The 55316-nt window shown below is 56.9% G+C and carries 57 protein-coding genes (1 of these 57 cut by a window edge); 26 read left to right on the top strand and 31 right to left on the bottom strand.

The genetic code is table 11. The features are described 5' to 3' along the window. A protein-coding gene (gene ppnN / locus F8N44_RS27370) for a nucleotide 5'-monophosphate nucleosidase PpnN (protein WP_150652503.1) crosses the window boundary here: on the top strand, positions 1–1356 show its 3' portion. It extends 18 nt beyond the left edge of the window; the window shows 1356 of its 1374 coding nt (coding positions 19–1374); its start codon lies off the left edge, out of view; the stop codon is at positions 1354–1356. 58 nt (positions 1357–1414) lie between these two features. Here ppnN and F8N44_RS27365 read toward each other — a convergent pair whose 3' ends face one another. Continuing rightward, complete coding sequence (locus tag F8N44_RS27365) at positions 1415–2386, bottom strand: terpene synthase family protein (protein ID WP_224794822.1); 972 nt, start codon at positions 2384–2386, stop codon at positions 1415–1417. A 347-nt stretch (positions 2387–2733) separates the two neighbouring features. Between F8N44_RS27365 and F8N44_RS27360 the strand changes: the two genes are divergently transcribed. After that, the gene (locus F8N44_RS27360) at positions 2734–3675 is read left to right on the top strand and encodes a polyprenyl synthetase family protein (protein ID WP_150652502.1); all 942 of its coding nucleotides are present in this window, start codon (positions 2734–2736) and stop codon (positions 3673–3675) included. A gap of 52 nt (positions 3676–3727) precedes the next feature. Here the strand turns inward: F8N44_RS27360 and F8N44_RS27355 are convergent, their stop codons facing one another. Continuing rightward, complete coding sequence (locus tag F8N44_RS27355) at positions 3728–5128, bottom strand: FAD/NAD(P)-binding protein (protein ID WP_150652501.1); 1401 nt, start codon at positions 5126–5128, stop codon at positions 3728–3730. Then, positions 5129–5692: a helix-turn-helix domain-containing protein gene (locus tag F8N44_RS27350; protein WP_150652500.1), complete on the bottom strand. Its 564-nt coding sequence runs from the start codon at positions 5690–5692 to the stop codon at positions 5129–5131. It lies immediately after the preceding gene. A gap of 85 nt (positions 5693–5777) precedes the next feature. On the opposite strand from F8N44_RS27350, the gene F8N44_RS27345 reads away from it, so the two are divergent. From F8N44_RS27345 to F8N44_RS27315, 7 genes are all read left to right on the top strand, one after another. After that, complete coding sequence (locus tag F8N44_RS27345; protein ID WP_150652499.1) at positions 5778–6713, top strand: DMT family transporter; 936 nt, start codon at positions 5778–5780, stop codon at positions 6711–6713. Between the two features lie 247 nt (positions 6714–6960). After that, positions 6961–9879, top strand: a complete 2919-nt coding sequence (locus tag F8N44_RS27340; RefSeq protein WP_150652498.1) for a monovalent cation/H+ antiporter subunit A — start codon at positions 6961–6963, stop codon at positions 9877–9879. Next, on the top strand, positions 9879–10223 hold the full coding sequence (locus tag F8N44_RS27335) for a Na+/H+ antiporter subunit C (RefSeq protein ID WP_007910763.1): 345 nt from the start codon (positions 9879–9881) through the stop codon (positions 10221–10223). Before F8N44_RS27340 ends, F8N44_RS27335 begins: the two co-directional genes overlap by 1 nt. Next, positions 10220–11899 carry a monovalent cation/H+ antiporter subunit D gene (locus F8N44_RS27330; RefSeq protein WP_150652497.1) on the top strand — a complete coding sequence of 560 codons (1680 nt, stop codon included), beginning with the start codon at positions 10220–10222 and terminating at the stop codon, positions 11897–11899. Before F8N44_RS27335 ends, F8N44_RS27330 begins: the two co-directional genes overlap by 4 nt. Next, on the top strand, positions 11896–12384 hold the full coding sequence (locus tag F8N44_RS27325; protein ID WP_150652496.1) for a Na+/H+ antiporter subunit E: 489 nt from the start codon (positions 11896–11898) through the stop codon (positions 12382–12384). The genes F8N44_RS27330 and F8N44_RS27325 overlap by 4 nt, the downstream gene beginning before the upstream one ends. Beyond that, a complete protein-coding gene (locus tag F8N44_RS27320; RefSeq protein WP_007910754.1) occupies positions 12381–12659 on the top strand; it encodes a K+/H+ antiporter subunit F in 279 nt (92 codons plus the stop codon). The genes F8N44_RS27325 and F8N44_RS27320 overlap by 4 nt, the downstream gene beginning before the upstream one ends. Continuing rightward, positions 12656–13018: a Na+/H+ antiporter subunit G gene (locus F8N44_RS27315; protein ID WP_007910752.1), complete on the top strand. Its 363-nt coding sequence runs from the start codon at positions 12656–12658 to the stop codon at positions 13016–13018. The genes F8N44_RS27320 and F8N44_RS27315 overlap by 4 nt, the downstream gene beginning before the upstream one ends. Before the next feature lie 157 nt (positions 13019–13175). On the opposite strand, the gene F8N44_RS27310 is transcribed toward F8N44_RS27315, so the two are convergent. Beyond that, positions 13176–13616, bottom strand: a complete 441-nt coding sequence (locus F8N44_RS27310) for a DUF3995 domain-containing protein (RefSeq protein WP_007910751.1) — start codon at positions 13614–13616, stop codon at positions 13176–13178. A gap of 94 nt (positions 13617–13710) precedes the next feature. On the opposite strand from F8N44_RS27310, the gene F8N44_RS27305 reads away from it, so the two are divergent. Both F8N44_RS27305 and F8N44_RS27300 read left to right on the top strand, forming a co-directional pair. Continuing rightward, entirely contained in the window at positions 13711–14100 is a 390-nt protein-coding gene (locus F8N44_RS27305) for a DUF2946 domain-containing protein (RefSeq protein ID WP_016982997.1), read from the top strand. 92 nt (positions 14101–14192) lie between these two features. Beyond that, a complete protein-coding gene (locus tag F8N44_RS27300) occupies positions 14193–16325 on the top strand; it encodes a TonB-dependent receptor (protein WP_150652495.1) in 2133 nt (710 codons plus the stop codon). A 96-nt stretch (positions 16326–16421) separates the two neighbouring features. On the opposite strand, the gene F8N44_RS27295 is transcribed toward F8N44_RS27300, so the two are convergent. From F8N44_RS27295 to F8N44_RS27285, 3 genes are all read right to left on the bottom strand, one after another. Beyond that, entirely contained in the window at positions 16422–17438 is a 1017-nt protein-coding gene (locus tag F8N44_RS27295; protein WP_150652494.1) for an ABC transporter substrate-binding protein, read from the bottom strand. Between the two features lie 127 nt (positions 17439–17565). Further along, entirely contained in the window at positions 17566–17763 is a 198-nt protein-coding gene (locus F8N44_RS27290) for a hypothetical protein (protein WP_150652493.1), read from the bottom strand. Continuing rightward, on the bottom strand, positions 17760–18209 hold the full coding sequence (locus F8N44_RS27285; RefSeq protein WP_175554633.1) for a hypothetical protein: 450 nt from the start codon (positions 18207–18209) through the stop codon (positions 17760–17762). Before F8N44_RS27285 ends, F8N44_RS27290 begins: the two co-directional genes overlap by 4 nt. A 420-nt stretch (positions 18210–18629) precedes the next feature. Here F8N44_RS27285 and F8N44_RS27280 point away from each other — a divergent pair, with 420 nt between their 5' ends. Next, positions 18630–18881, top strand: a complete 252-nt coding sequence (locus tag F8N44_RS27280) for a hypothetical protein (protein ID WP_116029188.1) — start codon at positions 18630–18632, stop codon at positions 18879–18881. A gap of 48 nt (positions 18882–18929) precedes the next feature. Beyond that, on the top strand, positions 18930–19166 hold the full coding sequence (locus tag F8N44_RS27275; RefSeq protein WP_150652492.1) for a DUF2789 family protein: 237 nt from the start codon (positions 18930–18932) through the stop codon (positions 19164–19166). A gap of 28 nt (positions 19167–19194) precedes the next feature. Here the strand turns inward: F8N44_RS27275 and F8N44_RS27270 are convergent, their stop codons facing one another. The 3 genes from F8N44_RS27270 to F8N44_RS27260 form a co-directional block, all read right to left on the bottom strand. Next, positions 19195–19398 (bottom strand): hypothetical protein, encoded by a 204-nt coding sequence (locus F8N44_RS27270; RefSeq protein ID WP_122600076.1) that lies wholly within the window; start codon positions 19396–19398, stop codon positions 19195–19197. Between the two features lie 113 nt (positions 19399–19511). Continuing rightward, entirely contained in the window at positions 19512–20735 is a 1224-nt protein-coding gene (locus tag F8N44_RS27265; RefSeq protein ID WP_412071565.1) for a methyl-accepting chemotaxis protein, read from the bottom strand. A 598-nt stretch (positions 20736–21333) separates the two neighbouring features. After that, positions 21334–21738 carry a TraR/DksA family transcriptional regulator gene (locus tag F8N44_RS27260; RefSeq protein ID WP_003225981.1) on the bottom strand — a complete coding sequence of 135 codons (405 nt, stop codon included), beginning with the start codon at positions 21736–21738 and terminating at the stop codon, positions 21334–21336. Between the two features lie 401 nt (positions 21739–22139). Here F8N44_RS27260 and F8N44_RS27255 point away from each other — a divergent pair, with 401 nt between their 5' ends. From F8N44_RS27255 to F8N44_RS27235, 5 genes are all read left to right on the top strand, one after another. Continuing rightward, positions 22140–23048, top strand: coding sequence for a MurR/RpiR family transcriptional regulator (locus F8N44_RS27255; protein ID WP_150652490.1), 909 nt, complete (start codon positions 22140–22142; stop codon positions 23046–23048). A gap of 61 nt (positions 23049–23109) precedes the next feature. Then, entirely contained in the window at positions 23110–23715 is a 606-nt protein-coding gene (locus tag F8N44_RS27250; protein WP_110720452.1) for a glutathione S-transferase, read from the top strand. Positions 23716–23717: 2 nt separating this feature from the next. Beyond that, positions 23718–24824 (top strand): DNA alkylation repair protein, encoded by a 1107-nt coding sequence (locus tag F8N44_RS27245; protein WP_150652489.1) that lies wholly within the window; start codon positions 23718–23720, stop codon positions 24822–24824. 312 nt (positions 24825–25136) lie between these two features. Continuing rightward, positions 25137–26621, top strand: coding sequence for an SIR2 family protein (locus F8N44_RS27240; protein ID WP_150652488.1), 1485 nt, complete (start codon positions 25137–25139; stop codon positions 26619–26621). 388 nt (positions 26622–27009) lie between these two features. Beyond that, positions 27010–27948 (top strand): toll/interleukin-1 receptor domain-containing protein, encoded by a 939-nt coding sequence (locus tag F8N44_RS27235; RefSeq protein ID WP_150652487.1) that lies wholly within the window; start codon positions 27010–27012, stop codon positions 27946–27948. Between the two features lie 325 nt (positions 27949–28273). Here F8N44_RS27235 and F8N44_RS27230 read toward each other — a convergent pair whose 3' ends face one another. The 17 genes from F8N44_RS27230 to F8N44_RS27150 all read right to left on the bottom strand — a co-directional run bounded on the left by F8N44_RS27230 (position 28274) and on the right by F8N44_RS27150 (position 41599). Beyond that, complete coding sequence (locus F8N44_RS27230) at positions 28274–28618, bottom strand: hypothetical protein (protein WP_191630956.1); 345 nt, start codon at positions 28616–28618, stop codon at positions 28274–28276. Between the two features lie 332 nt (positions 28619–28950). After that, entirely contained in the window at positions 28951–29766 is an 816-nt protein-coding gene (locus F8N44_RS27225; RefSeq protein WP_150652486.1) for a hypothetical protein, read from the bottom strand. Further along, the gene (locus tag F8N44_RS27220; RefSeq protein WP_150652485.1) at positions 29763–30986 is read right to left on the bottom strand and encodes a toll/interleukin-1 receptor domain-containing protein; all 1224 of its coding nucleotides are present in this window, start codon (positions 30984–30986) and stop codon (positions 29763–29765) included. The genes F8N44_RS27225 and F8N44_RS27220 overlap by 4 nt, the downstream gene beginning before the upstream one ends. Continuing rightward, positions 30979–31509 carry a TIR domain-containing protein gene (locus tag F8N44_RS27215; protein ID WP_150652484.1) on the bottom strand — a complete coding sequence of 177 codons (531 nt, stop codon included), beginning with the start codon at positions 31507–31509 and terminating at the stop codon, positions 30979–30981. The genes F8N44_RS27220 and F8N44_RS27215 overlap by 8 nt, the downstream gene beginning before the upstream one ends. A 516-nt stretch (positions 31510–32025) precedes the next feature. Then, a complete protein-coding gene (locus tag F8N44_RS27210) occupies positions 32026–32682 on the bottom strand; it encodes a DUF2931 family protein (RefSeq protein WP_150652483.1) in 657 nt (218 codons plus the stop codon). Positions 32683–32713: 31 nt separating this feature from the next. After that, positions 32714–33373: a DUF2931 family protein gene (locus F8N44_RS27205; protein ID WP_150652482.1), complete on the bottom strand. Its 660-nt coding sequence runs from the start codon at positions 33371–33373 to the stop codon at positions 32714–32716. Continuing rightward, positions 33373–34914 (bottom strand): phospholipase effector Tle1 domain-containing protein, encoded by a 1542-nt coding sequence (locus F8N44_RS27200; RefSeq protein WP_150652481.1) that lies wholly within the window; start codon positions 34912–34914, stop codon positions 33373–33375. The genes F8N44_RS27205 and F8N44_RS27200 overlap by 1 nt, the downstream gene beginning before the upstream one ends. A gap of 136 nt (positions 34915–35050) precedes the next feature. Beyond that, entirely contained in the window at positions 35051–35413 is a 363-nt protein-coding gene (locus tag F8N44_RS27195) for a DUF6124 family protein (protein ID WP_108226440.1), read from the bottom strand. 633 nt (positions 35414–36046) lie between these two features. After that, on the bottom strand, positions 36047–36526 hold the full coding sequence (locus tag F8N44_RS27190) for a GNAT family N-acetyltransferase (RefSeq protein ID WP_150652480.1): 480 nt from the start codon (positions 36524–36526) through the stop codon (positions 36047–36049). Positions 36527–36539: 13 nt separating this feature from the next. Then, positions 36540–36752 carry a DUF4287 domain-containing protein gene (locus tag F8N44_RS27185; RefSeq protein ID WP_034152439.1) on the bottom strand — a complete coding sequence of 71 codons (213 nt, stop codon included), beginning with the start codon at positions 36750–36752 and terminating at the stop codon, positions 36540–36542. Positions 36753–36877: 125 nt separating this feature from the next. Next, positions 36878–37771 (bottom strand): tetratricopeptide repeat protein, encoded by an 894-nt coding sequence (locus F8N44_RS27180; RefSeq protein ID WP_150652479.1) that lies wholly within the window; start codon positions 37769–37771, stop codon positions 36878–36880. A 292-nt stretch (positions 37772–38063) separates the two neighbouring features. Further along, positions 38064–38762 carry an arsenical resistance protein ArsH gene (gene arsH / locus F8N44_RS27175; RefSeq protein WP_150652478.1) on the bottom strand — a complete coding sequence of 233 codons (699 nt, stop codon included), beginning with the start codon at positions 38760–38762 and terminating at the stop codon, positions 38064–38066. A gap of 12 nt (positions 38763–38774) precedes the next feature. Then, entirely contained in the window at positions 38775–39245 is a 471-nt protein-coding gene (locus tag F8N44_RS27170) for an arsenate reductase ArsC (protein ID WP_122600055.1), read from the bottom strand. A gap of 13 nt (positions 39246–39258) precedes the next feature. After that, on the bottom strand, positions 39259–39606 hold the full coding sequence (locus F8N44_RS27165; RefSeq protein WP_150652477.1) for a metalloregulator ArsR/SmtB family transcription factor: 348 nt from the start codon (positions 39604–39606) through the stop codon (positions 39259–39261). Positions 39607–39754: 148 nt separating this feature from the next. Next, a complete protein-coding gene (locus F8N44_RS27160; RefSeq protein WP_224794821.1) occupies positions 39755–40177 on the bottom strand; it encodes a VOC family protein in 423 nt (140 codons plus the stop codon). Continuing rightward, entirely contained in the window at positions 40167–40619 is a 453-nt protein-coding gene (locus F8N44_RS27155) for a GNAT family N-acetyltransferase (protein WP_150652476.1), read from the bottom strand. Before F8N44_RS27155 ends, F8N44_RS27160 begins: the two co-directional genes overlap by 11 nt. 74 nt (positions 40620–40693) lie before the next feature. Continuing rightward, complete coding sequence (locus F8N44_RS27150; RefSeq protein WP_007910650.1) at positions 40694–41599, bottom strand: LysR family transcriptional regulator; 906 nt, start codon at positions 41597–41599, stop codon at positions 40694–40696. A 133-nt stretch (positions 41600–41732) separates the two neighbouring features. Here F8N44_RS27150 and F8N44_RS27145 point away from each other — a divergent pair, with 133 nt between their 5' ends. Continuing rightward, positions 41733–43379, top strand: coding sequence for a GMC family oxidoreductase (locus F8N44_RS27145; protein ID WP_150652475.1), 1647 nt, complete (start codon positions 41733–41735; stop codon positions 43377–43379). A 170-nt stretch (positions 43380–43549) separates the two neighbouring features. After that, positions 43550–45172, top strand: a complete 1623-nt coding sequence (locus tag F8N44_RS27140) for an MFS transporter (protein ID WP_095047447.1) — start codon at positions 43550–43552, stop codon at positions 45170–45172. A gap of 55 nt (positions 45173–45227) precedes the next feature. Here the strand turns inward: F8N44_RS27140 and F8N44_RS27135 are convergent, their stop codons facing one another. Together F8N44_RS27135 and F8N44_RS27130 are read right to left on the bottom strand one after the other, a co-directional pair. Further along, positions 45228–45596 carry a DUF427 domain-containing protein gene (locus tag F8N44_RS27135; RefSeq protein ID WP_150652474.1) on the bottom strand — a complete coding sequence of 123 codons (369 nt, stop codon included), beginning with the start codon at positions 45594–45596 and terminating at the stop codon, positions 45228–45230. 422 nt (positions 45597–46018) lie between these two features. Next, the gene (locus F8N44_RS27130; RefSeq protein ID WP_150652473.1) at positions 46019–47425 is read right to left on the bottom strand and encodes a serralysin family metalloprotease; all 1407 of its coding nucleotides are present in this window, start codon (positions 47423–47425) and stop codon (positions 46019–46021) included. 277 nt (positions 47426–47702) lie between these two features. On the opposite strand from F8N44_RS27130, the gene F8N44_RS27125 reads away from it, so the two are divergent. The 3 genes from F8N44_RS27125 (at position 47703) to F8N44_RS27115 (ending at position 51038) form a co-directional block, all read left to right on the top strand. Further along, complete coding sequence (locus F8N44_RS27125; RefSeq protein ID WP_150652472.1) at positions 47703–49646, top strand: DNA topoisomerase III; 1944 nt, start codon at positions 47703–47705, stop codon at positions 49644–49646. A gap of 48 nt (positions 49647–49694) precedes the next feature. Next, entirely contained in the window at positions 49695–50198 is a 504-nt protein-coding gene (locus F8N44_RS27120; protein WP_150652471.1) for a GNAT family N-acetyltransferase, read from the top strand. A 510-nt stretch (positions 50199–50708) separates the two neighbouring features. Next, the gene (locus F8N44_RS27115; RefSeq protein WP_007910633.1) at positions 50709–51038 is read left to right on the top strand and encodes a hypothetical protein; all 330 of its coding nucleotides are present in this window, start codon (positions 50709–50711) and stop codon (positions 51036–51038) included. Between the two features lie 436 nt (positions 51039–51474). Here F8N44_RS27115 and cynR read toward each other — a convergent pair whose 3' ends face one another. After that, positions 51475–52362: a transcriptional regulator CynR gene (cynR, locus tag F8N44_RS27110; RefSeq protein WP_150652470.1), complete on the bottom strand. Its 888-nt coding sequence runs from the start codon at positions 52360–52362 to the stop codon at positions 51475–51477. A gap of 121 nt (positions 52363–52483) precedes the next feature. On the opposite strand from cynR, the gene cynS reads away from it, so the two are divergent. The 3 genes from cynS (at position 52484) to F8N44_RS27095 (ending at position 53941) form a co-directional block, all read left to right on the top strand. Further along, entirely contained in the window at positions 52484–52951 is a 468-nt protein-coding gene (gene cynS / locus F8N44_RS27105; RefSeq protein ID WP_150652469.1) for a cyanase, read from the top strand. Positions 52952–53032: 81 nt separating this feature from the next. After that, complete coding sequence (locus tag F8N44_RS27100) at positions 53033–53269, top strand: DUF2790 domain-containing protein (protein ID WP_150652468.1); 237 nt, start codon at positions 53033–53035, stop codon at positions 53267–53269. Positions 53270–53281: 12 nt separating this feature from the next. Next, positions 53282–53941, top strand: a complete 660-nt coding sequence (locus tag F8N44_RS27095) for a carbonic anhydrase (protein WP_150652467.1) — start codon at positions 53282–53284, stop codon at positions 53939–53941. A 51-nt stretch (positions 53942–53992) separates the two neighbouring features. On the opposite strand, the gene F8N44_RS27090 is transcribed toward F8N44_RS27095, so the two are convergent. Continuing rightward, the coding region (locus F8N44_RS27090) for an aldehyde dehydrogenase family protein (RefSeq protein WP_224794820.1) at positions 53993–55316 on the bottom strand (1324 nt) is incomplete at its 5' end.

The raw sequence follows: 55316 nt of genomic DNA, 5'->3' as shown, positions 1-55316 counted from the left end.
ATCAACGCCTCGGTCAGCCCGAAAGGCAGCCTGGAAACCCTTTCTCAACGTGAAGTTCAGCAACTGAGCGAAGCCGGATCCGGCAGCACCTATACCCTCTTCCGCCAGTGCGCCCTGGCCATCCTCAACACCGGCGCCCATGTCGATAACGCCAAGACCATCCTTGAAGCCTACAAGGACTTCGAAATCCGCATTCACCAACAGGATCGCGGTGTGCGCCTGGAGCTGCTGAACGCTCCGGCCGACGCGTTCGTCGACGGCGAAATGATCGCCAGCACCCGCGAAATGCTCTTCAGCGCCCTGCGCGATATCGTCTACACCGAAAACGAACTCGACAGCCAACGCATCGACCTCAGCACCTCGCAAGGCATCAGCGACTACGTATTCCACCTGCTGCGCAACGCGCGCACTTTGCGTCCCGGCGTCGAGCCGAAAATCGTCGTGTGCTGGGGCGGTCACTCGATCAACACCGAAGAATACAAATACACCAAGAAAGTCGGCCACGAACTGGGCCTGCGCAGCCTCGACATCTGCACCGGTTGCGGCCCGGGTGTGATGAAAGGCCCGATGAAAGGCGCGACCATCGCTCACGCCAAACAGCGTATTCATGGCGGGCGTTATCTGGGTTTGACCGAGCCGGGCATCATCGCTGCCGAAGCGCCGAACCCGATCGTCAACGAGCTGGTGATTCTGCCGGACATCGAAAAACGTCTGGAAGCCTTCGTGCGTGTCGGCCACGGCATCATCATCTTCCCGGGCGGTGCCGGTACGGCGGAAGAGTTCCTCTACCTGCTGGGCATACTGATGCACCCTGAAAATAAAGGGCTGCCGTTCCCGGTGGTCCTCACCGGACCGAAACATGCGGCGCCGTATCTGGAACAGCTCGACGCCTTCGTCACCGCCACCCTGGGTGAAGCAGCCAAGCAACACTACGAAATCATCATCGACGACCCGGCCGAAGTGGCACGGCAGATGACCCAAGGCCTGAAAGCAGTGAAGCAGTTCCGCCGCGAGCGCAACGATGCGTTCCATTTCAACTGGCTGCTGAAAATCGACGAAGGCTTCCAGCGCCCGTTCGATCCGACCCACGAAAACATGGCCAACCTGAAACTGCACCGCGACCAGCCACCGCACGAACTCGCAGCCAACCTGCGGCGGGCGTTTTCCGGGATAGTCGCTGGCAACGTCAAGGACAAGGGCATTCGCCTGATCGAAGAGCACGGGCCGTACCAGATCCGCGGCGACGCCGCGATCATGCAACCGCTCGATGCCCTGCTCAAAGCCTTCGTCGCCCAGCACCGGATGAAACTGCCGGGTGGCGCGGCGTATGTGCCGTGTTATCGGGTGGTGGCGTAACCTACAAGCATGAAGATCCGAAGATGATGCTTCGGGTCTTCGTGGCGGTTCGACCTGTTCAATTTGGCCTGAAACGTATTTCCCGATAGCGCGGTACCGACAGATGCCAGCCGACGTTGCCAAGCCATTGCACTCTGAATGCCTCGGCGCAGCGCAATGCTTGCTCGCGCACGTCGGTTTCACACCCAATTTGATCAAGCTCGTCGGGTAGTCGCGCCTGCAGTTCGAGAAACTGTCGCATCCACACCTCAATTCTCTGATTCACTTCAGTCGCTGCCTGATCCGGACTCAGTCCATGATGATGTCGAAGGTGAGTCAGGAGGTTGTAAACGTCCTCATCTGGATTAGCCAAGATGCAGAACGACAGCACATCGTTGACCGCTTTCATTAAATTCAGTGATAGCCTGCGCAATTCCTGCCATAGCGAACAGTAATAAACCGTTGCGGGAAGATTTATCTGATGGGCAAAGTACGTAAACTCAAAGCACACCTGAAAACCTCCGGCATTGCGCCACACACTTTCATAATCGGCCAGTCCAGGCTGGGTTCCGCCGAGGCGATGCGTCGAAGCACTGACGCAGCAAAACAGATAGCTGCTGTATTGATCCAGTGTTCTTCGTACCCACTGCTCAGGCATTGACGCCCCTGCGCGACGTATAATGTCTCTCAATCCCCCGGGCAGTCCTGCGCACTGACCTGCGCCACGCTCGCTCGCAACTTCGTGCACTTGTCGCAACGCCCTCTCCAAAGCATCAGGAGAGCAACTCAGATCCTCATCGGCCAAATCATCCTGACAACTGAACCACCCGGTCAGATCAGAGAGTACATTCAGCGTTTGCGCGTTCGCATGGGGCCACATGAAGGCAGCGTATTTGCCTGGTAGATAAATATCCAACTGGTGTATCGCCCGTTCGGAATCTGTCAGCCCCAGACTTTCAAGCCAGGCACGCGTCTGTTGTTCGGCCTCGTCGGCCATAGGACTTGGTGCGACATCAATCAATTGCAAGGCCGGTGGCAGTGAGTAACTCATGCGGCAACTCCATGATTATCGAGTGAAATATCACGCAGCGTGCTGAAGAAGACCGGAATAAACATAACGTCATATTAGAGAAACAACATTGTTCCAGGCGCAGCGAGCTCAGACAGTCCCACTAACCCTAGCTCAGCAAAACAAGGTTTCAACTCTCCGTTTTACCGTCCATCGACTATCACGGCCAACCTGATATAGAACGCAATCGCGAAAACTTTATAATTAATAAGTCCTAAAAAAACCAAACACCCAACACTCTTTACGCTACTTTCTAGAGACGCTGACTGTGACACCCTGGCAACCAGGTATTCAAACGCCGCTCTGATTGACACCGGGAGTAAACTGCCATGTTCCCTTCAAACCCTCAGCAATATGCGGCTGCCAAAAAAAGCTGGGTTGTTGCGTTCGAGTATCAGGAGCAGCATGCGGGCATGAAGGTCAGAACAGACCTGACACGGGCCTTGGCGAATGTATATCGACTCTCTTCCGATAAAACCCGAATAATTTGTGACTGTGTCGAACGTTTCAACACGGCCTCGCTGATACACGATGACATTATCGATCAAGACCGGATTCGTCGTGGAGCCGACTCCGTGTGGGTCAGATACGGAGTGGCCGCAGCACTGATTTCAGGAATGTATGGTTACATTCAAGGGTTGAAATCGCTCAGTGAATCAGGACGCATGACATTGGTTCAAGCAGGCCTCGATAGCCTGGAGGAATTGCACATCGGCCAGTACCTCGACACCTTGCTCAGCGAGGGAGCGGACTTACCCACCATGGAGCAATACCGCTATGTTGCTCAACTGAATACCGGGTGTTTTTTCATATTCATTCTTAGAGCCTGCCAACAACTCAAGCCCCTACCCCAGCAATGTTACCGATCGCTGAAATCAATGCTGCTTGAACTTGCCGTCTACTATCGCTTTGTTAACGATTACTGCGACATCAATCACATTCCGCATTATGCAAAAAAAGGGTTTGCGCCCGATCTTGAAGCAGGCCCCAAATCGTTCCTGATGATTATTGCAAACCAGCCATTACCCAAGAGCAATAGAAGCGAAATACAGAAACGGCAGATAATAATTAATTGGGGAAACGCTGATGTATTCTGCAAAGCCTTGAAGATTATGGAAGACAGCTATGCAATCCTGCCAGGCTTTCTCCAACGTGCACAGCAACAGTGCAATGAACTGGACTTCAGCCAACTTCATAAATTTCTCGATACCGTGCACTTCCAACAAAAACCGGCGGATGATTTCTATGCATCCCTTCAATTGAATACCTGAGAAATCGCCTCTTCGAAAATTCATGTCGCGGTGTACTACAAGCAGAACTGCCTCAACCAAGGCCTGACAAGCGCAATGCCAAAGCCTTGGCCTGCAATGCCACATCCGTCACCGCCGTACTCTCCCACCACATCCCGCGCAATGGCGGCCCCATAGCAAAAAACTGCTCAGCCGCACATCCCTCGGCATCCAGCACCGCGCCATCCACCGCCGCCGCAATCCCCAACGCCAACGGCCCCGGCTGCACCAGACCACGCGCCAGCACCTGCTGCGGCAACGGTCGCGCCACGCGGCTCCAGTCGTATTCGATGCCACTGGAGTTGATCAGCGCGGCGCCCTGCACCACGCAGGTTTCAGGCTCACCGCGACGTCGAATGCGAATACTCACACCACCTTCCACATTCGGCTCCAGTCCCTTGAACGACGCCGCCTGAATCCGCAATCGCCCTTCTTTGTGCAATCGCTCAACCAGCTTCGCGCTCAATGGCGGTGAACGGTGATGATGGCTTTCCCACCACGGCCGCACATGCCGTACGAATTGTCGACGTTGCATATCAGTCGCCTGACTCCATAACCGGGCGATGTGCACGCGAACAGTGTCCAGAGGCGCCTGCCAATCGATGCCTTGGGCGATGGCGGCCTGGCATTGCCGACGCAGTTCTCGTAATAACTGGCGCGGCGAGCGCAGGGTGTGATCGTTGCCAAGAAAATCCACCCAAGCCGGCGGTTGTCGACGTACATGGGGCAACAAACCATGGCGGGAAAACACTTCAATCGGCCCGCGATGCCCGGCTTGCTCCAGCGATACCACGGCATCGACCATGGTCAGGCCGGAGCCTATGATCAGCACGGTCGATTGCGGATCGAGCTGGCGCATGGCAGCGACATCCCAAGGATCGAGCGCGGCGGCGTTGAGACCGCTGGAGGTTTTCTGCGGGGTTCGTGCGGCAGGGAACATGCCAGTCGCCAAGACCGCGTAGCCACCGCGCAGCGCCTGACCATTGCTCAGTGTTAGCTGCACCGAGTCGGTATCGACTTGCAGATCGACGGCCTCCGCGCGGATGTGCTCAGCGCTCGAGCCATTTTGCGCACCGACACTGCGCGCTTCATCCAGGCGCTGCTGAACATAGACGCCAAACAATCCACGCGGCGGAAACAGTTCACTGATCGGCACATTCTGCTCGGCAGACTCCGGCCAGCCGCCACGGGCAATGTGCTCGGTCAGCCATTGCGTCAGGTCATCCGGATTATCCGGATCGACGCTCATGCGTGCGGCGTTGCCATTGAGTGTGTGACCCAGTTCGACCGCGCTGTACGCCTCGCCCCGTCCCAGTTCCGCACGCGGTTCAACGATCAGAAGCTTGCGCCGACCCGGCAGACGCAACAACTGCACCGCCAGCATCGTGCCGCTGAGGCCACCGCCGATAATCAGGATGTCTGCGCTCTGACTCATTCAAATCACCACGTTACGAACAAACCGCGCCGGCACATCGCCATCGTTGCGATAGGAGTGCGGCTGGTTACTGGCAAACATGAAAAACTCCCCAGTGCCGATCTTTTGCGGCTGATCGCCGAGCATCAGCGTCAGGCAACCCTCAAACACAAAAATCTGCTCGCTCCAGCCCTCGGCATCCGCTTGCGACGGGTAGACCTCGCCCGGTTGCAGGCACCATTCCCATTGCTCGACTTCGCGGGTCGCCGTGGCTTTGGAGAGCAGCACCGCTTTGCTGCCCGGGATCGTGCCCGCCCAGGCCACCTCGTTGATGCGGCTTGGATCACGAGCGTCCGGTGCCTGGATCAGATCGCTGAACGCCACATCAAGTGCCTCGGCGACGCGATCAAGGGTGGTCAGGCTGACATTCTTTTCGCCCGCCTCGATCGCCACCAGCATGCGCCGGCTGACACCGGATTTTTCCGCCAGCGCGGTCTGGCTCATGTCGGCGGCATGCCGTAGACGCCGCACATTCAGGCTGACGTGCTGCAGGACGGACGCCCGTTGCGTTGAATCTTTGTGCACTATATTGCTCACTCAGTGAGGTTGGGCAGTATACTGCGCAACGTTGGACGCATTGTGCGGCCTCCTTTTTATAGTGCGCAAGGTCATGACGTCGCAGAACAGCTCCCCCACTCCCCTCCGTTTCTCTCGTTTCAGCAAAGCCGAGTGCGTGCTGGTGCTGATCACCATGATCTGGGGCGGTACTTTCCTGCTGGTTCAGCATGCGATGACCGTCAGCGGCCCGATGTTTTTTGTCGGCCTGCGCTTCGCCGCTGCAGCGGCTATCGTCGCGCTGTTCTCATGGCGCCATCTGCGCGAACTGACCCTTTTCGAACTCAAGGCTGGCGCCTTCATCGGCGTGGCGATCATGCTCGGTTATGGCTTGCAGACGGTCGGTTTGCAAACGATCCCGAGCAGTCAGTCGGCGTTCATCACCGCGTTGTATGTGCCGTTCGTGCCTTTGCTGCAATGGCTGGTGCTGGGGCGACGCCCGGGGCTGATGCCCAGCATCGGCATCATGCTGGCGTTCACCGGGTTGATGTTGTTGTCGGGGCCGTCCGGGGCTGCGCTGAATTTCAGTCCCGGTGAAATAGCCACTTTGATCAGTGCCATCGCCATAGCCGCCGAGATCATTCTGATCAGCACCTATGCCGGTCAGGTCGATGTGCGCCGAGTGACCGTTGTGCAACTGGCAACCACCTCCGTGCTGTCGTTCCTGCTGGTGGTGCCGACCGGGGAAATGATTCCGGACTTTTCCTGGACCCTGCTGGTGACTGCGCTGGGATTGGGCGCAGCGAGTGCAGCGATTCAGGTGGCGATGAACTGGGCGCAGAAGAGTGTCTCGCCAACCCGGGCAACATTGATCTATGCGGGTGAGCCGGTGTGGGCGGGAATTGTCGGGCGGATTGCCGGGGAACGGTTGCCGGCGATTGCGCTGGTGGGCGCCGGGTTGATTGTGGCGGCGGTGATTGTCAGTGAGTTGAGGACCAAGGGTAAGGTTGCAGAAGCCGAAGCTGAGCTGGAGCGGGAAACCCAAGGTTAATCTGCAATATCTTTAGTGCCTGGACTGTAGCTATCGCGAGCAGGCTCACTCCTACAATTGAAATGCGTTCCACCTGTAGGAGTGAGCCTGCTCGCGATGAGGCCATTCCAAGCAACATCCATCTACCTGAAACAATGCCAAACAGAAAATTCCAGACTACTTTGTAGGATTCTGAGACATCCTGGCGTTTGGTGATCGGGGAGCTGGCACGTATGATGCTTCACAAACTTCCGCAGATTAGAAGCCTATGTCCCTGATAGTTCTACTGCTTCTGCCATTCATTGGCAGCTGTCTGGCAGCGGTGCTGCCACACAATGCGCGCAATACCGAATCCCTGTTGGCAGGTCTGGTCGCTCTGATCGGCACCGTCCAGGTCGCGATGTTGTACCCGCAAATTGCCCACGGCGGCGTGATCCGCGAAGAATTCATGTGGCTGCCCAGCCTCGGTCTGAACTTCGTCCTGCGCATGGACGGCTTCGCCTGGCTATTCTCGATGCTGGTGCTCGGCATCGGCACGCTCGTTTCTCTTTATGCGCGTTATTACATGTCGCCGGACGATCCGGTGCCGCGCTTTTTCGCGTTTTTTCTGGCGTTCATGGGCGCCATGCTCGGACTGGTGATTTCCGGCAATCTGATTCAGATCGTGTTTTTCTGGGAACTGACCAGCCTCTTCTCGTTCCTGTTGATAGGCTATTGGCACCACCGCGCGGATGCCCGTCGCGGCGCTTATATGGCACTGATGGTCACCGGTGCGGGCGGATTGTGCCTGTTGGCGGGGGTCATGATTCTCGGCCATGTCGTCGGCAGCTATGACCTCGACAAGGTCCTGGCCGCCGGCGACATGATTCGTGCACACGCCCTCTACCCTATTCTTTTACCCCTCATTCTTATTGGCGCACTCAGCAAAAGTGCGCAGTTCCCGTTCCACTTCTGGCTGCCCCATGCGATGGCGGCGCCAACACCGGTCTCCGCTTATCTGCACTCGGCCACCATGGTCAAGGCCGGGGTTTTCCTGCTCGCGCGCCTGTGGCCGTCGTTGTCCGGCAGTGAAGAATGGTTCTACATCGTCAGCGGCGCCGGCGCGTGCACACTGCTGCTCGGCGCGTATTGCGCGATGTTCCAGAACGATCTCAAAGGTCTGCTTGCCTACTCGACCATCAGTCACCTTGGCCTGATCACTTTGCTGCTGGGTCTGAACAGCCCGCTGGCTGCCGTGGCGGCGGTGTTCCACATCCTCAACCACGCGACGTTCAAAGCCTCGCTGTTTATGGCTGCGGGCATCATCGACCACGAAAGTGGCACTCGCGATATCCGCAAACTCAGCGGCCTGATCAAACTGATTCCGTTCACCGCGACGCTGGCCATGGTTGCCAGCGCTTCGATGGCGGGAGTGCCACTGCTCAACGGCTTCCTGTCGAAAGAGATGTTCTTCGCCGAAACCGTGTTCATCAACGCCACAGCGTGGGTCGAAGCGGCGCTGCCGATTGTGGCGACGATTGCCGGTACGTTCAGCGTTGCCTACTCGCTGCGCTTCACCGTCGATGTGTTCTTCGGCCCGCCGGCCACTGACCTGCCGCACACCCCGCACGAACCGCCGCGCTGGATGCGTGCGCCGGTCGAGTTGCTGGTGTTCACTTGCTTGCTGGTGGGGATTTTCCCGGCGCAGATCGTCGGCCCGTTGCTCGCTGCCGCCGCGTTGCCGGTGGTTGGCGGTACGCTGCCGGAATACAGCCTGGCAATCTGGCACGGCCTCAACGCGCCAATGATCATGAGCCTGATCGCCATGTCCGGCGGCATCGTCGTCTACTTGCTGTTGCGCAATCAGCTCAAGCGCGGTCGCTTCAAGTACCCGCCATTGGTGGGTCGCTTCAACGGCAAGCGCCTGTTTGAACGCAGCCTGGTGGTGATGATGCGCCTGGCCCGACGCCTGGAGCGGCGACTCGGCACCAAGCGCCTGCAAATGCAATTGTTCCTGATGGTGTTGACGGCTGTGCTCGCCGGCCTGATCCCGATGCTGCATAGCAGCCTGAGCTGGGGCGACCGGCCGAAGATTCCCGGCTCGATCGTCTTTGTGACCTTGTGGCTGCTGGCGATTGCCTGTGCCCTCGGCGCCGCGTGGCAGGCCAAATATCACCGTCTCGCCGCTTTGACCATGGTCAGCGTCTGCGGCTTGATGACCTGTGTAACTTTCGTCTGGTTCTCCGCGCCCGACCTGGCCCTGACGCAACTGGCGGTCGAAGTGGTCACCACCGTGCTGATCCTGCTCGGTCTGCGCTGGTTGCCACGACGCATCGAAGAAGTCTCGCCACTGCCAAGCAGCCTGCGCAAGGCACGCATTCGTCGCCTGCGCGACTTGCTGCTGTCGATTGCCGTCGGCGGTGGCATGGCGCTGCTGTCCTACGCCATGCTGACGCGGCAGACGCCGAACGACATTTCCTCGTTCTACCTCAGCCGCGCCATGCCCGAGGGCGGTGGCAGCAACGTAGTCAACGTGATGCTGGTGGATTTCCGCGGCTTCGACACCCTCGGTGAAATCACCGTACTGGTCGCCGTGGCACTGACCGTATTCGCCCTGCTGCGGCGTTTCCGCCCACCGAAAGAAAGCCTGCAACTGCCCGCTCAGCAACGCTTGCTGGCGCCGGACGTGGTCACCGATCTGGTCAACCCGCGTTCGGCCAGCGACACCGCGCTCGGTTTCATGATGATCCCGGCAGTGCTGGTGCGTCTGCTGCTGCCGATTGCACTGGTGGTGTCGTTCTACCTGTTCATGCGCGGGCACAACCAACCGGGTGGCGGTTTCGTCGCCGGTCTGGTGATGTCGGTGGCGTTCATCCTGCAATACATGGTCGCCGGCACGCAGTGGGTCGAGGCGCAAATGAGCCTGCGGCCGCTGCGCTGGATGGGCACCGGACTGCTGTTCGCCACCGCCACCGGCCTGGGAGCAATGCTGGTCGGCTATCCGTTCCTCACCACGCACACCTGGCATTTCACTTTGCCAGTGCTGGGTGACATCCATATCGCCAGCGCGCTGTTCTTCGACATTGGCGTGTATGGCGTGGTGGTCGGTTCGACCTTGTTGATCCTCACCGCCCTCGCCCACCAATCGGTGCGGGGACACAAGACCGCATCGTTGCCCAAGTCCGTCGCCAGCAAAGGAGCCGTCTGATGGAAGAAGTCATCGCAATCGCCATCGGCGTGCTCGCCGCGTCCGGCGTCTGGCTGATCCTGCGCCCACGGACGTTCCAGGTGGTCATGGGCCTGTGCCTGCTGTCGTATGGCGTCAACCTGTTCATCTTCAGCATGGGCAGCCTGTTCATCGGCAAAGAGCCGGTGATCAAGGACGGCGTCACCCAGGACTTGCTGCACTACACCGACCCGCTGCCACAGGCACTGGTATTGACCGCTATCGTCATCAGCTTCGCCATGACCGCGCTGTTCCTCGTCGTTCTGCTCGCCTCGCGCGGCCTGACCGGCACTGACCACGTCGACGGCCGGGAGCCTAAAGAATGATGGCGATGACTCACCTGATCGCCGCACCGATTCTGTTGCCGCTGCTGACCGCCGCCATCATGCTGATGCTCGGCGAACGGCACCGACCGCTGAAGGCGAAAATCAACCTGTTCTCCAGCCTCGTCGGCCTGTTCATTTCGGTGATGCTGCTGCAATGGACGCAGACCACTGGCGTGCCCGGTTCCATCGGTGTTTACCTGCCGGGGAACTGGCAGGCGCCGTTCGGCATTGTGCTGGTGGTCGATCGCCTGTCGGCGTTGATGCTGGTGCTGACCGGGATCATCGGCGTCAGCGCCCTGCTGTTTGCCATGGCCCGCTGGGACGGTGCGGGTTCAAGCTTCCACGCGCTGTTCCAGATTCAGTTGATGGGCCTGTACGGCGCCTTCCTGACCGCTGACCTGTTCAACCTCTTCGTGTTCTTCGAAGTGTTGCTGGCGGCTTCTTATGGTTTGTTGTTGCATGGATCGGGTCGGGCACGGGTCTCATCGGGGCTGCATTACATCTCGATCAACCTGCTGGCCTCGTCGCTGTTTCTGATTGGCGCGGCACTTATCTACGGCGTCACGGGCACGTTGAACATGGCCGATCTGGCGCTGAAGATTCCACTGGTGCCGGAAGCCGATCGTGGCTTGCTGCACGCCGGTGCCGGGATTCTTGCCGTCGCGTTCCTGGCCAAGGCTGGCATGTGGCCGCTGAACTTCTGGCTGGTGCCGGCCTATTCATCGGCCAGTGCACCGGTGGCCGCGATGTTCGCAATCATGACCAAGGTCGGCGTCTACACCTTGCTGCGCCTTTGGACCCTGCTTTTCTCTGGGCAAGCCGGTGCCTCGGCGTTCTTTGGCGGTGACTGGCTGATCTACGGCGGTATGGCAACCATGGCTTGCGCGGCATTGGCGATTCTCGCCGCACAACGCCTGGAGCGCATGGCCAGTCTGAGCATCCTGGTCTCGGCGGGGATTCTGCTGTCCGCCGTCGGGTTCGCCCAGCCAAACCTGATCGGCGCGGCGCTGTTCTATCTGGTCAGCTCGACTCTGGCGCTGAGTGCGCTGTTCCTGCTCGCCGAGTTGATCGAACGTTCGCGCTCGGCCAACGAAATTCCGCTGGAAGACGAAAGCGAACTGCTGCCGCGGCCGCAGGAATCCCTGCAACCGCCCAAAGGCATCAACCTCGACGACGAGCAAAAAGCCGTGGTCGGCCAGGTCATCCCGTGGACCATGGCGTTTCTCGGCCTGAGCTTCATTGCTTGCGCCCTGCTGATCATCGGCATGCCGCCGCTGTCCGGCTTCATCGGCAAACTCAGCCTGATCGGCGCGCTGCTCAATCCGCTGGGGCTGGGCACTGGCGAGCCGATCTCCACGGCAGCATGGGCATTGCTGGCGCTGCTGATCCTCACCGGACTGGCGTCGTTGATGGCGTTCTCGCGTCTCGGCATCCAGCGCTTCTGGACGCCGGAAGAGCGCCCTTCGCCGCTGCTGCGCAAACTCGAATGCGCACCGATTTTCCTGTTGCTCGGGCTGAGCATCGTCCTGACCTTCAAGGCTGAGCCGCTGCTGCGCTACACCCAGGCCACCGCGGAGGCGCTGAACCACCCGCAGCAATACGTCATGGCGGTGCTCGGCACCCGTGCCGTACCGAGCCCGGAAGCCAAATCGGCGATGCTGGAGGTGCAGCCATGAAGCGTGTGTTTCCTGCACCGTTGTTGTCGCTGGCACTGTGTGCCTTGTGGCTGACCCTGAACCTGTCAGTCAGCCCGGGCAATCTGCTGCTCGGCGCAATACTGGGCTTTGCTGCACCGTTGATGATGCGCAAATTGCGTCCGAAACGAGCGCGCATTCGCCGACCGGGAACGATCCTGCGCCTGTTCCTGGTCGTGGGCCGTGATGTGGTGATGTCCAACCTGATCGTCGCCTGGGGCGTACTGAATGCCGGTCGTCGCCCTCTGCGCTCGGGCTTTGTCAAAGTCCCGCTGGACCTGCGCGACGCCCACGGCCTGGCGACTCTGGCGATGATTTGCACGGTAGTGCCCGGCACAGTGTGGTCAGAGCTGGCGCTGGACCGCAGCATTCTGCTGCTGCACGTCTGGGGTCTGGATGACGAAGCGCAATTCATCGAGCACTTCAAGAGCACCTACGAGCGGCCGCTGATGGAGATTTTCGAATGAGCCCATTACTGTCGAACGCGATCCTGCTGACGCTGTTCCTGTTTTCGCTGGCGATGGTGCTGACGCTGGTACGCCTGTTCAAAGGGCCATCGGCGCAGGATCGGGTATTGGCGCTGGACTACCTGTACATCGTCGCCATGCTGATGATGCTGACGCTGGGCATTCGCTATTCCAGTGATACTTACTTCGAAGCGGCGCTGCTGATTGCGCTGTTCGGCTTCGTCGGCTCGTTTGCCCTGGCGAAATTCCTGCTGCGTGGCGAGGTGATCGAATGAATGCTGAATTGTCTCTATGGATCGAGATTCCGGTGGCGATCCTGCTGGTGCTCAGCGGTCTGTTCGCGTTGATCGGCGCGATCGGGTTACTGCGCATGAAGGATTACTTCCAGCGCATGCACCCACCGGCACTGGCTTCGACATTGGGGGCGTGGTGCGTGGCATTGGCGTCGATCATCTGCTTTTCAGCGCTGAAGTCGGGGCCAGTCATACATGCCTGGCTGATTCCGATTCTGCTGGCGATCACCGTACCGGTGACGACATTGCTGCTCGCGCGGGCGGCGTTGTTTCGTAAGCGCATGGCCGGGGATGATGTGCCGGCCGAGGTCAGTAGCCGGCGGACTGAAAGCGGTAGTTAGTCCAGAGCTTTCGGTGTCTGGTCTGGCCCCTTCGCGAGCAAGCTCGCTCCCACAGGGTTTTGGGTGAAATCACACATCTGTGAACACCCAAAATCACTTTGGGAGCGAGCTTGCTCGCGAAGGGGCCAGCCAAGTCATCACAAATTTCAGATCAGTTTCAAACCCAAGCCACCGCCAACAACCCCGCCCCCAACACCGCACACAACGGCGAATACACCCAAGTATCAAGTCGCGCAAACCGCGAATCCTTCACTTCCTTGAAGAACCCGACCAGATTCGAATCACCAATCGCCCGGGCAAACATCAACAGCGCAATCGCACTGATCACCCATTGCAGCGCCTTGTGCGTCACCGCCGGCATTCCCCAGCCAACCCGCATACACACCAACGCAGCAATCACCAGCAACGCCGCCGCCACGATCAACGTGAGCCAGCCCGACGGCTTGAATGCCGGTCGCACCGTTGCGACAAATCCGCGCACCGGCACCTGCGGCACCACCACTGCCGCCGCCCACTGCCCACCCAACGCCCAATACACGTGCATCAAGGCGATCACTGCAAACGTTGTCACCAGCCATTGAGCCAACACAAAGGTCATGGTTGAAATCCTTGGAAAGGGATTTGAACAAATCATCCTAGTCGGATTTTTTTCAAGTGCACGACCGATCAGCGGTACGGTAAAGTGCCGCCCCATGAAATTCTCCCGTTCCGATCGCTCACTGCTGGCCTGGATGCTTTATTGCTGCGTCCTGTTCAACGTGTTCGCCTGCAGCATCGGTCACGGACAAATGGTCGGCATGCAGCTGAACGGTATCGGCGGCCAGTTCTGTACCGTCGACCCGGCCACGCAAGCGCCGCTCGCCAGCAACCCCACAGAAGAACAACTGCCGACCCTGTCCAAGGCATTCGGCTGCCCGCTGTGCTCGGTTGGCGGCGGCATGGGCCCAGCGTTCAACTCCAGCCTCACGCTGGCGATCCTGCCGGAACAGCACAGTCCGCCGCTGGCGCCCATCGTCAGCGCCGACCTCCCTGCCCGCTTCACCTGGCCTTCGGCCAACCCTCGCGCCCCACCGCTCGCCTGAATGTCTCTGCCTTTTTGATTTGTCAGCCCACTGCGCCCACGCGCGGCGTTCGCCTGTGCGCTGACTCCTAGACAAGCATTCAGGATTCAATGATGAAACAACTCACTCTACTGGCGAGCCTGTGCGGCTGCCTGTCCGTTAACGTCTGGGCGCAATCCACCGTGGATCTGGCGCCGATCACCATCGACGGCGAGTCCGGCACGGAGCCGGGCCTGAGCCTCGACCAATCCAGCGGCATGGCCTCGCGCCTCGGTTTGAGCGTGCGTGACACGCCCGCCTCGGTGGCCATCGCCAAGCGCAACGACATCGAGCGCCACGGCGCGCAGAACTTCCAGGACGCCGCCAACACCTTGCCCGGGGTCAACGCCAGCGCGCCGCCGGGCTTTGGTGGATTCGTTTCCTATCGCGGTTTCACCAGCAGCCAGATCACCCAGATGTTCAACGGCATCAACGTTTCCGGCGGCCTCGCGCGGCCCGTCGATTCGTGGATCTATGACCGTGTGGAGTTGGTTGGCGGCCCGTCATCGCTGATCAATGGCGCAGGCTCGGTCGGCGGCTCGCTGAACTACGTGACCAAACTGGCTACACGCGATGAACAGGCCGTTGAAGGTCGGGTCAGTTACGGAACCTACGACACCACTGAAACCGCGTTCGGCCTCAACCACGCCTTGATCGAACCGGGCGCCGACGTGCAGCACTACGCGCGACTCGACGTCAGCCACAACACCAGCAACGGCTACATCGACCGCCAGGAGCGTGATGCCTGGAGCGTGGCGTTCTCGCTGCTCAGCGACCTGACGCCCGACCTGTCGCACACCCTCGCCCTCGAATATCAGGACGAACACGAAGACAGTCCGTACTGGGGCACACCCGTGCTCAATCCCAAGGCCGGCGAGTTGAAGATCGATAAACACAACCGCTTCAACAACTACAACGTCGAGGACGGTCGTTACGAGCAGCGAACGATCTGGGTCCGTTCGATCATCGACTACCGGATCAACGACAGCACCACCCTGCGCAATACGCTGTATCACCTCGACAGCCAGCGCGATTACCGCAACCTCGAAACCTACCAGTACAACGCCGACAACACCGCGGTGAATCGCTCCACCGCGTATCAGGTGCGCCATCAGGGCGAGCAGAACGGCAACCAGTTCGAACTGCGCCACGACAACACGCTGTTCGGTCTCGACACGACGTGGTCGGGGGGCTTCGAATACAAGGTCAACCAGACCACCAACTCGCCGCTGAACATCAAAGGTGCGAGCACGGTGGACCCGAACAACTACCGTCCGGGGCACTTCTACGACATTCCCGGCACCAACCCGAAATTGATCAGCGACAAAACCAACGAGGTCACCACCAAAGCACTGTTCGTGGAAAACCGGCTAGCGTTGACCGACAAGCTGTCGCTGCTCACCGGGCTGCGCTATGACGACATTGACCTCGACGTGACCAACCATCGCACTGTAACCGCCGCTAACCCCAAGCACCTCAAGCGCAGTTGGGAGCCAGTCACAGGCCGCGCCGGCCTGACCTACCAGTTCATTTCGTCGGCCAACGTCTACGTGCAATACAGCACCGCCGCCGAGCAACCGAATGGCACGCAGGACTTCGACGTCTCGACCGGCAAGCAGTGGGAGATTGGCAGCAAATTTGATTATCTGAACGGGCGCGGCTCGGCGACGATTGCTGCTTACACCATTGAGCGAAAAGACTTCGCGGTGACCGACCCGCTGGATCCGGCCGGCAGTATTCCGGTCGGTCAACAGACGTCGAAAGGGTTTGAAATCGCCAGTTCGTTGCGTATCACTGACAAGTTGCTAGCCGAAGGCAACTTCGCTTGGGTCGATGCGCAGTACGATGATTTCACCGAAAAGAATGCTGCCGGCGTGGTGGTGTCACGCAAGGGCAATACGCCGACCAACGTGCCAGATCGGGTCGGCAATCTGTGGCTGACGTATGACTTTTCACCGCAGTGGCAAGGTGGGGTTGATGCACGATATGTGGCGTCGGTGTATGCCGATACTGCGAATACCATGACCGTGCCGTCGTACACCTTGTTCGGCAGTTTCCTCAGCTACAAGGTTGATTCGCACACCACTGTGACCGGGCGCGTGCGTAACCTGACCAATGAGGTGTATGCCGAGTTTGCGCATGTTTCGCCGGCGTATTACCTGGGCACGCCGCGTACCTTCGAACTGGCGGTGCAGACGAAGTTTTAAAAGCATCGCGAGCAAGCTCGCTCCCACAGTGTTGTGAACGACACATATCCATTGTGGGAGCGAGCTTGCTCGCGAAGAGGCCAACAGCCTCAACCTTTACTTCAAATCAGCCGAAACCTTCTCCGCCACATCCTTCGGCAACCAGGCCTGCCACACATCCGGCTGGGCCTTCATGAACGCCACTGCCGCATCACGCGGCGCCGTGTGCTTCTCGCTCATCTCGGCCAACGCCTTGTTCAACGGTTCGATCGGAAAATCCACCTTGCTGAAGAACTCGGCAATCTGCGGATACTGCTTCTGGAACGGCGTAGACACACCGATCGATAGCTTCGAGGCCAGTGACCGGGTTGGTTTCGGATTGGGGTTATCAGCGTCAGTCAGTGTCTTCCACGCCTCGGCATCAAACGGCGGCTCCTCAAGCTGCACCAGTTTGAATTTGCCCAGTAGTGGCGTCGGCGACCAGTAGTAAAACAGCACCGGTTTACCACGACGAATCGAAGAGCTGATCTCGGCATCCAGCGCCGCGCCCGAGCCACTACGGAAGTTGGTGTAATCGTCCTGCAGACCATAAGCGGTCAACTTCTGCTTGTTGACCACTTCTGAAGTCCAGCCAATTGGACTGTTGAGGAAGCGCCCCTTGCTAGGGTTTTCCGGATCCTTAAACACATCCTTGTACTTTTTAAGGTCACTGACACTGCGCAAGTCCGGCGCCAGCGGCTTAATGCCTTTGGCCGGGTCGCCCTTGATCACGTACTCCGGCACCCACCAACCCTCGGTCGCGCCCTTGACCGTATCGCCCAGGCTGACGACTTTGCCTTCGGCTTCGGCCTTGACCCATACCGGACTGCGCCCGGCCCATTCTTCGCCAATGACCTGGATGTCATTATTGGCCAGTGCGGTTTCCAGAGTAATGGTGGTGCCAGGCAAGGTGTCGGTCGGCAAACCATAGCCCTTCTCGACGATGATCCGCAGTACATCGGTAATCAGGCTGCCGCTTTCCCAATTCAGGTCGGCGAAATGGATCGGCGCCTGGGCGGCCATCACCGATGGCGCTGATGTCAGCAAACCGAACGTGGCCACGCTGGCGGCCAATAACCGTCGAAATCCGTTCATGCATTGCACCTCGTGCTGTTCACAGCAATGACAGGATGGCCTGACAGAAGACCGCAAGCCTCTGAATACTCAGTCAACTGACTGTAGCCGAGGTTCCTGTTTTTTCCGGGCCATGCCCCGGACGAGGTTACGAATCAGACTTTTCCTGCAGGCTTTGCAGCTCGCGTCTGACCATGCTGGCGTATTCCGCGGGACGCAATTGATAAATCTGTGCAGCCACCCAGTTCAGCCAGGCGCCCTGCAACTCGGCCTTGGCGGTAAACAAACGCCGAGCCTCCTCGCGCGCCGTGTCGAGGTTCTGCGAATGAAAAACCGAGCGGCTCACTCGCTGGCCTTGAACGTCACCAGTTCGCCTTTGCGCCACTTGGCGGCTTTGGCGGTAACGGCTTTGAGGGTTTTGGTCAGGCCTTCCTGCAGTTGCTGATGAGCAGCGAACACGGTCACCACGCTGTGGCCTTCCTTGAACAGGATCGCGTGCCCGTCAGCGGTGTCGACGAAAGCGTAATCGCCCAGTCCATAGACCGTGAGTTTGATTTCGCGAAAACGGATATCCATCTTGCCGCCTTCACGGCTGGGCAAGACCGACGCACTGAAATGATCGCCGACCTTGAGCTTGAGCCCCGGCTTGTCATCAACCACCAAGGCGCTTTCGGTGTCGATCTCGGCCACGTAAATGCCTTCGGCGTTCTGTTCGGTGATGTAAACAAAACGCGACTGGAACAGCTTGACCAGCTTTGCACGCAAATCACCCAACACGAACAAAGCATGCATATCGAGATTACTGACTGCCAAAGAAACATCCCCACATCTGAAAAAACCGCACACGGAAAACGCGCACGGCAAAAAAACGGCCAGGCCGATGTCACTGCAAATAAATCAATAAAACCCTAATAGAGCAGAGTGCTGATTCAACGCGAGGTCCGTAAGACTACTGGATTGTCACTCGCGAAACTCATCCCGATGTCGCCAAAGCTTGAAGGAAAATTCCTCACCGCTGGCAAGAGCAGTCTGACTACGAACTTTAGGGAAAATTCTCACGAAAAAAAGCACTTTTCCGACATATCGCTGGCGAAAAATTGCTTTAGATAAGCCCTGTCGTCAACAGGTACTGGCGATTCTAGAGCAGCGATGCTCATTCCGACTACCCGAAACGGCCAGTAATTACCGGCCAACTGATGAAAAGGACTTCACATGTGCACTCGGACTCACTTTGCCATGACTGCTGACGCACGGATCGAATCGCCACTGATACTACGTGTCACCGATATCAATGACCATTGTCCGCGCTTCCAGGTCGTGCCTGCTGGCAATGCTTTTTTCCATATAAAAGAAACATCGACCGGCCGTGTAAGAGGTTTCCGCGAAGATCACAACGAAGCGTGCGCCCTCGCTCGTTCACTTGAATCGAAGATCGAACTCCTGGCGAACGGCTGCCTCAGATAAAGAGAGCGATCGACCGCGCCATACCGGCGCCCACCGAAGGAGTACACGATGGAACTGCCAGCATACGATCTGAAAACCCTGTTCGATCAACTGGGGTTGCCTTCAGAAGGTAACGCAATCGACGATTTCATCGAAAAGAATCGATTGGCCGACGAGGTCAAACTGATCGACGCCGACTTCTGGACACCGCAACAGGCGCAATTGCTCAAGGAATGGTTAAGAGCCGACGGTGAAGAAGCAATCGTGGTCGATGAACTGAATGTACGCCTGCACGACGGCAAGTAATCAGTGGTCAGTGGTCAGTGGTCAATGGTCAGTGAAGGCTGTCACTCGGCTCGGCATGCAATTGCGCGAGCCACGCAGCCTTGCACTCCTCGGCCTCGTCGCGGCTTGCAAACGCGGTGCCGCGACGCTCGCCATTGAGCAACACCACCCAGCAGACACTTCGACCCATTGCGCGCAAACCGGCCGGTACGCCACTGCCGATCATCACCGCGACATCAACTCTGCACTGCATGCAGCCCTCCCGAAATCATTAGCAACCTAACTAAGCGGTCAGATTAATGGTTTCTTTCGAGTGGAAACAGCAAGCTCCGTGCACAGATTCATTGCACCGGAAGTAACAATCCCTCAACGCGGCTTCTCCGGCTTATAACCCAGACGCAATCCACCCCAGTGCCGGCCCTTGATCATGATCGGCACCGACAGGTCATGCATCAGTTCACCGGTGTCGCGGGTGTAGGTTTGCAACAACACCGGTTGCTGATGGCTGCCGCAGCGAATACCGGTGCGGTCAGCAAACTTGCGTTTGGTGCGATTGTTCACCGCGTCGACCTGCGCATCGCCGGTCAACGGCTGACTGAACAGCTGATTGTGCGTCGGCACATAACCCTGTTGCGTACAGGCAATGGCGAACACCAACCCCTCGTGACGCGGCAACAACGGCTCCTGAATCGCCGGCAGCACCTGATCGGTGTAACGGTCGAAACGGGTCTGAAATTTCGCCGGTTGCGTGTTCGGGATCGGCTGATACTGGCGATCGAACAAGTCCTCAAGGCTGATCCGGCCCTGCTCGACATCCGCCTCGAACCGCGCAGCAATCTGACTCGCCCCTTCGCGGGCCAGATCGTAGATGCGCTGGTGATAGTCATCCAGACCGACTTCAGCCAGACGCTCGCTGATGGTTTCCGCCTGCCCTTCCATCTGCACCGCTGCTTCGGCGAGGCGGCGGGTCTGTTGATCGCTGATCGCCAGATCGCTGCGCATCTGTTCGATGGCCTTGAACAGGCTGTCGAGTTGTTCGCGATTGGTTTCCGCGCCCTGAGCGATTTCACCGACCTGGATTTCCACCCCGGCCGCCAGTCGCGCGATGTTCTCCAGATGCTGACCGGTGTGTTCGACCTGTTCAACACCGATCTGCAGATCACTCGACAACTCGCGAATCTGCTCCACCACCTGCGCTGTACGCTGTTGAATGTCCGCGACCATCTCACCGACCTCACCGGTTGCCGAGGCCGTGCGCGCCGCCAATCCGCGAACTTCGTCCGCAACCACCGCAAAACCGCGACCATGCTCACCGGCCCGCGCCGCTTCGATCGCCGCGTTCAACGCGAGCAGATTGGTTTGACTGGCAATCGACTGAATAACCAACGTCACGCGCTGAATATCATCGCTGCGCACACTCAAGGCTTCGATCAGTTCACGGCTAGCATTGGCGCGCTGACTGAGCTGATGCATACGCGCGATCGAGTCCAGCAGTTCCGTGCGCCCTGCTGCGCTGCTGTGATGCGCCTGACTCGCCGCTTCAAGCGCTGCACGGCTGAGCTGCGAAGTCGCATGTTCGGTGGCGATCATCACCTCGGCATTGCTGACGATCTGCGCCGCCGCATCGAGTTGCGATTCGAGTTTGCTCGCCAGTTCCTTGACCGAAAACGCCACGCCCGCCGCCGACAAGGCGTTATGACTGGTGGTGTAGGAAAGGTCGCGGGTCAGTTCGGACATGGCGCTGCCGCTGTCGGCAGGCTGGGTATCGGGGATAGCGCGAGAGCGCAGGCGCGGCAGCCAGACAATCAGCACCGCCAGCGGCATGCCGATGTACAGCGACCATTCGGCCAGGGACATGCCGGCCAGCAACAGCATCAGGGCGATGCTTTGCAAGGTCGGTGCGATCCAGCGGTTTTTCGGCAAAAGCACTGGTGCAGGCAAAGCCCCAACCAGAGATCCGTCTCTCGTCATATCAACACCCCACGCTTGTTCTCATTGTTGTGACTGCATTAAACGCCACTACAACGCCATTATCCATGGTCCGTTAGTCGTGGGGTCTGTGGCAGGTCAATGGAATCGCGCGGAAATATTGCGGACGATAAAAAGCTTCGCGGGCAAGCCCGGCTCCCACAGGTTCGGTGTTGAACCTTGTGGGGCGGACTTGCCCGCGATCACAGCGCCGGAAAAATCAGGCCTGACGCTGGTGCTTGTCGATCTGCTCGTGACGCTCTTGAGCTTCGATGCAGTATTTGGTGGTCGGGCTGATCAGCAGGCGCTTCAGGCCAATGGCCTCGCCGCTGTCATCGCACCAGCCAAAACTGTCTTCCTTGATGCGCTCAAGGGCTTGTTCCAGTTGTGGCAGCATGCGCTGGTCGCGATCGATCGCGTTCACCAGCCAAGTGCGCTCTTCTTCAACCGAAGCCGCGTCCGCCGGGTCAGCCGGGGTGTCCAGGCTTTCGATGGCGATACGATTTTGCTCAATGCGCTCGTGGGTTTCGACTTTCATGTTCTGCAGCAGCTCAGTGAAGAAAGCGTGCTGCTCTGCATTCATGTAGTCATCTGCCGGCATAGCCAGCAACTTGTCCTTTGTCATTGATATCTCTATAAAAAAACGTGCATTAAGGCGAATTAGGGAGCGTTTCGGCGAACCGTGTGCGGTCGGCGAAAAGGCATCGTTTATTGCAAATGCCACCCGGCACTCAATTTACGAGGGGCGGCAGTCTAAGGCCCGAATGAGGCCTCAGCAACTGTAAATACAGGGAATTTGTCCGACAACGTACGGAAACTGCTCTGACACAGCGATTACACGGCCATCGGAGTGCGTTTATAGCAAGAAATTCAGTCGAGCGGCTGTATATAGAAGACAAACGGCTAACCACGCAGCGCTCAGACGCAATTTTTTACCACGCACTGCATCGTTTCAGCAAAGCAGACCCGCAAAAGCCCCCCTACTATCAGGCCCACCGTGTGATCAAACAGCCTGAAGGATGACCTATGCCCCGCCCCGATCTGCCGGCCACCGACGAGGTTTCACTCGCCAGCCCCCCGATCAATGCCGAGCGCCTGCTGCAACTGATCACCGACGAATACGACGCCCTGCCGCGCCAGCTCAAACGCATCGCCAGCTACATCAGCCAGCAGAGCGACCGGATCATGGTCGACCGCATCAGCGACATCGCCCGCGAGTGCGAAGTCCACCCGTCCGCCATCGTGCGCTTCTCGCAACGCTTCGGTTTCAGCGGCTTCAGCGAAATGCAGGCGCTGTTCCGCAGTGCCTACACGCACAAAGCCTCGCCGGTGCAAAACTACCAGCAACGCGTCCGCAGCATGATCGCCAACCAGTCGCAGCAAGCCAGCGCCGGCGACCTCGCCCGCGAATGCATCGACGCCACCCGCTCCGGCATCGAACGCCTGGGCCGCGAACTCGACGACGCCGCGTTCGAAAAAGCCGTCGACCTGATCGTCAACGCCGACAACATTTATGTCGTCGGGGTGCGCCGCTCCTTCGCCGTCGCCGACTACCTCGTTTACAACTTGCAACACACTCAGAAAAAAATTCACCTGGTGTCCGGGCTAGGCGGTAGCTATCGAGAACAAATGCGCAGCGTGCGCGCAAGCGACTTGGTCATCGCCATCAGCTTCGTGCCCTACGCCAAAGAAACCCAACACTGCCTGCGCTTCGCCCGCCAGCAGCAGGCCAACACCCTGATCCTCACCGACAGCCAGCTCTCGCCACTGGCGAAACTCGCCAACAGCGTATTGCTGGTCAACGAAGGCAGCGCCCTCGCCTTTCGTTCGCTGAGTGCGACGTTGTGTTTGTGTCAGGCGTTGTTTGTGGCGGTGGCCTATCGACTGGAACTGAATGTCGATGAGATTCACGAACAACCCGGCTTCGACGACTGACAATTGCCTCAGCGTCGGCTAGGTTATGCCTTCCCACCGGTTTGACTTGAAGGAACGCGTCATGAAACTGATCGGCATGCTGGACTCCCCTTACGTACGTCGCGTGGCGATCTCCGCCAAACGCCTAGGCATCGACCTCGAACACGAGTCGGTCTCGGTGTTCCGCCACTTCGAGCAATTCCAGCAGATCAACCCGGTGGTCAAAGCCCCCACACTGATCCTCGACGACGGCGTAGTCCTGATGGACTCGACCCTCATCCTCGATTACCTCGAAGCAAGTTCCGGCAAAAGCCTGCTGCCGACCGACCTGAAACAACGCGCCCAAGCCCTGCGCCTGATCGGCCTCAGCCTCGCCGCCTGCGAAAAAGCCGTGCAGCTCTATTACGAACGCAACCTGCGCCCGGCCGACATTCAATACCAACCGTGGGTCGAACGCGTCGAAGGCCAACTCGCCGCCGCCTTCACCGCCCTCGAGCAAGAACTGGAAAAAACCGGCCTGCCCACCGACGGCACCCTCACCCAGGCCGGCATCAGCCTCGCCGTCGCCTGGAGCTTTACCGACCTCGTCGTCCCCGACCAGATCGACACCCGCCGCTACCCCCACATCGCCCAATACACCGCCTACGCCGAAACCCTCGAAGCGTTCGTCAGCACCCCGATGACCTGACCATGAGCACCACCGACACCGCCGCCCCGGCGCTAAAGGAAATCTTCAACGCCGAGCGCTTGCAGCACATCGCCAGCGAAATGAGCGCCGTGTACCCGACGTTCAAGGCCAAGGCGTTTCTCAAACATGCCCAAGACGGACTCGCTGAATTATCAGTTATGCAACGCATGGCGCGTGTCAGTGAAAGCCTGCATGCGGTGTTGCCGCTGGACTACGAAGATTCCTTGGAAGTGCTTTTCGAACTCGCACCAAGGCTGAACAGCGGATTCGTCAGCATGTGTTTGCCGCATTACGTCGCGAGCTACGGCGGTCACGCCTTCGACACCTCCATGGACGCCCTGAAGTACTTCACCACCTTCGGCTCCTCCGAATTCGCCATCCGCCACTTTCTGCGCAGCGACCTCGAGCGCTCACTGGAATTGATGCACGACTGGACCCGCGATGAGAACCACCACGTCCGACGACTCGCCAGCGAAGGCAGCCGCCCTCGCCTGCCTTGGTCGTTTCGGTTGGAAGCGGTGCAGGCGGATCCGCAGTTGGCAGCGGGGATACTGGATCGGTTGAAGGCGGATGAGAGTTTGTATGTACGCAAGTCCGTGGCGAATCATTTGAATGATGTGACGAAGGTACATCCGGGGTGGGTGCTGGACACGATTGAAGGATGGTCGCTGGATAACAAGCACACGGCCTGGATTGCCAAGCATGCGTTGCGGAGTTTGATCAAGCAGGGGGATTTGCGGGCGCTGACGGTGATTGGTGCCGGGGCGAAGGCTGAGGTTGAGTTGTTGGATGTACGGGTTGAACCGGCGGTGGTGAGGTTGGGGGAAGCGATTACGTTGTCGTTTGTGGTGAAGTCGACGGTGGCGCATGAACAGCGGTTGGTGATTGATTATGCGATTGACTATGTGAAGGCGAATGGCGGGGTTTCGGGGAAGGTTTTTAAGTTGAAGACGGTGGTGTTGGCGGGGTTTGAGAGTGTGGTTGTGGGGAGGCGGCAGGTGATTAAGGATTTTACGACGCGGAAGCATTTTGTGGGGCGGCATGGGTTGAGGGTTATGGTTAATGGGGAGGTTTTGGGTAGCGCTGCGTTTGACATCGTTGCTGGATGAGGTCGTGTGTGGATTCGTTGATCTGGCAGTACTCGGATTGATAGGTAATTACGTATGGGGCTGCTTTCGACCAGGTGCTGCCATCAGTAGCGCGCGATTGTCGGCTGCTTAATGACATCGAAAAAAACTAGAACTCTATTACTTCTAAACTGGCGAAGCTTCTCTCGGTAGCCACCGTCATGGGCTCTCAGGAGAGTGATCATGATGCAGAGCTTCAATACCGCAATAGCATTGTGATAGCGTGATTACTTTGAAATATGGCATGTAACCTCACCTAACCACCGGCGCCGTCACCTACTGAGATCGGAAATAATGGATTTTTTTGCTTTGGAAGAGCGCGTGGGGTCTTACGGCTCTGGGGGATATCTGTTTCTTGAGGCGTTCCTTACCAAGCTTCTTCAAATTGAAGCGGCTCATTACGGTCAAGAGGTCAATAGTCTCGACACTCACACATCACTGTTCGAAGCTGTCGCCCCTAAAGGCATTGGGGATCTATCTACTCCCATTTTCATTGAATATATTTTTACGGCAACTAAAGATAAAGTTAAATCGTTGCTGGACTCTTTTCGAATGCACGGCGAACCGGGGTTCGGGCTGTTAATTATTGCGCCAAAGATGCCCGAGTCAACACTGAGTTACATACTCCATGAACCTGATGCTCATGGCCGTGCCTCCGTGTTTATCTGGGGGGAGAAAAAAATCAATGACCTCATGCGCAAACATAAAGATGAGGTGAGCAAGCTCACTGATAGTTTGTTTTCATTACGTTTGGAAATGGCCGTGACTCGTCCAACGAAACCATGGCTGGAAGAGCGAGACAAACTCATTAAGCTAGTAGCAGAGCAGTATCGATCCGGGAGTTTTTCGTTAGTTTTAGGTGCGGGGGTATCCAGTAGCGCAGGTTTGCCAGATTGGAACACTCTTCTAAATTCTCTTTTCGTCTCTATGTTGGCACAAGAAAATATTGGAGGAGACAAAAGCGATACTGCCCAAGTTTCTCAGATTGTTTCTAGACTTATGGAGGTTGATGGACCCTCCGCTCTGATGCTGGCTAGGTATATCAGAAAGGGACTTTCTGTTGGATCGCCGACTGAACAGCAAAGCTTCATTGAAGCAATCACTCATCAGCTATATTCCCTACGTAACGAAGACTTCCAAATAGAGTCAGAACTTATTACGGCCATTGCTCGTCTCTGTACGCCTACCAGGACAGGTGCGAAGGTAAAATCAATTCTTACTTATAACTTTGATGATTTCATTGAGCGCACCCTATCAGGACGCGGCCTTGTCCATAAAAGTATTTTTGAGGAGTTTGAAACTCCAAGTGCTGAGGAGCTGCCGATTTACCATGTTCACGGTTTTTTGCCTGAGACTAGAGACAAGTATTCTAATTTAGATCGATGCACTTTGGTTTTTTCAGAGGAAGGCTACCATCTGATTTATCGCGATTCTTATCATTGGTCAAACTTGGTGCAGTTAAACGGGTTCAAGGAAACATCGTGCCTTATGATTGGTCTTTCTCTCACGGATCCGAATTTGCGACGCTTGTTAGAAATCGCTTCTAAATCCATTGAGAAACCAAAGCATTTTGCATTTATGCGTCGTTTGACCTCAAAAAAATTCAAGAGTGGCGATCGTGGACATCAGCTGAAAATCCCAAGCTTGGTGATTGACCGTTTCTTGGACAGGCACCACAGCACAAATGAAGAGCTCATGCGGGAGCTCGGTGTAACGGTGATTTGGTATGAGGAGTATGGTGATATTCCTAAAATTCTTAATCGTATCCGCGAGGGCTAAAACTTCGTTACGCCATCCATTAGCAAAGGACGATTGAAGAGCTGCGATGTATCCATAAAACGGCCCCTAAAGCGCGATCGAGGCACATCATTCATCATGTCCTGATAAGTGTCAGCTTCTGGCCGATTGGTGCCGCTCATGACGGGCCGCTTCCGGCCAAGAGCGGTCGTTCAAAAAAAGCTACCGAGGCGTGAACGATTCAGATTTTTTCTAGCTGTCAACACCATCCCTCGCGCCAACCCTAGAGGGGCTAAATCCCAAGCTCTGGACAGTTCTTAAGAACCTGCTGACGTATGCAGCTAGAAATCGCTTCGAAGCTTTCGATGCGGGTAGCTATTTTTTTGCAGCGCTGCTCATAATCTGACACCACAATTACGCGAGAATGGACATGTCTCCCAAAGTATTTGTAAGTCATGCGAGTGAAGACAAAGATCGCTTTGTTTTGGATTTTGCAAAACAGCTGCGGGCCAATGGAGTTGATGCGTGGCTTGATAAATGGGAAATGCTGCCTGGTGACAGCCTCATAACCAAAATATTTGAAGAAGGGATTAAGGGCGCCCAAGCAGTTATAGTTGTGCTGTCGAAAAATAGCGTTGAAAAGCCTTGGGTCAAACATGAGCTTGATGCAGCTTGTGTGAAGCGAATCAATAATGGGAGTAAATTAATTCCCGTTGTTATCGACGATTGCGAAGTTCCTGAAGTTTTAAAAGCCACTCTTTGGGAGAAAATCCATGATACAGCTTCGTATCAGCCCAGCCTTGAACGTATCGTTGCTTCGATTTTTGGTGCTTCGGACAAGCCGGCTCTTGGCAAACCGCCGATTTATGTCAATAACTTTGGCCCCAGTGTCGTCGGGCACAACAATATAGACAGCCTAGTGTACAAGCTGGCATGCGAGTTCGCTCTGGAAACAGGTTCGAGACACGTAAATATTTCGGCCTTTTGCAAAAATGGCAAATTGACCATCCCAGAGCATCAATTAAGAGAATCAGTTGAGGCGCTCGGTGAACACGGGACATTCTATCTTCAGCATTTTTTGGGAGGGGAATTTCCATCAGTCTCAATAACAGACTCTGGATTTGAATTGTATGCTAGTGAACATGTGGAAAACTACGGCGTCGTGTTTCGCTCAGTCGTTTCCGCCATTGTAAATAATAGCTGCACGAGTCTTTCACAAATAAACAACGAGCTTAATTCCAAGTCATTCTTGATTGAGCATATTCTAAGGATTCTTGCGGGCCGACAAAAAATCTCTGTCACTTGGTTTCTCGGAGGAGACTGTTCAATCAGCAACGTATCCCCATCTTTGCGTCGATCACTATCATGATCATCTATACTGGGACTTTTTTTAAATTCAACAAATACTAATATTCCAAGAAAAAGGGGAAGGTTTTTTAGGTTCACTTCTGAAAATAAATTCGCCCCTTTTTCATGAATGAATAGCAACGACTGTGGCTCTCAATGAAGAAGCCCCCCGCTGACTTGCACCGATACTTATTCAGAAGATGCAGTTTTGGCCTACCCATTGCTGCCGTGATGAGAGACAGCTTTGGCCGGTCTCTACCGGTCACGACAGGCGGGAGTCGGCCAGAAGCGATCAATGACAAAGAATGCACCGGCCAGATGCAAAAAAATACTAAAACAGAGCAAACTTACTGAACAAATTTTGCATGCGCACGTTTTTCACACAAAGCGCCCCACGTTTTATAGGGAATTAATTTGCTTGCCCAACCATAATAACCCCAAGTTTTTACCACATCTTTTTGCCAGCAAGCATCACATATTAACGAATGAAAATGCACTTCATCATTTATTATTTCCTGACAAATATCATGCAGGCTTTTCGGATTATTACAGTAACACCTGAATTTTTTATCTCTTTTACGCTCATAAAGAGGCCCTACCAGCCGTTCATAAATTTTTGGCTGACACTTTTTAAGACGCTGATTTACCGAATCAAGAACATCAATGTTGATTCGGGAAAAAATTCCGCTCATACATGACCTCAATCCGACTCATATAACACCCATTATTTTTTTCAGATATCGATAGATACCTAGCCAATCCGGAAGGACGCCTCTACCTACGTAACGCTAGCCCGCAGCTACGATGCAGCAATCATGTGATCACTCTCCAGTAGCGGCGATACTAGCGCTCGACTGACTGCCTCTCTCGCAATATTTTAAGATTCTGTGCAGCCTGCATGGCTTGTTCAAGAAGAAAAGCATTCTCCTCATAAGCACATGAATCATTGGTGCCCTGTTAGAATGCCCTCCCTCCGAAACATCTCTCACAACACTATCTGCAAGCTGGCAGAACCTGATTAAGTCTAGGAACTAGGAGCGATTAGATTCATTAACCCACGGATAACCAAAACAATTGCTTGGTCAATGTGAGGAGTGTTGGCAAGTGCGACGTTTTCCTCCGTGGTGAGACCGTTTTTCAGGTCCTCTAGTTGGTATTGTGTGAACACATCAGCATGGGGCCAGACTGGCCTCGACGGAGCGAACTGATTTTCGACACCCATTAGATCTAAGATTTCTCGACTACAGCCGCCAAACCCCCCTAGCAGAAAAACGGGTTTATGGCTTTGTAGGGATATAAAAACTTCTTCGGCAACACCTGGCATGATGCCGTTAAATTGTGATGTTTTCCCTCCAAGGACAATCCTAGCTGTCGAGTCGTCAGTGATTGCTTTCCTCATTGCAGTAAGCCCTGAGGACCAATTAAACTTTGCACCAGGCATTAGACGACCAGCATCCTCAAGTGACAACGTCTTGGATTGTTCGTCAATAATCTTTATTTCGGCTGTACCATCCATTTCGCTCGTCAACGCGAGCAATTCGTCAAGCTTGGAATGTACGAATACTGGCCATGCAAGAAAGCTTATTACGCTTGCCAAGTTATTTTGATCATCAGAATCTTTACGATACCTGGATACAAGCTCGTACAGTATCTTTGTAAAGCCATGATTTCGAAGGTCGCCTCCGTAGGTTATTGTTGCACCTAGAGCGAGCATGTGACGTGCAGTTTCACACATTGCGTCCACGAGATGGGCCTCACTTAGACCCAGTCCTGCCATGTTCTCGCTCTCTGAAATCGATATAGAGATCTTCGAGCCGTCTAAGACTTCTTTGTAACTCACCTGGTAGCCCCCGCTTTCCATTCGGCTAGGCTTCTCAGTTGCACATTAGGCGCAACCCTATTGATCAATCTCTCCTCCTCAGTACTCAATGGAGGATCTGGATATATTAGTAAAATTTCTGTTTGCTGGCCTTCGAGGTCTTCAGGTCCCTCAGGAACACAGGAGAGCGATATCAACTCAGGCGGACGTGGAATGAGGAATGCTTTTCCTTGAAGCTGCTTTTTTATTTCGTGGGTCTGACAGCGCCAGAGGAAGTCTTTCAAAACCTCGTCAAGAAGTCTGCTGATGACAATGTCTATGCGAGAAGCATCTGTAGCATCATAGCCGAGACGAACCACTGGCACATTCCCCATGTATGGGAACCCTCTTTCGTCCATGTTGTTTATGCTATTAGCAACTACAAGCGGGACATTCCAAGTCTTGGCTTCAATGATTTCCTTTCGGCACCACTCCCTTGACGAGTAGGAATCTGTGTGAATTGCTATCATCGCGCTGACGCGCACCTGCGCTATTAGGACCTCATCAAACCTGAGCCCTGCTGGAATGTCGTTAACGTCAAAGAACGAAGAGAGGCCATGGCCTTCGTGTATTCTCTTTCTTATGGCTGAGGCTATTTCAGTACCATCGCTATCATGTTTTGAGTGGCTTAAGAATATTTGTACTTTCTTTAGATAGTTTTCCAAATTCCTAATATCTGGGTGTTCGAGCTGCGCAAGCTGATGCCTGAGTATTCGGCAAAATTCATAGGTGAGTTCGCTGATTAAACGTTTGGTTTTTTCCTTTTCATCACCTATCCATGAATCCCATCTTAGTGCTTGCTCAGCTAAGCTAGCTCTATGTAGAATTTCTTTAGTTATGGACACAGGGAATAGAAGGCTATTGAATCCGGTTTTATTAGACTCTACGGTCGTGATTGAGAGGGTCTTAAGGTAGTCAACCCAGTGCTGCGATTCACAGAGTTTCTCGTCCACCAACGCAATGATAGCGGATGTCTGAGAGTCCTCGGTATTAATTGTTATAGGCTTTTCATGGTCAGGCATGCAGGCGCTGCGAAATACCACTGGAATTCCGGCACCTCCTACGATGTTTTTGTAAATATCACGCCGAAAGTGTTGCATTATTTTATTGGCAATTTCCTCCCCTGACTCAAAGCTTGGGTGCCATACGACATAAATAACGAAAAATGGTTTTGCGAGATCGCTACAGTTTGCTTCAACCATTGCGCTTCTTCTTGTCGCGGCTATTGTCTATAAGTGATTTATATTTTCCCTTTGCTTCGCTGATGTACTTGTCAAGAGATGCTGGTGACGCAGTTGCATTCTCCCAGCTTGTGAATACCGCATATCCACTTCGGACGTTGTCAGCTAATCGGATTGGTACAGTTATGTTAACTCCGTTTCTTGGTGCAGATGGGAGGTAGATACCGAGAAGAGCATGCTCCTTGTCAAGGGTTGCTTTTATCTCCCAGTCAATATACTTTCTTTGATAAGTCTCTGCGCCAATCAAGACTATTGTGCACGAAGTGCCGGTTATGTATTCCTCGCGAATCCTCCGGAGTACATATTCAGTGTCGTCGCTGTCTATCTCATTATCCAAGGAAGCGTCGTGTATTGCTTCATGGGTATCATGAAATTGTTTCGAGAACGCGTCGTAATAAGCTTGATCTAGTTTGTGGTGGTAGCTAACAAAAATTTTATGCTTAACAGGCTTTTCCAGAGATTTCAAAATTTCTTGGAGGTTCATTGGTTCATCGATCCTTGAGTTTCTTGTGAACACTCGCGCGCGATATAGTGCGAGGTGGATACTAATATCAAGACAGGTAGAGGGTATGCAACCCCTCGTTATTAGAATTATCGTACGATATTCGGAGGATTGACATTAGGATCTCGAAAGTGGTCGGACAGACTGTCAATCCCCTTGTGACGCAGGGCATCATCCGTCAATCAACGCTCCTAGAATTGGCAGTCAATGCACTTGGGGTGATGGCTGAAAGCTGCATGGTTACGGATCCGAAGCTGTCAATCCGCGAAGCAGTAATATGATAAGAAACACTTTGGCGGATACGGGGTACTGACTGCAATTGATTGGCATCTATCGGTTCTGACCGGCTGAATTGGGTCGATATTTACCCTTCACGAAGGCCCGCTTCTGGCCGAAAACGGACCTTCGTTGAACCCAGCTTATACGCGGCAGCTGTCAAAGATGGTGACTCAAAACAAAGGTGCTCGAGGACGAGCAGGAGAAGTGTCTTCTGCCTATCTACCAACTTCCGTACGGAATGCCGTACTTTTCGACGTAGCGCTTAGCCTTCTCACTTACCGGATATGCATAACGACCACCGTGCTTCCCTTGTTCCGGCCCCAAAACTTCTATCCCACCTTTACCTCGGGCGACCTCAACCGGATTTCGACATGAATCTTTGACCCATGCCTGGAGTACGCCGCCCGGAGCGAGCCCTACGTAGAGTGACGCCATAAACCGCGCGGTTTTCTCCGGTGTTTCCGGGCAACGCCGGTGTGTTGACTTCATCATCAGTTGCCTGCCATCTTCGGGAATTTCGATGAAACCTTGGTAGGTTTTTTGCTCTGTTATGGATTGCCAGCGGACAAAGATCTGTTTTGGAAGATCAGCGCCCGTCACAGGTCTCCCGGTCCCCGATACTGCCCCCCAACCACGAGCAGACTCTGTGCGGATATCGGGTTCACCGCTAGCAGCAGTGCTCTTGCCAGCGCGAAAGAAAATTCTGTTGTTGACGTCTTGGACGGAGCTGTCCTCTACCCAGACCTTCATGTAATTCGGCTGAACGAACACTAACTCCCACCATGGATATTTAGGGTCATTTTCGCCGGTTTCTGGGCCTGCGATTTGGCAGCCAGACAACAATAAAGCGCCCAGCAGCGCAATCCTTGCGTTCATTACAAAAGATCCATTCAGTTAAGTGTCACGACTACCAACTTCCGTATGGAATGCCATATTTATCGATATACCGCTTTGCCTTTTCGCTCACCGGATAAGCGTAACGCCCTTCGTTCTTACCTTGGCTCGGCCCTAGCGGCTCAATTTCAGCCTGCGCTCGAGCGACTTTGACCGGGTGGTGGCAAGAGTCTCTTACCCAAACCTGCACAACACCACCGGGGGCCAACCCTAAATAAACCGACGCCATAAATCTCGCTTCCTGATCAGGCGTCTGCGGGCAGCGTTGACTGACGGACGCCACCATCAACTGCCTGGCTTCCTCTGGAATTTCTACCCATGCCTGCCACGTTTTCTGTTCGACAATCGATTGCCAACGGACCCAGATGCGAACAGGTAAATCTGCTCCCACCACTCTCCTTCCGCTGCCGCCTACCCCACCTGTCCAACCTCGGGCGGACTCCGTTCCATCTTCAGGTTCTCCCCCCGCTGCGGTGCCGCCGCCGGTTTTGTAGAAAATCCTGCCGTTAATGTCTTGAACAGAACTGTTCTCTACCCAGACTTTCATGTAATCCGGCTCGGTAAACGCCAACTCCCACCACTCGGATTTCGGGTCATTTTTTGCTGAAAGTGGATCCGCAGACTGGCACCCAGTAATCAACAGCGCGCATAGCAGGGCAAAAAATACTTTCATCACCAAAGTTTCCAGTCAGCTACATGAGGGTGTTGTACGCGTATCGAGTCCGGCGTCGGGGCATTGATGTAAACGGCGTGGACGCCACTGCCATCTCTGCGCCCGAGAGGATGGTTCCAATTTGCAGACATGTGAATGTACTTCAGCTTCAGCAATTGGTCTTCTTGGATTGAGGTGTCGTAACTACCCGCCAGAAATCGATCACACAGCGCTTGAAGCTCTGCGGGCACTGCCAACTCAGGCGTATCGGGAATGTCTTGAAACCGAGCGCCCTTCTCTTTCGCCAATCGGTGCATCACTCGTAGATATACCCTGGAGAGCAAGCCACTCACAGGACGCTTGAGCTGCACTGCGGCATACACGCGCTTCATACGTGGGCTGAGCCGATCCTGCCGATCAATTGGCAGAGGAAGGGCGTCAGGCGTGACGATCTCCAACATCTCTTCTGGCCATCCTTTGGCAAGCCACTGCGCCTTCACCGTCACGGCATCACGGTAGATCGACGTAGTGGAGACATCGGTAAATTGCGACACCTCAAGCGTTTGCATCGGACTGACGAGCACGCACTCTTCGACCTCATCGCGGTAGCCACCGCCGATGTCAGAATGAACCCCGGGCAGAGTTATTTCCAAGTGATCCGCTTTAACGCGGCTCAGAGCGAAGTTGGCCCGATATTCGTCACGTGCGGATAGCTGCACGACATCTGTGAAGAAGCGACGGTCGAGGTAGAGTTTGATTCCTGTTGCGATGGGACTTTTGATGTCCCCCAGATTCGACCAGCCAGCAATGGATGGCACCGTATCAAAAAGGCCAATAAAACCCATGTTGATGCTGCTTTTGTACTCTTCGATGAAGGTCCGGCTGAGGGCATTGGCGTTGCTTCGCAAAACCTCCCCGAGTGGCCCCTGCTTTCCACGTACGACCTCGTTGGCAAAGTGTCTTGCTGCAGCAGCACCACGGCTGAAGCCGAATGCATCAAAGGTCAGGGACGTAATTTCACTATTGGGATTGTTATCCAGCACGTCCTTGATACGGGTTTTGATCTCTGCGAACGACAACTGAACACGTCCTGCCACGCCTGTATCGCCTCGGCCAGTACCACCACCTAACGTACTGTCCTTCTTGCCTGACTCAGTTCCTATTCCCTCGATATAAATCATCCGGAACGCTTGCTTCTGCAAACTATCTCCTTCGGCCCTTTGAGGTGCGAAGTACAGTTCGCTTAGTTTCTGAACATTGGTGGTGCTATTGGCGTAGCTGCTGTCCGGATCCTTCATATAGGGCTGACAACTGGCGGGGATATCCTCGGGAGCTATGGGATGCTGCGCCCCACACAGCAATCCAGCCGCCGTGTTGTTCGCATTATTCCCAGTGCCATCAAAGAACACCCCAATCCTCAACGCAATCCCGATTTTCTCAGGTTCGCGCGCAGGTTCTTTCCCGTGCTTCTCATATTCCGCCCAACGCTGGGCGTGAATATCGACGGGTTTGGCTTCTTCGTAACGATAATTTTTCGGGGGGTTGGGTACGTAGCCATTCATCCATGTTTCCTGGTTCTGATCCTTGAGAACGGCCCGAAGGGTGACAGCCGCGACTTTGGGGCGCAAGCCGTGGCCGTGTGCCAGCCGGGGTGTGACAGCGGGGTTCGACGAGGGTTTCCCCTCGTCGGGGTGGGGGTTAGCTGGCGATTTCGACGTTATCCAGCGCTTGGTTGACGGCGATTTCGCCGAGCATCACGACTTGGGCGATGCCCAGTGCGGTTTTGCGGTGCGGGGTGTCGAGCATGGCGGCGAAGTTGAGGAGCATTTCGCTGGCGGAGCCGAGGGTTTCGCTGGCGTTGGCGAGCAGGGATTCGCTGTTGTACTTCGGGTTGGCGAGGTACATGCGTTCGGGTTGTTGGGTGCTGGCCATGATTTGGCTGGCGGGCTTGAGGTAGTGGTCGAGGGCGCGTTCGGCGGCTTCGTGGAATCGCTTGGAATCGGGGGATTCGTAGGGGGATGTGGGGTCGGTTTCGGGTGGGTTCGGCGTTACTTTGAACATAGATGAAGCTCCTAACACATTTAGAGGAGGCTTCACCCTTTCGCTACCAAACGAAGGGTGGCGGCCATGCGCAGGTTGGTAGACCGGGTGTTAGGATCCGGCGCGCCCTAGGACGCCCTGCACATGACCACCATAAATTCGAAACGAAGAAGTTTCGGCGATGGTGGAGCTGTACATCTAACACCGGGCTACCAAACCCGATCACTGTTTTTCAGTGACCGATAGACGATAGAACCCTTGCCCTAGACGCACAAGCCGGCGGATTCTGGCTTAGTCGTAGGTAACGGCGCAAGGCGTTGTAGGGTTTAGGTGGTTACTTGAGGCTTCGTTTAAACAGTGGTGGTTTTTACTGTTTATTTCGCTCAGTGGTTGATGGGGTGGACGTCTTCGCGAGCAGGCTCGCTCCCACAGGGGGTTTGTGGTTGGCGCGAGACTTGTGGTGGCTGGGCTGGCGTTATCGCGAGCAGGCTCACTCCTACAGGGGATTGAGTCTGGCTTGGGATTTGGGGTGATTGGGCTGGCGTTTTCGCGAGCAGGCTCGCTCCCACAGGTTTTGTGTTGGGCTCGGGGTTCGCGGCGGGCGGGCTGGCGTCATCGCGGGCAAGCTCGGCTCCCACAGAGATTGGGGGATGGTTAGGGTCGGTGGCGTGTCATGTTGATGAGGGCGGATCGTCCACCATTTGGCGCCGGGCGTTCTTCGATGGAGAACGGCACGAAGCCGAGTTTTGGGTAGAGCAGCAGGCCTGCAGTGTTTTCGTTGAAGCAGGAGAGTTGCACTTCCTTGGCCTGGTATTTTTCGAAACCCAACGCGGTCATGGTTTCGACAATGTACCGCGCCACACCTTGCCCACGGGCGTAGGGCGCGACGATGACGTTGCCAATGCAGCAGATGCCATGGTGCTCAGCGCGGTAGAAATTGGCGAAGCCGACGAACTCGCCGTTGGCCAGAAAAGCCGTGGAATCGAAGCGCTGGCTGATTGCGCTGTGCATCTGCTCTTCCGTCAGCGGGAAGTTGGCTTTCGGGAACATGAAGAACAGCTCTTGTTCGCCTTGGGGAAAGCTGCAGAGGGTGTTGACGTCGTCGGCCGTCACTGGCCGGTGGGAGAAATTCATCGCTGCCCTGCCCTCACTTTTTACCCGCCAGATGATGCGCAACCAAGGCGTTGGCATGGCCGTGGCCCATGCCGTGTTCCTCCTTGAGCCACGCCACCAGTTCCATGTGTTTCTTGTCGCTGATGCCGGCGAGCAAGTTCAGCCAGTGATCGATGGGCTGGCCGTATTTTTTCTCGATGGAGGGAAAGTACGACGCCGGGCCTTTTACCTTGTTGTCTTCGCTCATGCTGCAAGCTCCCTGTGGTCACGACGGAGGGTCGGCGGACGCTCCTTGTCGGCAGGTCATAGAGTGGACGCGAGACGCTGTTCCGGCAAGTGGCCCGCCGATCAGTTCGGGCCACACGGCACCCCTTATTTTTTCGATAGCGCTCTGAGTCGCTCTCTATCGGTCAGCCCATCGGTTCTGACGCTGGCGACAGTCGTGTGGTTTTTCTGCTGCGGCGAAAGGATCGGTTCGCCGGGGTATCGGTAATCGCTAAAACCCTGCATGACTTTTTGGTCGATGGCACTGTTACCGCAACTTTGCCGCAAGGCAATCACTGGCACCAACGAGCCGGGGGTGTAAGTCAGTTCCAGCTGCACCGACTTGCGCTCGGGGGTCGACAGCTTTTCTTGCGCCAGCACTTTCTCGATACCTTCAATCTTCGCCCTGACGCCGTACTGCATCCGGTTGAGATAAACCTTGTTGTACTGCTGTTGTTGTTCGATCGTCATCACCACGCCTTTGGTGCGCAGGCGTTGGAGGTTGTCCCATGAGTCGGCTTTGAAATACAGCTTCAGCGCCCCCGGAAGGTCTTGCGGGCCGCCTTTGCCGTTCTCCAGAAACTCGGCGACTTTGAGCTCCATTGCGGTATTGCCGGGTTCCGCGATGGAGCGCTCATAAAAGTCCCGGGCAGCCACCAGATCGACCGGCCCGCCGACACCGGCTGCCGCCATATCGCCCAGGCGGCTGTAGACATTCGGCGCACGTCGGGCCACCGACTCATAGATGTCTTTGGCCTTCTCGATGTTTTTCGGCACGCCATGTCCCTGCTCGTACATCTCACCGAGGATCACCTTGCAGTTGGCGTTCTGGGTGCTGAGATAGCGGATGTCGTCGAACTGCTGCTCACTGATCGACGCTTGCTTGAAGTACGCCGCACAACGAAAGCTGGGGAATTCATCGTCCGCAAGATTGGGGCGATGGTGGGATTTGCAGCCTGCAACGAGGGCAGTAAGCGCCAGTACAGCAACAACCTTGTTCATGAATGGCATCCGTTGAAATCGTGCAGATTTCATCGGCAGGCAGGCGCAAAACCTGAAGTGTCGGTTACTCGAAAGCACCAGAAAAAACTGTGGGAGCGAGCCTGCTCGCGAAGGCGGTTTGTCAGCCAAGATCATCAACACCATCGCCACGCAGTTGGGCGGTCGAATCACCCTGGTGAACCGCGCTGAGGGCGGCCTGCGCGCCACCTTGTCGATATCTGACCCGCTTCGCAACGCAGCACCCGCGAGCCGCCGCAGCGTTGAGTCTGCCGTCCCTCGCCGAGGGACAGTCTCAGATCGAACGCTGATTCACGCGCGCCATCAATTGCTCGGCACCTTCCTTGCGTTCGGAATAACGGTCGACCAGATGCGCCTGTTGATCGCGCAGCAGCAAGGTGAACTTCACCAGTTCTTCCATCACATCCACCACACGATCATAAAACGGCGACGCTTTCATACGCCCGTTATCGTCGAACTCCATGTAGGCCTTCGGCACCGAGGATTGATTAGGGATGGTGAACATGCGCATCCAGCGGCCCAACACGCGCAACTGGTTGACCACGTTGAACGACTGCGAACCGCCGCAGACCTGCATCACGGCGAGGGTCTTGCCCTGGGTCGGACGCAAGGCGCCGAGTTCCAGCGGGATCCAGTCGATCTGTGCCTTGAACACTGCGGACATCGCACCGTGACGCTCCGGCGAGCACCAGACCTGACCCTCCGACCACAGCACCAGATCACGCAGTTCCTGCACCTTGGGATGGTCGGCCGGAACGTCGTCGGGCAGCGGCAAACCGGACGGGTTGAAGATGCGCGTTTCAGCGCCGAAGTGTTCGAGCAGGCGTGCGGCCTCCTCTACCAGCAAACGGCTGAACGAGCGTTCGCGGGTCGAGCCGTAAAGCAGCAGGATGCGCGGTTTGTGTTCGCGCAAAGTAGAGGCCCGTAAGCCTTCGAACAGCGAATGATCAAGATGGGGCAGTTGTTCTGACATATGTCCTCCAGCTCAGAGCGAGCCGATACGATCCAGCTCACGCTGGAGTTCAGCGCGGCTGAGTGCTTTGAATGGCAGGCCGAGAAAGGTCGCGCAGCGCCGCTCGATGATCGCCAGGGTTGCAGCAAATGCCGCGTCCACGGCGGCATCGTCGCCGGTCACATCCGAGGGATCTGCCAGGCCCCAATGGGCTTTGAGCGCGGGGCCGAAGTACACCGGGCAGCTCTCACCGGCGGCCTTGTCGCAGACGGTGATGACAATATCTGGCGGATTGTCTTCGAACGCGTCATTGCCCTTGCTATACAGGCCATCGATGGCAATGCCGGCCTGTTGCAGCGTCGACAGGCTGCGTGGCAACACTTGGCCTTTGGGGAAACTTCCGGAACTCACGGCCTCGAATCCGGGGCGCGCCAGATGATTGAACATGGCTTCGGACAGGATGCTGCGGCAGCTGTTGGCCGTGCACATAAACAGAATTCGCATGGTTTTTTCTTTCTCAGCAGCAGGCGGTTTCGCGAACCGGACGACCGTCCATGTTCTGCAGGCGCGCGGCATTGTCCTTGAGCCAATCGGCGTTGGCTTTGGACGTCACTTGCAGGATTTCGCGTACCCACGAAGGAAGATCAGGGTTGAGGCGGTAATAGACCCATTGCCCCTGACGGCGATCAAGCAGCAAACCATTGCTGCGCAGTTGCGCGAGATGGCGGCTGATTTTCGGTTGGCTATCGCCGAGTGCGCACATCAGCTCGCAGACGCAGAGTTCACCTTGATCGGCGATGAGCAGCATGGCGCGGACGCGGGTTTCGTCGGCGAGGCTCTTGAAGACTTCGGTGGGGGTGATCATGGGACGGGCTCATCACATACGGAAATCCGAATATACGGATATCCATATATAAATCAACCCGGCAAATTCCCTCGGCCAAAGAGCCCTGTGTGAGTACCTGTCGTCACCCTCCGCCAGACAGTGCCAACCTGCGAACGGAGCGTCAGGTCTATATCGCCGGCGCGACGATCTCCACTTTGATCTTGTCCGGATCCTCACAGTAGAGGGCGTAGTGCTCCGGGCCGCCGGCGTAGGGATAGGCGCTCTCGTAGAGAAGACGAAAACCGGACGCTCGCAGCCAGTCCGCCATTTCATTCACTTGCGCCTGCGAACCCGCCTGGAACGCAAGATGATTCAAGCCCACGCCCCGGCGGTTAAAGCCCTGTTGCAGATCGCTGGCCTGAACGAACACCAGGTAGGTGCCGTTGAGAATAAAGCTGCGCCCGGCGGGCCAGTTTTGATGCTGCGCATAACCCAGCATCAAGAGCAACGGCTGCCAAAAACGCAGGGAGACTTCCAGCGATGAGACATTGATTTCAACGTGATGAAGCATGCCGGTTTTGGATGTACTGCCCAGATCGCTATTGGTCATCGGCGGCATTTCCTTGGGTTGCGCCAAGGGCTTTCAACAGCGTATGACGACTCCACGGGCCGCAGTACTCAGGCACGTGCGCAATCAATCTGTATCCGCAGCGGATGTACCAACGGGCGACGTCGTCATCCAGCGTTTCGATCAACGCATCTACGCACGCCCTTTCAACCGCTAACGCCTCAAGCTTGTGCAACGCCTGAGTACCCAGCCCGGTTCCGCGCCATTGCGCGTCGATCCACAGGTAATTGACAAACAGGCGCCGGAATTCGGTTCTGCCGGTAGCGCCGCCGATCAGTGTTCCCTCCTCCATCAGCGCACAGGCGATGGCTTCAGCTTGTCCGCCGCGCGCCTCAGACAAGGCTCGGCCATGCCGTAAGACACCGTCACTGATGGCCTTCAAGGTGTCCGCATTGATGTCGCGAACGCTAAGCCATTCCCTCATTGCTGCTCTCCATTGCCAAAGGCTTTGAAGCTATTCAAGCAAAAGCGGCGCCAACAGCAGCACAGCCAAAAGGATTAACGGCTGCCGGCCTGCGATCTGCCCAGCAGCAACCCCTGCTCCGCCTCACATAACCCCACCACATAATCCCAGACCACCCGCAGCCGCACCGACTTGTGCAACTCGCGCCGGGTGCTGATCCAGTAGCTGCGCTCGATGCTTTCATCCGGCAGCAACGGCACCAGATCGGGATCTGATTCGGCCATGTAGCAAGGCAACACCGCAATGCCTAATCCCGACCGCGCCGCTTCCTGCTGGGCGATGACGCTGGTGCTGTGAAACACCACGCGCGGACTGCGGCAGAAGCTGTTGAGAAACATCAGTTCCTGGCTGAACAGCAAATCATCGACATAACCGATCCACGCATGCCGCCCGAGGTCTTCGCGGCTTTGCAGTGGCGGCGCCTTATCGAGATAGCGTTGGCTGGCGTACAACGCAAGTCGATAGTCGGTGAGTTTGCGCGTCACCAGCATGTCCGCCGCCGGGCGTTCGAGGTGAATGCTGATTTCCGCTTCACGGTTAAGGATGCTGACGAAGCGCGGCACGGCGACCAGTTCCACTTCCAATCCCGGATAGCGTTCGAACAAGCCGATCATGCGACTGGCGAGAAACTTGATGCCCAGCCCTTCGGTGACGCCGACACGAATTTTGCCCAGAGGCGCGGTGGATTGGGTGATTTCTTCCTGCGCCAGCAACGCAACGTTTTCCATCGCTTCAGCGTGTTTAAGCAGCGCCTCCCCCGCCGGGGTCATTTCGTAACCTTGCGCGTGCTGGACGAACAGCGCGGTGCCGAGGCTTTTTTCGATGGCTTCGATATGGCGGGCGACGGTGGCGTGGGTGGTGTTGAGGCGGCGGGCGGCGGTGAGCAGGCGGCCGCTGCGTTGCAGTTCGAGAAAAAACCGCAGGTCGTTCCAGTCGAACATGGCGTGTCCTTGTCGGCTATGGTCTATGCAGGCTGTTTGAAAACGCACAGCGGCTGCGCAAAAACTAACATTCTTTTAACGAAAGCTAACAACTAGAGTGTCCGACAATAAAAACAAAAAGCGAGGTCAGGGAATGCAGACTTCCCTCGATGAATACGACTACATCGTGGTCGGCGCCGGCCCTGCCGGGTGCTTGCTGGCCAATCGGCTGTCGGCGGATCCGCAGCAGCGCGTGCTGTTGCTCGAAGCCGGCGGGCGCGACAACTATGCGTGGATTCACATTCCTGTCGGTTACCTGTTCTGCATCGGTAACCCGCGCACCGACTGGTGCTTCAAGACCGAAGAACAACCCGGCCTCAACGGCCGCGCGCTAAGTTATCCGCGCGGCAAAGTGCTGGGCGGTTGTTCGTCCATCAACGGCATGATCTACATGCGCGGCCAGGCCAACGACTACGATGGCTGGGCAGCCGAGGGCAATCCGGGCTGGGCCTGGAATGACGTGTTGCCGCTGTTCAAACAGAGCGAAAACCACTTTGCCGGTGCGGCAGAGTTTCACGGTGCCAAGGGGGAATGGCGGGTGGAACAGCAGCGGCTGTCGTGGCCGATTCTGGATGCGTTTCGCAGTGCCGCCGAGCAAAGCGGCATTGCCAGCATCGATGACTTCAATCAGGGCGACAACGAAGGTTGCGGCTACTTCCAGGTCAATCAGAAATCCGGCGTGCGCTGGAACGCGGCGAAGGCGTTTTTGAAACCGGTGCGCAACCGGGCGAATCTGACGGTGCTGACCGGGGTTGAGGTGGATCGCGTGTTGCTGGAGGACGGTCGCGCCTCGAAAGTCAGCGCGCGCCACGAAGGTCAGACCAAGCAATTCAAGGCACGCAAAGAAATCGTCCTGTGCGCCGGTGCCGTTGGATCGCCGAGCATTCTGCAACGCTCCGGGATTGGTCCTCGGCCGTTGCTCGAACGCTTGGGCATCGGCGTGATTCATGAGTTGCCGGGCGTCGGCGGCAATCTGCAGGATCACCTGCAACTGCGCCTGATCTACCAACTGGAAAACGCCCGCACGCTGAACCAGATCGCTGGCAGCGTGTGGGGCAAGATGGGCATGGGCCTGCGTTATCTTTATGACCGTAGCGGGCCGCTGTCGATGGCGCCGAGCCAGTTGGGCGCGTTTGCGCGGTCGGGGCCGGAGCAGACCTCGGCGAATCTTGAGTACCACGTGCAGCCCCTGTCGCTGGAGCGTTTTGGCGAGCCGTTGCACAGCTTCCCGGCGTTTACCGCTTCGGTGTGCGATCTGCGTCCGCAGAGTCGTGGGCGGATTGAAATCCGTTCGGCGGATCCACAGGAAGCGCCGCTGATCCAACCCAACTATCTGAGCCATCCTGAAGACCTGCGCGTGGCGGCGGATGCGATTCGCCTGACCCGCCGCATCGTCAGCGCGCCTGCCCTGCAAGGCTTCAAACCGGTGGAATATCTGCCCGGTGCCAGCCTGCAAAGTGAAGAAGAATTGCAGGAAGCGGCGGCGAAGATCGGCACGACGATTTTCCATCCAGTCGGCACCTGCCGCATGGGCAATGACGGTAATGCGGTGGTCGATGCACAGCTGCGCGTGCACGGTGTGCCCGGTTTGCGCATCGCCGATGCCTCGATCATGCCGCGCATCACCTCGGGCAACACCTGTTCGCCTACGCTGATGATTGCCGAAAAGGCTGCTCAACTGATCCTCAACCCCAACACCAGGAGCAGCACCCCGAAATTGGAGCTGGCCCGAACCCTGTAGGAGCTGCCGAAGGCTGCGATCTTTTGACTTTGGATTTTCCAGATCAAAAGCAAGATCAAAAGATCGCAGCCTGCGGCAGCTCCTACAAGGGACCGCGTTTAATTCAAGGCATCACCCGGACACGCAACACCAGTGGAACAACAAAAACAATCACTGTGAGGGATACCGATATGTCAGAACACGTTCAGCCGCTGGACGCCGTGCGCAGCGCGGAGACCAGCCCGGATACACGCAAAGTCATCTTCGCTTCATCACTGGGGACGGTGTTCGAGTGGTATGACTTCTTCCTCTACGGCGCCCTCGCGGCAGTGATCAGCAAGCAGTTTTTCGCCGGGGTCAACGACACCACGGCGTTCATCTTTGCGCTGATGGCCTTCGCCGCAGGCTTTATCGTGAGGCCGTTCGGGGCGCTGGTGTTCGGTCGGTTGGGCGACATGATCGGGCGTAAATACACCTTTCTCGCGACGATCATTCTGATGGGCGTGGCGACGTTCTGCGTCGGACTGCTGCCGACCTACGCCAGCATCGGCATCGCCGCGCCGATCATTCTGGTGGTGCTGCGCATGCTCCAGGGCCTGGCGCTCGGCGGTGAATACGGCGGCGCAGCCACCTACGTGGCCGAGCACGCGCCGATTGGCAAACGTGGTTTCCACACTAGCTGGATTCAATCCACCGCGACTCTCGGCCTGTTGCTGTCGCTGCTGGTGGTGCTCGGTTGCCGCTATTTCACTGGCGATCAGTTTGAAGTCTGGGGCTGGCGCATTCCGTTCCTGCTGTCGATCGTACTGCTGGGTATTTCCACCTGGATTCGCCTGAGCCTGCACGAGTCGCCGGCGTACCTGAAAATGAAAGAGGAAGGCAAAACCTCGAAGGCGCCGATCCGCGAATCCTTCGGCAAATGGGAAAACCTCAAAGTCGTGTTGATCGCCCTGTTCAGCATCAACGCCGGCCAAGCGGTGACCTTCTACGCCGCGCAATTTTACGTGCTGTTCTTCCTGACCCAATTCCTGAAAATGGACCCGGCGGTGGCCAACACCTTGCTGATCATCAGCGTGGTCATCGGCGCACCGTTCTTCATCTTTTTCGGCTGGCTGTCGGACAAGGTCGGGCGCAAACCGGTGCTGATGCTCGGCTTACTGCTGGCCACGGCGCTGTACTTCCCGATCTTCAAATCCCTGGCGCATTACGCCAACCCGGCGATCGATCAGGCCAGCCGTCAGGCGCCGATCACCGTGCTGGCGGATCCGGCGACCTGCACCTTCCAGTTCGACCCGGTGGGCAAAGCCAAATTCGACAGCCCGTGTGACAAGGTCAAAACCTTCCTGGTCAAGCAAGGCCTGCCCTACTCCAGCGCCGCTGCGCCTGCTGGCAGCGCCGTGCAGGTGAGCGTCGGCGACGTCAAACTCGATGGCTTCGACGAGGCCGCCCTGCGCGGTGCGATCACCCTCGCCGGCTACCCGCAACAGGCCGATCTGCAGCAGATCAACAAACCGATGATCGTCGCCCTGATCGTGGCGCTGATTATCATCTCGGCGATGTGCTACGGCCCACTGGCGGCGCTGATGGTCGAACTGTTCCCGACGCGCATTCGCTACACCTCGATGTCGCTGCCGTACCACATCGGCAACGGCTGGTTTGGCGGGTTTCTACCGACGGTGTCGTTTGCGCTGGTGGTGTACACCGGGGACATTTTCTATGGGCTGTGGTATCCGGTGTTGATTACCGGGGTGAGCCTGGTGGTGGGGATGATCTGTTTGCGTGAGACGAAGAATATCGATCTCGACAAGAACTGAAACTCAACCAGACACATCAATCGGCGAGGGCTTTTACCCTCGCCGTTTTTTTTGCTCAGGCATCAGCCTTGATCACCTCGAACTTCACCTGATCCGGATAAAACGCCACGTAATCACGGATCGGTGCTACTGACACTTTCGGGTTTTCGTAAGTCCACACCGCATTCGCGCCCTCATGCCCCGGCACTTGCAGGCTGAAGTAATTGGCATCGCCCTTGTACGGGCAATAACTGGTGTGGTCGGTGCGGGCGAAGTACTTTTCGTCGATGTCTTCGCGGGGGATGTAATAGACCGGCGGGTAGTTGGCTTCGTTGAGAATCATGACGTGGGAAGAAGCGGCAACCTGGATACCGTGGAATTTAACTATCAGGCAGCCGGGAAGTTGTTCGAGGGCAATGACGGGACTGGGGCCGGAGGTTTTCATGGGGGTTTCTCCTGGATACGGCGAAGAGACCGGTTCAGGTATAGCTCATTGGTTCTGGTTGGGGTGGGTTTGCAGCCGAACGGCCCTTCAACATCAAAATCCCCTCACCCTAGCCCTCTCCCGGAGGGAGAGGGGACTGATTGGGGGATATTGGCGAGATTTACCGACTTGAACGATTCGCTTTGAATCCATAATCGACTCGTTTTTTCAGGTCGATGTATTTCGCCAGACAACTCGGTCAGTCCCCTCTCCCACTGGGAGAGGGGACTGATTGGGGGATATTGGCGAGATTTACCGACTTGAACGATTCGCTTTGAATCCATAATCGACTCGTTTTTTCAGGTCGGTGTCTTTCGCCAGACAACTCGGTCAGTCCCCTCTACCTCTGGGAGAGGGTTAGGGTGAGGGCCGCTGCTCAGGCATCACGCAACGATATCAGTCGCCACCGCTTGCCCCACCACACCCACGGCAAAGTCCACCGAACCCTGCCCCGTCAGGTCAACCATCAGGCTGGTCTGATTGGTCTGCGCGAAGTAGGTCAGGACCGCGTCACCCGCATGCCCGGTGAAGCTGCTGACAAAGTTCAACGACGCCGCGCCCGTGGCGAATCCGGCAATCCCCGACAAGTCGATCTTGTCCAGGCCGCTGGTGAAATCCATGATCCAGTCCGGCGCGGTCATGGTCGAGTCGCTGGCAGCACCGAACACGAAGGTGTCTGCGCCTGCACCGCCCCACAAGGTATCGCCACCGCCACCACCGTAAAGGATGTCATTGCCGGCACCGCCGACCAGTTCGTTGGCAACGGCATTTCCGATCAGCAGGTCATTGCCTGAACCGCCGATGGCATTTTCCACGGTCACGCCGTGCGCGATGGACGCGTTACCGACCAGGCCGCCAACATCGGAGAACGAGCCTTCATTGAGGTTGATCTTCTGGTTCTGGCTGAAACCGGAGAAATCCAGCGTGTCATTACCGCCGCCATCCCACACCGAAAACACCACTTTGGAGGATGCCGAAGTGGCGCTGTAGAAATCGCGCTCGGCGTTGGAGTTGAAACCGTAGGTGGTGTCCTCGGCGCGGGTCGCGTAGTTGGCGCCATACAGTTTTTGCACCGCGACAATATCGTCCAGCAACGGTGCCGAAGCGTACGCACCGCTGCCGTCCTTGCTGAAATTCTGGTCGGTGTTGGCTTCGCTCCAGTAGCTCATCAGGCTGTAGCCACGGGTGTCTTCAGCGTACTTGGCATCGTTGTAAGTCGGGTTGCCGTTGCCGGCGTTGTACGCACCCGGGTGCGACAGGCCGAGGGTGTGACCGATCTCGTGGGTCAGGGTCTGGCGCCCGTAGTTGTTGGTGTCCGGGGTTTTGTTGACTTGATATTGATCGTTGATCAGGTACCACGACTGACCGTCATAGCTGCCGCCGCTCGGCAGGTAAGCGAACGCAGCGCCGCCGGTGCTGACATCGTAGTTACCGAAGGTCATGTGGCCATCGCCGCCCTTGCCTTCAGTGAAGGTGACGTTGGCGACGTCAGCCCAGGATTGCATGGCCAGCACGGCCTGGGCCTTTTGCTGGGCGCTGAACTCGCTGAAGTTGCCCAGTTTGACGTTGTAGTTCGCCGGTTTCTCGGTCAGGAAGGTGTAACTGAGGTCGATCTTGCCGTCAGCGTTCTTGTCGCCCCAAGACAGGCCTTTACGCAGGATTTCATCCGCAGCCTGATCGGCAGTGAATGAGGGTTTGCCGTTGACCAGCCCGACACCACGGTCATACAGGTGGCTGAACGTATCGATTTCGTCGAAGGCGCTGCTGGTCTTGGATTTGGCTTGAGCCATGATGGACTTCCTTGTTTCTGAGTAGTCAGTGTCGACAGACCACGGCGATCTTCTGGCGAGACCGTCCTGTCACTCGCGTGTGTGAATCGCCGAAAAACCTGACACAGGCGCATACCGGGCGCTAATCAATTTCTCGATAGCCCGGCCTGCGTCCCTGTATTACCCGTCACCTGCTGCAATGCTTTTTATCTGTATATCCATACAGATAAAAGTTGCCCCTGACGCCAAGTGCGGCCATTCTGTGCACCTGTTCCGACCTTGATCGACGATGGTGGTTATGCGGCTGTACCTCTGTGAAAAACCCTCCCAGGCCAAAGACATTGCGGCCGTGCTCGGCGCCAGGCGTCGGGGCGACGGTTGCTGGCTGGGAACGGACGTCACGGTGACCTGGTGCATCGGCCACTTGCTCGAAACCGCGCCGCCGGATGCCTATGACGCGCGCTACAAGCGCTGGGTACTGGCCGATCTGCCGATCATTCCGGACAAGTGGAAAATGACCGTCAAGCCGCGCACCGCCAGCCAGTACAAAGCGGTCAAGCGCCTGCTCGGCGAGGCCAGCGAACTGATCATCGCCACCGACGCCGACCGTGAGGGCGAGATGATCGCCCGGGAACTGGTCGAACACTGTCGTTATCGCGGGCCGATCCGCCGCTTGTGGCTGTCGGCGCTGGACGAAGCCTCGATCCGCAAGGCCCTGGCCGCGCTGAAACCGGGTGCCGAAACCTTCAGCCTGTATCACTCGGCGCTGGGCCGCTCGCGGGCGGATTGGCTGATCGGCATGAACATGAGTCGGCTGTTCACGCTGCTGGGGCGTCAATCGGGTTATCAAGGGGTGTTGCCGGTTGGCCGGGTGCAGACGCCGACCTTGCGACTGGTGGTGGATCGCGACCGCAGCATCGCCGATTTCGTGCCAGTGCCGTTTTGGGCGATCGATGTCGATCTGTTGCACAACGGCATCCCGTTTACCGCGCAGTGGCGGGCGCCGTCGGATGTCTGTGACGATCAGGATCGCTGTCTGAATCAGGCGCTGGCCCAGCAAGCGGCGGCTGCGATCAGCAGCGCTGCGAGTGCCCGGGTGGTCAAGCTGAAAACCGAGCGCATGCGCGAAGTGGCGCCCCTGCCCTTCGATCTCGGCACCTTGCAGGAAGTCTGCTCGAAGAAACTTGGCCTCGGCGCGCAGGAAACCCTCGACATCGCCCAGGCACTCTACGAAACCTACAAAGTCATCACTTACCCGCGCAGTGATTGTGGCTACTTGCCGCTGAGCCAGCACAGCGAGGCGCCGGGGATTCTCGCCGCGTTGCGGCAGGCAGATCCGGGCCTTGAAGCGCTCAACGGGTTTCTGGAGCCGCAAAGCAAATCCCGGGCATGGAACGACGCCAAGGTCAGCGCGCACCACGGCATCATCCCTACCGCTGCTGCGAAGAATCTTGAACGCCTGAGCGGCAAGCATCGCGCGGTCTATACGCTGATCCGCGCACGCTATCTGGCGCAGTTCCTGCCCAATCACGAATACGATCGCACCCAGGCTGATTTCGATTGCGCTGGTGAAGCCTTGCGCGCAGTGGGCAAGCAGATCATCGAACCGGGGTGGAAGCGTGCTCTGCCCGAAGCGCTGGCAGCGGCGAAGGGCCGCGAAGCACCCGCACCGCAAACCTTGCCGGCCCTTAGCCAAGGCGTCGAATGCGCCATCGCCGCTGTGAAGCTCAAGGATTTGTGGACGCAACCACCGAAACCCTACACCGAGGGCGATCTGATCAAGGCGATGAAAAACGTCGCCAAACTGGTCGAGGATCCACTGCTCAAACAGAAACTCAAGGACACCACCGGCATCGGCACCGAAGCCACCCGCGCGTCGATCATTCAGGGTTTGATTGACCGTGGCTATCTGGTGAAAAACGGCAAGGCTCTCGCCGCCACCCCGGCTGCGTTCAGCCTGATCGACGCGGTGCCACGGGCGATTGCCGACCCCGGCACCACGGCGATCTGGGAGCAGGCGCTGGACATGGTGCAAAGCGGCGAAATGAGTCTTGAAGAGTTCGTCACCAAACAAGCGGCATGGATGAGCAAACAGGTGACGCGCTGCTCCAGCCTCAGCCTGACCATCAGCGGCCCGCCACCGGCCGGTAAAGCCGCGGCACCGTGGAAGAAGAAACGTAAATCGACCCGCAGCAAAACCACGGGCACAACAAAACGCACAGCGAAACCGGCAGGCAAATAAAACCCGCTAGTGTTTCTGCAAGGCTCAGCACTTTCAGGAACCCGGCGCATGGCCAATATCGAACTGCACCCCGCTCAGCGCGATGAGCTGGAGATCATCGAAAACCTCATACAGTTCTACATGTACGACTTCAGCGAATGGCTGCCGCTGAAGCTCGCTCCGCATGGTTTCTTCTCCATTCAGCCGAAAATCGACTACTGGCGCCACCCGGCCACCCAACCATTTCTGATTCAGGTCGACGGCGAACTGGCCGGTTTCGTGACCGTCGATAACGAAACCCACGTCGCCGGCGCCGAACACAACATTGGCTACTTCTTCATCGCACGACGCTTTCGTGGCCAAGGCGTCGCGCAGTTTGTCGTCTCTGCCCTCTTGAGCCAGATCCCCGGTCAATGGCAGATTTTCCATATCGACGCCAACCTGCCGGCGCAGCGCTTCTGGGCCAGGCTGATTCCGTTATTGAGCGACGGCCACTTCACCCTGCAGCAGCGCGAAGTAGACGGTTATCCGTGCACCTTCTACGTGCTGCGCACGCCTTTTTCCGTTGCCTGAACGGATTCTTTCTCATTCCAAAACAGCTTTGTCCGACAATATGTAGTGAGTAAAAATAATCACTACAAAACCGTTGACGGCATCGTTTTGCTTTTGCATGATGAAGACGTTCCCCGATCGGGAACATCGGTAACACGCTTGAGCAAACTCGTCTGACCGCCGAGTTGTTTTTTCCGGATACACGCTGCCCACAAGGCAGATTGAAGAAGCTGACCTGGCCTGAACGTCCAGTACAAGGACGAGAAGCGCTGGCGAAAATTCTCAAGACGCTTGTGGTCGACACGGTAAATGTCGTCAAGGAGCCTCCCGGTTTTCGCTGCTTCTCCTCGTTGTGACGCTATTGCGTAGCAGTTATTCAACACGACTACATGCAACAGATGCACGACCCCGTACTTTCCACGGGCGAGCGCTGACGTCCTGGTTTCGGTGCCAGGGATCAACTAACCGATGGGCTACCTGTATTAGCGAATCAACTTTGAAAGATCACCAGACTGGTCAAGGGGCAATATCATGAATCTGAACAATCAACCGACTATCGAAGAACTGGCTCGTATGTTCGCGGCGCAGAAAGACAGCCACGACAGCCACATTCTGTGGATCAGCAAGTCGGGGCAGGTGCATATCGACTGCCTGGCGACCCATGCTGACGAAGACGAATTTGACCGCAACCATCAGAACCTGCTGGCCCGCCTGAAGATGTACCGTCGCGGCCACGGTTATGTTGGCAAGAAGGCTGCGGCCGACAAGGACTTCATCGGTAATGTTCTGCAAACGCTGAAACAGGCGTGGGATTCGATGCAGAACAACAATGAAGTTCGGGTGATTGATCGGTTCTGCTGAGTTAGTCATTAAATAATTGAAAGGCCTGCTTCCTTAACGGAAGCAGGCCTTTTTTTGTTTGCTTGCATTGATTTGGCGTGACTGGAATTGTAGCCCCTCACCCCAGCCCTCTCCCGAGGGAGAGGGAGCCGATTTGTGCTGCGCTCAAAATTTTAGTTCGGCTCAAAAATTTCAGGTCGGCGTAAATTGCACAAACACCTCGGTCATTCCTCTCTGCCGAGGGAGAGGGAACCGGTTTGTGCTGCGCTCAAAATTTTGGCTCGGCTCAAAAATTTCAGGTCGGCGTAAATTGCACAAACACCTCGGTCAGTCCCCTCTGCCGAGGGATAGGGAGCCGATTTATAGTGTTTTCAGAACCAGAGTTTGGCTCAGGTTTCTCAGGTCGGCGTAAATCGCCCAAGCAACTCGGTCAGTCCCCTCTCCCACTGGGAGAGGGTTAGGGTGAGGGGCTTCCCATGTCCAACACCAATTCCACAAACGCCACCGCCGCCGCACTGTGATAATTATTGCGCCGCCGCAACAACGCCGCCCCACGCTGCGGCGCTTCACTCTCCACGCGCAATCGGTGCAACGCCCGGTCCTCAGTCGCAATCGCCTGCGGCAACATCGTCGCCATCGGCGAACAACGCACCACTTCCAGCAACGTACTCACCGAATTCACCTCGATCCGCACCTGCGGCGTAATCCCTTGCTGGCGAAAATACTCATCCACCGATAACCGCGTGATGAAGTCCGGCGCCAACAAAGCGAAATCCAATGACGCGATATCTTCCGGCGTCAGCATTGAGCGACTGTCATACAGCGGATGCTCACGCCCGACCATGATCCCCAGCGTTTCGGTAAACGCCGGAATGCATTCGATATCGGCGCTGCGTACCGGCGTAAACGCAATCGCAATATCCAGCGAGTCATCCGCCAGCCCCGCCTCAATGTCATCCATCGACAGCTCGAAAATCTGCAGATGAATCCCCGGGTACCGCGCGGCAAAGTCGCGCACCAACGGCCCGACCAGATAGGCCATGAATGTCGGCGTCATCGCCAGACGCAACGTCCCGCGAGACAAATCCTTCACGTCATGCAACGCGCGCTTGCCCGCCTCCAGCTCAACCAGCACCCGCCGCGCACATTCGATGTAGGCCACGCCGGCATCCGTCGGTTTGACCGTGCGCGAAGTGCGATCAAACAGGTTCACCCCCAGGGTTTCTTCCAGCTGGCGAATCTGCTGCGACAGGGTCGGCTGCGACACATGCAACGCTTCGGCAGCCCGGGTGAAGCCGCCGTGATCGGCAACAGCCAGCAGATAACGCAAATGTCGCAGCAGCATGGGAATCACCATCTATAGGCAGGACTTATGCAAAGCATTGTATATCGGTCTTGGACGCTATGAATGAATCGGCAGAAGATCAATCCCACACAGCAAGCCAACCCCTGAAAGGAGTGACACCATGCAACAGTCCCACGCCTACAACGACACCAGCCTGGCCCTGACCACCCGCATTCTCGACGCCAAGGCTCGCAAAGATCTGTCATGGCAGGATCTGGCCGACGGCACCGGCCTGAGCCTGGCGTACGTCACCGCTGCCCTGCTCGGCCAGCATCCACTGCCGGAAAGCGCTGCCCAAGTGGTCGGAGACAAGCTGGAATTGAGCGCTGACGACGTCGCGGCGATGCAGATCATCCCCCTGCGTGGCAGCCTCAGCGGCGTGCCGACCGACCCGACCATCTACCGCTTCCACGAGATGATCCAGATCTACGGCACCACCCTCAAAGCGCTGGTTCACGAGCAGTTCGGCGACGGCATCATCAGCGCGATCAACTTCAAACTCGACATCAAGAAAGTCGAAGACCCGGAAGGCGGCTCCCGCGCTGTAGTCACCCTCGACGGCAAGTTCCTGCCCCTGCGTCCGTTCTGATCCGCAGCGGCCCGCCCCCTGCGTGCGGGCCAACACACCTCAAATGGCTACCCGTCACCCAACACATCTGGAGGCTGCCCCATGCAAAAAATTCTGTTGATTCTGGCCCTGCTTGGCGGCGTTTACGCCCAGGCATCTGCCGCTGACGAGGCCGTCGCCTACCGCTACGGCATGCCACTGGATATCGCCCAAGTGCTGAGCATTACCCCGGTTGCCGATGTGTGTGGCGTGGTGCCGGTGGAGATGACGTATCTGGACAGCCACGGCGGCAAACACATTCTTCAATACAGCGAATTCGGCAGCGGTTGCTCGAACTGAGAGGACAACACCATGAAAAACCTGATTGATGGCTTCCTGAAATTCCAGAGCGAAGCGTTCCCGCAACGCACCGAATTGTTCAAACACCTGGCGACCACGCAACAGCCCGGCACCTTGTTCATCACCTGTTCCGACAGCCGGGTCGTGCCGGAACTGCTGACCCAACAAGAACCCGGCGAGCTGTTCGTGATCCGTAACGCTGGCAATATCGTGCCGTCCTACAGCCCGCACCCGGGCGGTGTTTCGGCAACGGTGGAATATGCGGTGGCGGTGCTTGGCGTGACCGACATTGTCATCTGCGGGCATTCTGACTGCGGCGCGATGACCGCGATCGCGAAGTGCAAATGCATGGATCACTTACCTGCGGTCAGCGGCTGGCTGCAGCATGCCGAGTCGGCGAAAGTGGTTAACGAGGCGCGGCCACATGCCAATGACGCGGCGAAGTTGAGCTCGATGGTGCGCGAGAACGTGATCGCGCAACTGGCGAACATTCAGACCCACCCGAGCGTGCGTCTGGCTCAGGAGAAAGGCCTGTTGAACCTGCATGGCTGGGTGTATGACATCGAGACCGGCTCGGTCGATGCGCTGTCCTCGGACCGCCGTACGTTTGTGCCGCTGGCCGAGCAACCGGCGACTTGCGCGATCCACGCACAGACCACCCACGCAGCCTGAGCAACTGATCGTTCCCACGCCGGAGCATGGGAACGATCGTTGTCCGCCAGATCAGCGTTTTACTGTGAGATCGATCTGGCTCATGCGGCTGCGCACAGTGAACACGCCATCCCCCGAAAGAATCGCACTGCGCGCAAACAAGCGCCCGCTCTCCCAGTTCGAAAGCCCCAGCTCCGGCTTGTTCAACGCATACTGTCCATCGACCCAACGGGTAATGCCATTGCCCACGAACGGCGCATTCACCGCGTTGTAGAAAAGCTCTTGCACGGCGGCATCTTCACTGATCAACGACACGGTAAATTGCGGGCTGTAACGATTGAAGAGCGCAATCGCCTGATCCAGATCATCAACGATCATCAGGCTGACTTCCGGGGTTTCTTCCCATTCCCACTCGCGGCCCAACGCCGACTCCGCCAAAGGTTCAGCCAACGCTTCAGTCTGATAACCCTCGGTCCGATAAACCTCGACCGTCGCGTTCTGCCACTCACTCGACAGGTAACTTTCGCTGCCTTCGACAATGTGCAGCTTGCAGCCCTGGCCACGCGCAGTACCGGCCTGTTGCAGCGCATCGAGAAACAACGGCACCAGTTCCGCCGCGCGATCACGCTGGATCAGACAGACGTTGAGGGTGTTGCACACTTTGCGATCCAGCGAGTTGCGCACCACTGCGGCAAAGCGCTGCGCATCGGCATCACGATCGGCGATCAACCACGCGCCCCCCGTGCCATGCAGACTGACCGCGGTGCCAGCCTGCTGGGCAATGCTGCCCAACTGACTGACCGCACGACCCGAACCACGCGCCACCGCCAGCGACAAACGTCGATCAGCGAACATCGCCCAACCGGCAGCATGATTGACGCTTTCCACCAACGACACCGCACCGGCCGGCAAACCAGCGTCGGCCAACGCCGGGTTTAACGCGTGAGTGACGATGGCTTGCGCGGTGCCCAACGCATCGCTGCCGATACGCAGCACAGCGGTGTTGCCGGTGCGCAAAACACCGGCGGCGTCGGCGAACACGTTCGGCCGACCTTCAAAGACAAACGCGACGATGCCCAGCGGCGAAACCACTTGCTCGACCTTCCAGCCGTCGTGCTCGACACTGCTGATGACTTTGCCGCGCGTGGCGGCGGCATCTCGCCAGGCGCGCAGGCCGGCGATCATGTCGCGGCGCATGCGCTCGTCGGCGAGCAGCCGGGTGGTGGAGCGGCCGCGCGCCTTGGCCCGTTCGATATCGGCAAGGTTGGCGGTTTCGATGTGCGCCCAGCAGTCCGGGGTTTCCAGACGTTGTGCGAAGAGATCAAAAAACTGGCTGATCGCCTCATCGGACACCGCCGACAGTGCGGTGAATGCCGCTGCCGCACGTTCGATCACC

It is taken from the genome of Pseudomonas fluorescens (assembly GCF_902497745.1).
GTDB classification, from domain to species: Bacteria; Pseudomonadota; Gammaproteobacteria; order Pseudomonadales; family Pseudomonadaceae; genus Aquipseudomonas; species Aquipseudomonas fluorescens_BM.
This window is presented reverse-complemented; position numbering and strand designations above follow the sequence as displayed.

Bases quoted from the DNA above. Each gene is read 5' to 3' on its own strand.
- F8N44_RS27365 (WP_224794822.1), bottom strand. From the start codon at position 2,386: ATGAGTTACTCACTGCCACCGGCCTTGCAATTGATTGATGTCGCACCA.
- F8N44_RS27360 (WP_150652502.1), top strand. From the start codon at position 2,734: ATGTTCCCTTCAAACCCTCAGCAATATGCGGCTGCCAAAAAAAGCTGG.
- F8N44_RS27355 (WP_150652501.1), bottom strand. From the start codon at position 5,128: ATGAGTCAGAGCGCAGACATCCTGATTATCGGCGGTGGCCTCAGCGGC.
- F8N44_RS27345 (WP_150652499.1), top strand. From the start codon at position 5,778: ATGACGTCGCAGAACAGCTCCCCCACTCCCCTCCGTTTCTCTCGTTTC.
- F8N44_RS27340 (WP_150652498.1), top strand. From the start codon at position 6,961: ATGTCCCTGATAGTTCTACTGCTTCTGCCATTCATTGGCAGCTGTCTG.
- F8N44_RS27335 (WP_007910763.1), top strand. From the start codon at position 9,879: ATGGAAGAAGTCATCGCAATCGCCATCGGCGTGCTCGCCGCGTCCGGC.
- F8N44_RS27330 (WP_150652497.1), top strand. From the start codon at position 10,220: ATGATGGCGATGACTCACCTGATCGCCGCACCGATTCTGTTGCCGCTG.
- F8N44_RS27325 (WP_150652496.1), top strand. From the start codon at position 11,896: ATGAAGCGTGTGTTTCCTGCACCGTTGTTGTCGCTGGCACTGTGTGCC.
- F8N44_RS27320 (WP_007910754.1), top strand. From the start codon at position 12,381: ATGAGCCCATTACTGTCGAACGCGATCCTGCTGACGCTGTTCCTGTTT.
- F8N44_RS27315 (WP_007910752.1), top strand. From the start codon at position 12,656: ATGAATGCTGAATTGTCTCTATGGATCGAGATTCCGGTGGCGATCCTG.
- F8N44_RS27310 (WP_007910751.1), bottom strand. From the start codon at position 13,616: ATGACCTTTGTGTTGGCTCAATGGCTGGTGACAACGTTTGCAGTGATC.
- F8N44_RS27305 (WP_016982997.1), top strand. From the start codon at position 13,711: ATGAAATTCTCCCGTTCCGATCGCTCACTGCTGGCCTGGATGCTTTAT.
- F8N44_RS27300 (WP_150652495.1), top strand. From the start codon at position 14,193: ATGAAACAACTCACTCTACTGGCGAGCCTGTGCGGCTGCCTGTCCGTT.
- F8N44_RS27295 (WP_150652494.1), bottom strand. From the start codon at position 17,438: ATGAACGGATTTCGACGGTTATTGGCCGCCAGCGTGGCCACGTTCGGT.
- F8N44_RS27285 (WP_175554633.1), bottom strand. From the start codon at position 18,209: ATGCATGCTTTGTTCGTGTTGGGTGATTTGCGTGCAAAGCTGGTCAAG.
- F8N44_RS27280 (WP_116029188.1), top strand. From the start codon at position 18,630: ATGTGCACTCGGACTCACTTTGCCATGACTGCTGACGCACGGATCGAA.
- F8N44_RS27275 (WP_150652492.1), top strand. From the start codon at position 18,930: ATGGAACTGCCAGCATACGATCTGAAAACCCTGTTCGATCAACTGGGG.
- F8N44_RS27270 (WP_122600076.1), bottom strand. From the start codon at position 19,398: ATGCAGTGCAGAGTTGATGTCGCGGTGATGATCGGCAGTGGCGTACCG.
- F8N44_RS27265 (WP_412071565.1), bottom strand. From the start codon at position 20,735: ATGATCGCCACCGAACATGCGACTTCGCAGCTCAGCCGTGCAGCGCTT.
- F8N44_RS27260 (WP_003225981.1), bottom strand. From the start codon at position 21,738: ATGACAAAGGACAAGTTGCTGGCTATGCCGGCAGATGACTACATGAAT.
- F8N44_RS27255 (WP_150652490.1), top strand. From the start codon at position 22,140: ATGCCCCGCCCCGATCTGCCGGCCACCGACGAGGTTTCACTCGCCAGC.
- F8N44_RS27250 (WP_110720452.1), top strand. From the start codon at position 23,110: ATGAAACTGATCGGCATGCTGGACTCCCCTTACGTACGTCGCGTGGCG.
- F8N44_RS27245 (WP_150652489.1), top strand. From the start codon at position 23,718: ATGAGCACCACCGACACCGCCGCCCCGGCGCTAAAGGAAATCTTCAAC.
- F8N44_RS27240 (WP_150652488.1), top strand. From the start codon at position 25,137: ATGGATTTTTTTGCTTTGGAAGAGCGCGTGGGGTCTTACGGCTCTGGG.
- F8N44_RS27235 (WP_150652487.1), top strand. From the start codon at position 27,010: ATGTCTCCCAAAGTATTTGTAAGTCATGCGAGTGAAGACAAAGATCGC.
- F8N44_RS27230 (WP_191630956.1), bottom strand. From the start codon at position 28,618: ATGAGCGGAATTTTTTCCCGAATCAACATTGATGTTCTTGATTCGGTA.
- F8N44_RS27220 (WP_150652485.1), bottom strand. From the start codon at position 30,986: ATGGTTGAAGCAAACTGTAGCGATCTCGCAAAACCATTTTTCGTTATT.
- F8N44_RS27215 (WP_150652484.1), bottom strand. From the start codon at position 31,509: ATGAACCTCCAAGAAATTTTGAAATCTCTGGAAAAGCCTGTTAAGCAT.
- F8N44_RS27210 (WP_150652483.1), bottom strand. From the start codon at position 32,682: ATGAACGCAAGGATTGCGCTGCTGGGCGCTTTATTGTTGTCTGGCTGC.
- F8N44_RS27205 (WP_150652482.1), bottom strand. From the start codon at position 33,373: ATGAAAGTATTTTTTGCCCTGCTATGCGCGCTGTTGATTACTGGGTGC.
- F8N44_RS27200 (WP_150652481.1), bottom strand. From the start codon at position 34,914: ATGAATGGCTACGTACCCAACCCCCCGAAAAATTATCGTTACGAAGAA.
- F8N44_RS27195 (WP_108226440.1), bottom strand. From the start codon at position 35,413: ATGTTCAAAGTAACGCCGAACCCACCCGAAACCGACCCCACATCCCCC.
- F8N44_RS27190 (WP_150652480.1), bottom strand. From the start codon at position 36,526: ATGAATTTCTCCCACCGGCCAGTGACGGCCGACGACGTCAACACCCTC.
- F8N44_RS27185 (WP_034152439.1), bottom strand. From the start codon at position 36,752: ATGAGCGAAGACAACAAGGTAAAAGGCCCGGCGTCGTACTTTCCCTCC.
- F8N44_RS27180 (WP_150652479.1), bottom strand. From the start codon at position 37,771: ATGAACAAGGTTGTTGCTGTACTGGCGCTTACTGCCCTCGTTGCAGGC.
- arsH (WP_150652478.1), bottom strand. From the start codon at position 38,762: ATGTCAGAACAACTGCCCCATCTTGATCATTCGCTGTTCGAAGGCTTA.
- F8N44_RS27170 (WP_122600055.1), bottom strand. From the start codon at position 39,245: ATGCGAATTCTGTTTATGTGCACGGCCAACAGCTGCCGCAGCATCCTG.
- F8N44_RS27165 (WP_150652477.1), bottom strand. From the start codon at position 39,606: ATGATCACCCCCACCGAAGTCTTCAAGAGCCTCGCCGACGAAACCCGC.
- F8N44_RS27160 (WP_224794821.1), bottom strand. From the start codon at position 40,177: ATGACCAATAGCGATCTGGGCAGTACATCCAAAACCGGCATGCTTCAT.
- F8N44_RS27155 (WP_150652476.1), bottom strand. From the start codon at position 40,619: ATGAGGGAATGGCTTAGCGTTCGCGACATCAATGCGGACACCTTGAAG.
- F8N44_RS27150 (WP_007910650.1), bottom strand. From the start codon at position 41,599: ATGTTCGACTGGAACGACCTGCGGTTTTTTCTCGAACTGCAACGCAGC.
- F8N44_RS27145 (WP_150652475.1), top strand. From the start codon at position 41,733: ATGCAGACTTCCCTCGATGAATACGACTACATCGTGGTCGGCGCCGGC.
- F8N44_RS27140 (WP_095047447.1), top strand. From the start codon at position 43,550: ATGTCAGAACACGTTCAGCCGCTGGACGCCGTGCGCAGCGCGGAGACC.
- F8N44_RS27135 (WP_150652474.1), bottom strand. From the start codon at position 45,596: ATGAAAACCTCCGGCCCCAGTCCCGTCATTGCCCTCGAACAACTTCCC.
- F8N44_RS27130 (WP_150652473.1), bottom strand. From the start codon at position 47,425: ATGGCTCAAGCCAAATCCAAGACCAGCAGCGCCTTCGACGAAATCGAT.
- F8N44_RS27125 (WP_150652472.1), top strand. From the start codon at position 47,703: ATGCGGCTGTACCTCTGTGAAAAACCCTCCCAGGCCAAAGACATTGCG.
- F8N44_RS27120 (WP_150652471.1), top strand. From the start codon at position 49,695: ATGGCCAATATCGAACTGCACCCCGCTCAGCGCGATGAGCTGGAGATC.
- F8N44_RS27115 (WP_007910633.1), top strand. From the start codon at position 50,709: ATGAATCTGAACAATCAACCGACTATCGAAGAACTGGCTCGTATGTTC.
- cynR (WP_150652470.1), bottom strand. From the start codon at position 52,362: ATGCTGCTGCGACATTTGCGTTATCTGCTGGCTGTTGCCGATCACGGC.
- cynS (WP_150652469.1), top strand. From the start codon at position 52,484: ATGCAACAGTCCCACGCCTACAACGACACCAGCCTGGCCCTGACCACC.
- F8N44_RS27100 (WP_150652468.1), top strand. From the start codon at position 53,033: ATGCAAAAAATTCTGTTGATTCTGGCCCTGCTTGGCGGCGTTTACGCC.
- F8N44_RS27095 (WP_150652467.1), top strand. From the start codon at position 53,282: ATGAAAAACCTGATTGATGGCTTCCTGAAATTCCAGAGCGAAGCGTTC.